The organism is Nostoc sp. DedSLP04, from assembly GCF_034530775.1.
Classification (GTDB): Bacteria; Cyanobacteriota; Cyanobacteriia; order Cyanobacteriales; family Nostocaceae; genus Nostoc.
Genome location: NZ_JAVRCL010000025.1, coordinates 21664 through 79334 on the forward strand (window position 1 = coordinate 21664; position 57671 = coordinate 79334).

General features: G+C 41.8%; 48 protein-coding genes, 1 tRNA gene and 1 pseudogene. 22 read left to right on the top strand and 28 right to left on the bottom strand.

Translation table 11 applies throughout. The features are described 5' to 3' along the window. Nucleotides 1-307: 307 nt before the first annotated feature. Together RMX89_RS16095 and RMX89_RS16100 are read left to right on the top strand one after the other, a co-directional pair. Nucleotides 308-508, top strand: coding sequence for a hypothetical protein (locus RMX89_RS16095; protein ID WP_322689601.1), 201 nt, complete (start codon nt 308-310; stop codon nt 506-508). 41 nt (nt 509-549) lie between these two features. After that, nucleotides 550-1893, top strand: a complete 1344-nt coding sequence (locus RMX89_RS16100) for a TMEM143 family protein (protein ID WP_322689602.1) — start codon at nt 550-552, stop codon at nt 1891-1893. An 85-nt stretch (nt 1894-1978) separates the two neighbouring features. On the opposite strand, the gene RMX89_RS16105 is transcribed toward RMX89_RS16100, so the two are convergent. The 9 genes and pseudogenes from RMX89_RS16105 to RMX89_RS16145 form a co-directional block, all read right to left on the bottom strand. After that, nucleotides 1979-2287, bottom strand: coding sequence for a KGK domain-containing protein (locus tag RMX89_RS16105; protein WP_322673975.1), 309 nt, complete (start codon nt 2285-2287; stop codon nt 1979-1981). Between the two features lie 375 nt (nt 2288-2662). Further along, the gene (ccsB, locus tag RMX89_RS16110) at nt 2663-3724 is read right to left on the bottom strand and encodes a c-type cytochrome biogenesis protein CcsB (protein WP_322689603.1); all 1062 of its coding nucleotides are present in this window, start codon (nt 3722-3724) and stop codon (nt 2663-2665) included. Nucleotides 3725-3972: 248 nt separating this feature from the next. Next, nucleotides 3973-5742 (bottom strand): DUF3352 domain-containing protein, encoded by a 1770-nt coding sequence (locus RMX89_RS16115; protein WP_322689604.1) that lies wholly within the window; start codon nt 5740-5742, stop codon nt 3973-3975. A 434-nt stretch (nt 5743-6176) separates the two neighbouring features. Next, nucleotides 6177-6284: pseudogene (locus RMX89_RS16120) on the bottom strand (IS5/IS1182 family transposase); the annotation flags it as partial. Between the two features lie 59 nt (nt 6285-6343). Next, the gene (locus RMX89_RS16125; RefSeq protein ID WP_322689605.1) at nt 6344-6907 is read right to left on the bottom strand and encodes a Uma2 family endonuclease; all 564 of its coding nucleotides are present in this window, start codon (nt 6905-6907) and stop codon (nt 6344-6346) included. 93 nt (nt 6908-7000) lie between these two features. Next, a complete protein-coding gene (locus RMX89_RS16130) occupies nt 7001-7564 on the bottom strand; it encodes a Uma2 family endonuclease (RefSeq protein ID WP_322689606.1) in 564 nt (187 codons plus the stop codon). A gap of 42 nt (nt 7565-7606) precedes the next feature. Continuing rightward, complete coding sequence (locus RMX89_RS34525; RefSeq protein WP_409883748.1) at nt 7607-7759, bottom strand: hypothetical protein; 153 nt, start codon at nt 7757-7759, stop codon at nt 7607-7609. 204 nt (nt 7760-7963) lie between these two features. Then, the gene (locus tag RMX89_RS16140) at nt 7964-8587 is read right to left on the bottom strand and encodes a chorismate lyase (protein ID WP_322689607.1); all 624 of its coding nucleotides are present in this window, start codon (nt 8585-8587) and stop codon (nt 7964-7966) included. Nucleotides 8588-8768: 181 nt separating this feature from the next. Next, nucleotides 8769-8849, bottom strand: a tRNA-Leu gene (locus RMX89_RS16145). Nucleotides 8850-9325: 476 nt separating this feature from the next. On the opposite strand from RMX89_RS16145, the gene accC reads away from it, so the two are divergent. Beyond that, a complete protein-coding gene (gene accC / locus RMX89_RS16150) occupies nt 9326-10669 on the top strand; it encodes an acetyl-CoA carboxylase biotin carboxylase subunit (protein ID WP_322673968.1) in 1344 nt (447 codons plus the stop codon). 64 nt (nt 10670-10733) lie between these two features. Here the strand turns inward: accC and RMX89_RS16155 are convergent, their stop codons facing one another. Further along, a complete protein-coding gene (locus tag RMX89_RS16155) occupies nt 10734-11027 on the bottom strand; it encodes a YggT family protein (RefSeq protein WP_094350101.1) in 294 nt (97 codons plus the stop codon). 288 nt (nt 11028-11315) lie between these two features. Here RMX89_RS16155 and psbX point away from each other — a divergent pair, with 288 nt between their 5' ends. The 4 genes from psbX to RMX89_RS16175 all read left to right on the top strand — a co-directional run bounded on the left by psbX (nt 11316) and on the right by RMX89_RS16175 (nt 13832). Then, complete coding sequence (gene psbX / locus RMX89_RS16160) at nt 11316-11435, top strand: photosystem II reaction center X protein (RefSeq protein ID WP_174709687.1); 120 nt, start codon at nt 11316-11318, stop codon at nt 11433-11435. A gap of 248 nt (nt 11436-11683) precedes the next feature. After that, nucleotides 11684-12601, top strand: coding sequence for a Ycf66 family protein (locus RMX89_RS16165; protein ID WP_322689608.1), 918 nt, complete (start codon nt 11684-11686; stop codon nt 12599-12601). Nucleotides 12602-12648: 47 nt separating this feature from the next. Then, nucleotides 12649-13209: a hypothetical protein gene (locus RMX89_RS16170; RefSeq protein WP_322673966.1), complete on the top strand. Its 561-nt coding sequence runs from the start codon at nt 12649-12651 to the stop codon at nt 13207-13209. A gap of 98 nt (nt 13210-13307) precedes the next feature. Continuing rightward, nucleotides 13308-13832: a Tol biopolymer transporter periplasmic protein gene (locus RMX89_RS16175; RefSeq protein WP_322673965.1), complete on the top strand. Its 525-nt coding sequence runs from the start codon at nt 13308-13310 to the stop codon at nt 13830-13832. A 102-nt stretch (nt 13833-13934) separates the two neighbouring features. Here the strand turns inward: RMX89_RS16175 and RMX89_RS16180 are convergent, their stop codons facing one another. Further along, entirely contained in the window at nt 13935-14942 is a 1008-nt protein-coding gene (locus RMX89_RS16180; RefSeq protein WP_322689643.1) for a succinate dehydrogenase/fumarate reductase iron-sulfur subunit, read from the bottom strand. A 1473-nt stretch (nt 14943-16415) separates the two neighbouring features. Between RMX89_RS16180 and RMX89_RS16185 the strand changes: the two genes are divergently transcribed. Both RMX89_RS16185 and RMX89_RS16190 read left to right on the top strand, forming a co-directional pair. Continuing rightward, entirely contained in the window at nt 16416-16853 is a 438-nt protein-coding gene (locus RMX89_RS16185; protein ID WP_094350106.1) for an AbrB family transcriptional regulator, read from the top strand. Between the two features lie 148 nt (nt 16854-17001). Beyond that, nucleotides 17002-17877 (top strand): type II CAAX endopeptidase family protein, encoded by an 876-nt coding sequence (locus RMX89_RS16190; protein WP_322689609.1) that lies wholly within the window; start codon nt 17002-17004, stop codon nt 17875-17877. Between the two features lie 129 nt (nt 17878-18006). Here RMX89_RS16190 and RMX89_RS16195 read toward each other — a convergent pair whose 3' ends face one another. Then, nucleotides 18007-18969, bottom strand: coding sequence for a M48 family metallopeptidase (locus RMX89_RS16195; RefSeq protein ID WP_322689610.1), 963 nt, complete (start codon nt 18967-18969; stop codon nt 18007-18009). 160 nt (nt 18970-19129) lie between these two features. On the opposite strand from RMX89_RS16195, the gene RMX89_RS16200 reads away from it, so the two are divergent. From RMX89_RS16200 to RMX89_RS16215, 4 genes are all read left to right on the top strand, one after another. Beyond that, the gene (locus tag RMX89_RS16200) at nt 19130-20680 is read left to right on the top strand and encodes an ATP-dependent DNA helicase (RefSeq protein ID WP_322673962.1); all 1551 of its coding nucleotides are present in this window, start codon (nt 19130-19132) and stop codon (nt 20678-20680) included. A gap of 42 nt (nt 20681-20722) precedes the next feature. Then, on the top strand, nt 20723-20851 hold the full coding sequence (locus tag RMX89_RS16205) for a hypothetical protein (protein ID WP_322689611.1): 129 nt from the start codon (nt 20723-20725) through the stop codon (nt 20849-20851). 86 nt (nt 20852-20937) lie between these two features. After that, nucleotides 20938-21153: a DUF2839 domain-containing protein gene (locus RMX89_RS16210; RefSeq protein WP_322689612.1), complete on the top strand. Its 216-nt coding sequence runs from the start codon at nt 20938-20940 to the stop codon at nt 21151-21153. Nucleotides 21154-22368: 1215 nt separating this feature from the next. Next, nucleotides 22369-22713 (top strand): DUF1815 family protein, encoded by a 345-nt coding sequence (locus tag RMX89_RS16215; RefSeq protein WP_322689613.1) that lies wholly within the window; start codon nt 22369-22371, stop codon nt 22711-22713. 293 nt (nt 22714-23006) lie between these two features. Here the strand turns inward: RMX89_RS16215 and RMX89_RS16220 are convergent, their stop codons facing one another. Next, a complete protein-coding gene (locus RMX89_RS16220) occupies nt 23007-25076 on the bottom strand; it encodes a CHAT domain-containing protein (protein WP_322689614.1) in 2070 nt (689 codons plus the stop codon). Nucleotides 25077-25192: 116 nt separating this feature from the next. On the opposite strand from RMX89_RS16220, the gene RMX89_RS16225 reads away from it, so the two are divergent. After that, the gene (locus tag RMX89_RS16225; RefSeq protein WP_322673232.1) at nt 25193-25693 is read left to right on the top strand and encodes a thioesterase family protein; all 501 of its coding nucleotides are present in this window, start codon (nt 25193-25195) and stop codon (nt 25691-25693) included. Nucleotides 25694-25759: 66 nt separating this feature from the next. On the opposite strand, the gene RMX89_RS16230 is transcribed toward RMX89_RS16225, so the two are convergent. The 3 genes from RMX89_RS16230 to RMX89_RS16240 form a co-directional block, all read right to left on the bottom strand. Then, nucleotides 25760-25957 carry a hypothetical protein gene (locus RMX89_RS16230; protein WP_118162507.1) on the bottom strand — a complete coding sequence of 66 codons (198 nt, stop codon included), beginning with the start codon at nt 25955-25957 and terminating at the stop codon, nt 25760-25762. Nucleotides 25958-26412: 455 nt separating this feature from the next. After that, entirely contained in the window at nt 26413-27609 is a 1197-nt protein-coding gene (locus tag RMX89_RS16235; protein ID WP_322689615.1) for a 1-deoxy-D-xylulose-5-phosphate reductoisomerase, read from the bottom strand. Nucleotides 27610-27623: 14 nt separating this feature from the next. Next, nucleotides 27624-27782 carry a hypothetical protein gene (locus RMX89_RS16240; protein ID WP_322689616.1) on the bottom strand — a complete coding sequence of 53 codons (159 nt, stop codon included), beginning with the start codon at nt 27780-27782 and terminating at the stop codon, nt 27624-27626. Nucleotides 27783-28076: 294 nt separating this feature from the next. On the opposite strand from RMX89_RS16240, the gene RMX89_RS16245 reads away from it, so the two are divergent. Both RMX89_RS16245 and RMX89_RS16250 read left to right on the top strand, forming a co-directional pair. Next, nucleotides 28077-29384 (top strand): mannosyltransferase family protein, encoded by a 1308-nt coding sequence (locus RMX89_RS16245; RefSeq protein WP_322689617.1) that lies wholly within the window; start codon nt 28077-28079, stop codon nt 29382-29384. 45 nt (nt 29385-29429) lie between these two features. Next, nucleotides 29430-31415, top strand: coding sequence for a DMT family transporter (locus RMX89_RS16250; RefSeq protein WP_322689618.1), 1986 nt, complete (start codon nt 29430-29432; stop codon nt 31413-31415). A 65-nt stretch (nt 31416-31480) separates the two neighbouring features. Here the strand turns inward: RMX89_RS16250 and RMX89_RS16255 are convergent, their stop codons facing one another. From RMX89_RS16255 to RMX89_RS16305, 10 genes are all read right to left on the bottom strand, one after another. Continuing rightward, nucleotides 31481-33022 carry a glycosyltransferase family 39 protein gene (locus RMX89_RS16255; protein ID WP_322689644.1) on the bottom strand — a complete coding sequence of 514 codons (1542 nt, stop codon included), beginning with the start codon at nt 33020-33022 and terminating at the stop codon, nt 31481-31483. A gap of 171 nt (nt 33023-33193) precedes the next feature. Then, nucleotides 33194-33847, bottom strand: a complete 654-nt coding sequence (locus RMX89_RS16260) for a Uma2 family endonuclease (RefSeq protein ID WP_322689619.1) — start codon at nt 33845-33847, stop codon at nt 33194-33196. Between the two features lie 166 nt (nt 33848-34013). Beyond that, the gene (locus tag RMX89_RS16265) at nt 34014-34400 is read right to left on the bottom strand and encodes an endonuclease domain-containing protein (RefSeq protein WP_322689620.1); all 387 of its coding nucleotides are present in this window, start codon (nt 34398-34400) and stop codon (nt 34014-34016) included. Nucleotides 34401-34765: 365 nt separating this feature from the next. Next, complete coding sequence (locus RMX89_RS16270) at nt 34766-35239, bottom strand: hypothetical protein (protein WP_322689621.1); 474 nt, start codon at nt 35237-35239, stop codon at nt 34766-34768. Between the two features lie 81 nt (nt 35240-35320). Beyond that, the gene (locus tag RMX89_RS16275) at nt 35321-37606 is read right to left on the bottom strand and encodes a PhoD-like phosphatase (protein WP_322689622.1); all 2286 of its coding nucleotides are present in this window, start codon (nt 37604-37606) and stop codon (nt 35321-35323) included. A gap of 344 nt (nt 37607-37950) precedes the next feature. Then, nucleotides 37951-39342, bottom strand: coding sequence for a malic enzyme-like NAD(P)-binding protein (locus RMX89_RS16280; protein WP_322673243.1), 1392 nt, complete (start codon nt 39340-39342; stop codon nt 37951-37953). Nucleotides 39343-39668: 326 nt separating this feature from the next. Next, nucleotides 39669-40772, bottom strand: coding sequence for a photosystem II q(b) protein (gene psbA / locus RMX89_RS16285; RefSeq protein ID WP_322689623.1), 1104 nt, complete (start codon nt 40770-40772; stop codon nt 39669-39671). 462 nt (nt 40773-41234) lie between these two features. Continuing rightward, entirely contained in the window at nt 41235-42317 is a 1083-nt protein-coding gene (gene psbA, locus RMX89_RS16295) for a photosystem II q(b) protein (protein WP_322682206.1), read from the bottom strand. 351 nt (nt 42318-42668) lie between these two features. Continuing rightward, a complete protein-coding gene (locus RMX89_RS16300) occupies nt 42669-44168 on the bottom strand; it encodes an MBOAT family protein (RefSeq protein WP_322689624.1) in 1500 nt (499 codons plus the stop codon). 115 nt (nt 44169-44283) lie between these two features. Further along, nucleotides 44284-47298, bottom strand: coding sequence for a DUF1574 family protein (locus tag RMX89_RS16305; protein ID WP_322689625.1), 3015 nt, complete (start codon nt 47296-47298; stop codon nt 44284-44286). A gap of 473 nt (nt 47299-47771) precedes the next feature. Between RMX89_RS16305 and RMX89_RS16310 the strand changes: the two genes are divergently transcribed. The 6 genes from RMX89_RS16310 (at nt 47772) to RMX89_RS16335 (ending at nt 54693) form a co-directional block, all read left to right on the top strand. Next, nucleotides 47772-48026, top strand: a complete 255-nt coding sequence (locus RMX89_RS16310) for a hypothetical protein (protein WP_322682203.1) — start codon at nt 47772-47774, stop codon at nt 48024-48026. Between the two features lie 84 nt (nt 48027-48110). Beyond that, nucleotides 48111-51215 (top strand): phosphoenolpyruvate carboxylase, encoded by a 3105-nt coding sequence (locus RMX89_RS16315; RefSeq protein WP_322689626.1) that lies wholly within the window; start codon nt 48111-48113, stop codon nt 51213-51215. Nucleotides 51216-51406: 191 nt separating this feature from the next. After that, entirely contained in the window at nt 51407-51661 is a 255-nt protein-coding gene (locus RMX89_RS16320; protein WP_322682201.1) for a hypothetical protein, read from the top strand. Between the two features lie 154 nt (nt 51662-51815). After that, the gene (locus tag RMX89_RS16325; RefSeq protein WP_322689627.1) at nt 51816-52121 is read left to right on the top strand and encodes a DUF4090 family protein; all 306 of its coding nucleotides are present in this window, start codon (nt 51816-51818) and stop codon (nt 52119-52121) included. A 244-nt stretch (nt 52122-52365) separates the two neighbouring features. Further along, entirely contained in the window at nt 52366-53337 is a 972-nt protein-coding gene (locus tag RMX89_RS16330; protein WP_322689628.1) for an aldo/keto reductase, read from the top strand. A 561-nt stretch (nt 53338-53898) separates the two neighbouring features. Continuing rightward, the gene (locus RMX89_RS16335) at nt 53899-54693 is read left to right on the top strand and encodes a DUF2993 domain-containing protein (RefSeq protein ID WP_322673253.1); all 795 of its coding nucleotides are present in this window, start codon (nt 53899-53901) and stop codon (nt 54691-54693) included. Nucleotides 54694-54834: 141 nt separating this feature from the next. Here RMX89_RS16335 and RMX89_RS16340 read toward each other — a convergent pair whose 3' ends face one another. Together RMX89_RS16340 and RMX89_RS16345 are read right to left on the bottom strand one after the other, a co-directional pair. After that, a complete protein-coding gene (locus tag RMX89_RS16340; RefSeq protein ID WP_322673254.1) occupies nt 54835-56226 on the bottom strand; it encodes a UDP-glucose/GDP-mannose dehydrogenase family protein in 1392 nt (463 codons plus the stop codon). Between the two features lie 148 nt (nt 56227-56374). Then, a complete protein-coding gene (locus RMX89_RS16345) occupies nt 56375-57325 on the bottom strand; it encodes a UDP-glucuronic acid decarboxylase family protein (RefSeq protein WP_322689629.1) in 951 nt (316 codons plus the stop codon). Nucleotides 57326-57671: the final 346 nt, after the last annotated feature.

Genomic DNA, 57671 nt, shown 5'->3' on the forward strand with positions numbered 1-57671 from the left:
GATACTCATTAATAAGTCTTTTAACCCCTTTAATGAGGCTTTGATACTCATTAATAAGTCTTTTAACCCCTTTAATGAGGCTTTGATACTCATTAATGAGTCTTTTAACCCCTTTAATGAGTTTTTACACTAATTTAATACAGTACTGCAAAAATCCACAACGAACCATGAAAAATATTTCTTCCCTACTTCCTTTTTCAAGTGAGAGAATCTGGATCTACGCCGAGCGATCGCAATCGTTCTGGTTTATTTCGTTAATGAATTTTGATAGCAATTTAAATGAGAGAATCTGGAGCTACGCCGAGCGATGTCTACGACGGGCAACGCCTACGCACTTTTCAATCAGTCTTTGAAAATAACAAAACGCATTGGAGATGTGCAAGGCAAAGCAAATATCCCTACTCACTTTTTCCCTCGGCTCAGGAAAAAACTGCGAGATTTACCACCCAAGATACTAGAATTTAATTACCAATTAAAACATAATGTCTCATCGCCGCCGTTTTCGTGAGATGTGGCAAACCCTAGTTAGATTCTGATTCATCTTTGAATATGGCTGTTTCCGAAAATAGAGAAGCATTTATTCCCTACACTCGCAGTGATATTATCAAACTTTGCTTACAAGACGGTCAGCTAGATAAAGCTGATGTCAAAAAATTTCAAGATTTCTGCCAAATCCTCATTGCATACTATCACTTTCGCTTCCACCAAACCTTAGAAGTTATCAAAGATAACTACGTACCTTTTAACCCTAATGCAGAGATTCAACCAATAACTCCACCAACATTCGAGCAATATGATGACATGGAGTTGAAAGTAGTTGAAGCCTTTGGGCATATTGTTGAAAGAGCTAATTATATTCTTTTGCCTGAATCGATTCTCAAACGAGCGCTGGCAACCAAATCTCTCATTGAATTGAAAACTCAAGTAAATTTTGAGGATTTTGACCGCTTGATCTGTTATTACCGGGGTGATAGTTCTAAGAAAATTTCGGTAAAAAAATTCTTCTTTTGGCAAGAAGAAAAGATGATTGATATTTTTGAACGGATAGTTTTGTTAGTCAAGTTCAAAGAAGCAGCTTACTTTCGTGCGAAGAAAGACAAGATCCAAGAATTAAAATTCATTCCCGGTAAGATGTATGTTTACTTCTACAAAAATATTCCAAAACTAGATGTTGACTTAATCTTTCCCAATGTAAAAACAAGTATGACCTGGAAAGATCGGTTACTATTTGGAATTCCGGCGATTGGCGCAGCAATTCCTTTAATATTAAGAACATTGCCGAATTTATTATTAATAGTTGCTGCAATTTTACTAGTACTAAACGTTACTTTTTGGGTTGAATCATTAAATGTAGAGTTGGATAAAGTCAGAAATTTTATGCCCGTCTTGGTGGCAGCTTTATCATTAGCGATCGCTTTGGGTGGATTTGCCTTTACGCAATACACTAATTACAAAAATAAAAAAATTAAATTTCAAAAAATTGTCACTGATACGTTATTCTTCAAGAATTTAGCTAGCAATAATAGTGTTTTTCAAATGTTTCTGGAATTAGCAGAAGAAGAAGAATGTAAAGAAATTATTCTGGCATATTATCACTTACTGACTAGCCCCACACCATTAACTCCTCAACAATTAGATTCTCGCATTGAAACTTGGATGGACAATAAATTAGGCACAAAGATTAACTTTGATATTCAAGGGCCTCTAAGCAATCTAGAAGATATTCGCGGCCAAATAATTCAAAATAGCAAAACAACAGACAAAGTACCAGAAATCCCTTTACTAGCCTACGACCGCCAAGGAGCATGTCACGTTTTATCCTTGGATGAAGCTAAAGCAGTGATTGATTACGTTTGGGATAATGCTTTTCGATATAACGGGATAATTTTGTAGTTTAGTCTCTCGGTTATTTGTAAACATCAAGAGGCTCATATCCCCGAATTCTTGAAGAAGTTGGGGATATTTTGCTTATTGAGTATTAATTTTCCACTTGTTTGAGTTTTTGAAAAATTTCATCAAGTGGTGACTCAGATTCATCAGGACAAAATTCTAAAGCAAGTCTCACTTTTCCTTTTTTCCATCCCAAAGTACTAAATTGTAAAACTTCACAATTTAATCCTTGAGTATACAAATTTACTTCATCCGTTTCTTCTGCTCCAACATATTCCTTAATTGCTGTAATCAAATCGCGGACTTTAAAAGTTTTAGCAATATTTAACTTATTAAAAGTGTCCGGTTGTATAGACACAACTTCATCATGGTTTAGTATCTCGAATCCATCTTCCATAAAAATCTCCTGTTAATCAATTTATATTTTCCAGAGATATAACAGTTCATCCGAAATAAAATGATGATTTTATAGATTTAGTGCTGGTCAAATAAAAATTTAGTAATAATTTGATGTCTGGTAAATTAGCCTATAATTCTCACCTTACCCCTCCCCAAAACATCGGCTACGGTGTACACACATCTTGCTAATGAAGCGCAAACCCTGGGTTTACCCCCCTTAATCCCCCCTTGCAAAGGGGGGAAATATCCGGTTCTCCCTCAATGCATCGGGGGAGTTAGAAGGGGTGAAAAGGACTTGTTGTGTATACACCGTAGCTTTACCAAGGGGAGGGTGCGCGGTAGCGCGGGTGAGGTAGTTTTATTTAAACGGTTCTTAGAAAAACCAACCGTAAGAATGCAAACCTTTACCCAAAAGATTCACACCGAGATAGCAAACCCAAACTACAAGCAAGCCGGCGGAGGCTAAAATTGCCGGACGGCGCCCTTGCCAACCGCGAGTAATTCTGGCGTGAAGGTAGGCAGCAAACACTAACCAGGTGATTAATGCCCAAGTTTCTTTCGGGTCCCAACTCCAGTAGGAACCCCAGGCTTCGTTAGCCCAAACGCCACCGGCAATAATGCCAATTGTCAGCAGGGGAAAACCTAGTCCGATGATGCGATAACTAATGTTGTCGAGGGTTTCGGCAAGGCTAAGGCGCTGGGGTGAAAGAGGTTCAGCAGATGCAACGGCTGGAGATTCAGGAGTAGTTACTAAATTCAAAACAGCCGTATTACTGTTACCGTTGCCATTGCTACTAGTTTCAAAACGAGCAAAGCCGTTATTTTCGACAGCAGGGGTTGGTGGTTGAGAAATTAGTTCAGATGCTTTGTGCAAGCGGTAGCCGTTGCTGCGATAGCCACCAGTACCAACAGAACTACCTTGTAGTTGAATATTTTGACCGCGAGTGACAATTAAGAAAGCGATCGCTAATAACGAACCCACCATTAAAGCAGAATAACTCAGCATCATAACGCTGACATGCATCATCAGCCAATTTGACTTCAAGGCAGGTACTAGGGGTTCTGACGCTTGCATCTGGGATGGTAGTGTCATAGTAGCAAAAGCAGTAATCGCCATTGCTACCGGAGATGTCACAACTCCTACTAAGCGACTACGGCTACTATTTTCGGCAATCAGATGGACGGCGGTAATTCCCCAAGTTAAGAAAAACAGAGATTCATAGAGATTACTTAAGGGAAAGTAACCAGCTTCGATCCATCGTGCCCCTAGTAGAGTGGCTATACACAAATTTGCGATCGCCATCCCAGCTGTCCCCAAAGCGGCTAGATAAGGCAGATTTGGAAAAGCCGCTCCTCCCCAATACACCAGCATTGTCAGGAATAATATGGCAAAGGACGCATTGTCCAGCCAGTTCTGGAGTACAACCAAATTCATAAAGTCTTCTCTCCGTGAATAATTTAAAATATCGATTCTGACTGTTTTGATCCTATATGTTAAGAGAGGAATCGGGAATGGGGGATTGGGGATTGGGGATTGGGCATGGGGCATTGGGCATGGGGCATTGGGCATTGGGAGTTAGGAGTTAGGAGTTAGGAGTTTTGTTTATCTCCTTGTCCCCTCACTCCCTCATTTCCCCGCTCCTCTGCTCCCCTGCTCCCTGCTCCCCTGCTTTCCTCTCTCCTCTATCTAACAGAGTTACTCTTACTATTTTCTGGACTAGGCAATGTAGTAGTGTTAGTAACTTTTTTCAGTTCGATAAAAATATCGTAACGGTTACTGCGATTGTCGCTGACAGCAGATGTCATCCCAATTGTGCGCGTTGCATCTAGCAAAGTTTCTTGATTGGGAATTAGAGTTGGTAAAGGGAAATTTTTCACAGTTCGTTCCACATCCAGAAAAAATTGACCGTTTGTCGGATTGGGTTCTGTAGGAACTGTTTGTTGGAAGGGAAGAGTGCCAGCTAGTGTGTAGTTAGGTTTGGGAACAATTTTATCGGTGATGGGAGCGCCCACTACCAAGAAAGCGACATCTCCATCTAACCAACCGTGGGTAGCAGTTAACGTACCATAAGGTGATACCCAGTTAACAACGGGTTGACCTGCGACTTTCCCCGGTTGCACTTGAAACTGGTATTGATTTTTCATCACTTCATCCAACTTACTGATGGATGCTTCTGCTGATTTGCGTAGGCTTTGCCCCCCGTAGTCATCGCTTGTCTGTACCATGAACAGCAAACCCGCACGAAAATCATTTGGTGAACCTTCTTTTGGAGTAGCAGGAATTACTGATAAGGAAAACTCCCCTTTCATCCAACTAAGCAAATCCTTTTCCAAATCGAGATCGGTAAGAGATTTTATCCCACCTCTAATCTGTTCTGGTGCGATCGGTGATAAAGGATTTCCCTGAGATGTTAAAACATAGTCTCTCCACAACCTCTGTAAATTACCACCAGTAAGCATCATTAAGGTTTCGGCTGGTATGCGGCTTTGCATTTTCCCAGCTTTGTTTTCCACTGTCAGCACGCGTTGACTATTAGGGTTTAACCAAGAAACACCCTTAAAGCGGATTCCTTCTGACTCTAAAGTTATTGTCCCTGCTAAACCTTGGTTATTTTGCAGTTGAGCCAAAACTTGAGCAGGTAAAGGGCGGTTTGGAGAAGCCGCGGCTATTTTCGCTGCTGTTGGCACATTGATATAAAACTGTCCAAAGGGTTGGTAATTGGCAATTTTTGGGAAATTCTCAGCAAATCCTCCTGTTGTAGCTAGGGATGTTTTATTTTTGTAAGCATCGATCGCTCGTTCTGTAGCTTTGGGACTATCAGTTATGACTAAAAAACGCCCATCTAGTAATGCAGCCGAGAAGTTTTGCCCTGCTTGTCCCTCACTTTGTTTGATGGCGATCCCTTGATAAGTGCGATCGCTCCATTTGCTTTGTTTAAGAATTTTGGGTTGTGCCAAAATAGTTTTGGCGATTTCTGAATTTTTTACTGGCAATACCATTACCATCGACTGCTGATCGCTAGCGGCATTTTCATTGGTGGTAACTGGTTTGGGTGCAGGTTTATTTCCTGTAGTTGGGGCAAGAATTGCGATCGCCACGTCATCGCCTACCCAAGGAGCGATATCTTTCTGGAAGTCGTAACCATTATTCGTCAGAAAGCGATCGCGTAACTGGACTAAATTTTTGTCCAGTTCTGTTTGGGTTTCTTTTGTCCCAAACTGCCGCAATTTCTGCCACTGCTGGGGATCTGTTGTTAAGGAAACCGCAAACAGGGCATCACCAGGAATAATATTTGCACCTACTAGCAAATCGCTAGAAGATATTTGTCTCTGGGCTAACAACCAGTAGCCCACACTCCCCGCACCAATCAATAACCCAGCAGCCGAGAGCGTCAGCACCAGAGACGGTTTCTTATTTTTCTTCATCTGAACAGACACAAGAGGCAGTGCCATTGAAACCTGTACCTTATACTTGCAAACTTATTACTTGCTTGATTAGTCAAGTACACCAACAGTATTACCCATTCTTTAGGGCAGTTAATTATATTAAATTTTTCTACCCTAGATGGTTGATGGTACTTCGATAATCAACTTTCCCTAGTCTTTTAAAAGCTATGTTTTTGGCTCAGTTACCATTTTTAACATGCTTTGTTGAATTTCGTAGGACGTTTCCCTGAGATTAATTCCTCTGTCGGAAAGTTTCCACAAGTAAACTGTTATTCCAAGCAATAAGCGAGAATATAACATTTTTTTCGGAGTTACAGAAATTATATATAATCAGAAAACTCTAGGTATTGTAATGGTTTTAGGGATTTCTCTCAATTCTCCTTAAAGTATTACCCCGCCCTAAGAACTCTATTTTTAGAGACCATTTATAAAGTAAATCTTTAGACGACAAGACGACGCAGCATGAGACGAGTCATAAGAGCATAGATGGCAGCTTCACTCATTTCAGGGAGACGTTCATAATCCTTACTGAGACGACGGTACAGGTTTTACCAGCAATCATGTTCTCTCTACTACTCAACGTTTTGGCATGGTAGCGATCGCCTACCTACACTTGCAACTCAAATTCAGGTAGTATATCTTCTCCAGAAACAATCGCTGGCATTTGTACAACTTCTACAGCTTTTAAAAGTCGGTAAATTTCAACTTGGCGATCTTGAGGATTAATCAGCCAACCCAAGCGCAGACCATTTTTAATGTATTCCTGCATTTTCTCTTGAATCGGTGCAAGGCGATCTGTCTCCGAACGCAGTTCAATCACAAAGTCGGGTACAAGTGGCGGAAATTTTTTTCGTTGTTCTGGTGTTAAAGCTTCCCACCGCTCTAATTTTACCCAAGCAGCATCAGGAGAACGTTTTGCACCGTTGGGAAGTATAAAGATAGTTGAAGAACTAAAAACTTTCCCTAATTTAGCTTGACGATTCCAAATTTCTAAATCAGCAATCAGTCCAGCTTCCTGATTTCCGCTTTCTCCTCCTACTGGTGGCACAATTATTAATTCTCCAGATGCGTTCATTTCCAGGCTGACATCACGATTGGCAATACATAATTGATAAAATTGCTCATCGGTTAAATGAGCAATCGGTTCTAGATTTAGCACAACAGTATTCATTAAACCTTTCCTCGCGTCTTTATTGCTAACATCAGTAGGAAATTATTGCTTGTTGGAAGATTTATTGAAGTGTAATTTGAAACCCTCCTATACTTATACTTGCAACTCAAATCCAGGTAGTATATCTTCTCCAGAAACAATCGCTGGCATTTGCACAACTTCTACAGCTTTTAAAAGTCGATAAATTTCAACTTGGCGATCTTGAGGATTAATCAGCCAACCCAAGCGCAGACCATTTTTAATGTATTCCTGCATTTTCTCTTGAATCGGTGCAAGGCGATCTGTCTCCGAACGCAGTTCAATCACAAAGTCGGGTACAAGTGGCGGAAATTTTTTTCGTTGTTCTGGTGTTAAAGCTTCCCACCGCTCTAATTTTACCCAAGCAGCATCAGGAGAACGTTTTGCACCGTTGGGAAGTATAAAGATAGTTGAAGAACTAAAAACTTTCCCTAATTTAGCTTGACGATTCCAAATTTCTAAATCAGCAATCAGTCCAGCTTCCTGATTTCCGCTTTCTCCTCCTACTGGTGGCACAATTATTAATTCTCCAGATGCGTTCATTTCCAGGCTGACATCACGATTGGCAATACATAATTGATAAAATTGCTCATCTGTTAAATTAACAATCGGTTCTAGATTTAGCACAACAGTATTCATTAAACCTTTCCTCGCATCTTTCTTGCTAACATCAGTAGGAAATTATTGCTTGTTGGAAGATTTGTTGAGGTGTAATTTGCAGCCCTTCAAATAATGAATCTTCTCAACTATCAGTACCGCGTTTGGTTTGGTGATATCACCTTCGGGAAGTGCGATAAATTCTTTGAGGGTGAGTTGGGTTTTGAGTTGAATCATAGTTGATCTTGAGGAATGACTCTATTTTAAAGAGGATGCGATCGCTAAACAACGGCAAACCATCACCGAAAACTCATTAGTTTATCGGCACTACTATCTAAAAGCGATCGCTGCAACAATAATTCAACGTTCCTTTGATAATTTCATTGGATGATTTCAGCTACTTAGTTTTACTCGATAGCGAGCGGCCTACATCATGGCTTCTTACTGATTTTTGGAATTTAATTGCATAGGCCCTAAATATTTGGTTAAATAAGGTGAAAAAACTTCATAAATTAATGTCAGTGGTTGCCCATGATGCCAAAACAAGTAATGGCGACCCCAAAAAGGCCCAGTTACACCAAAACCTGACTCTAGTGCCAATGAGTCACCGTAGTAAATTCCTCGAACATCCCGATACAATTCTGTGCGAAGACGAGCTAAACTTGCCCAAATTGGTAATGAACGGTTTTGTAAATACTCATCGACATGACTGGCTTCCCACCACGAAGTAGCATAAGCTAATCGTTGCCCAGAAGCGGTACGCAGCCATACTTGTCGCCGTAATCGCGGTTCTGGGACAGCTTGGATTAACTCAGGAGCAGCATCCAAGTCCATGCCAATCAATGACATATCAATAACATCTACTTCTACAGGCTCACCTGTGAGCAATTCTAAGTGACGTGTTGGAGAGCCGTCACCCAAAAGCATTAGCTGCCATGTAGGTGCTAGCTGAGTGTGAGGTAAACTTTGTTGAATTATTTCCTCCCCTCCTTGCCAAATCGGAGTGAGGCGATGCCAAGCTGGTGGCAGTGTTAAGTTGTTTGTTGGCGGAAAAGAAATAGTCAATGCTTTTTACAAAACTTCACCTATTTCTATAAAAGCATAAAGGACTAGTACTTTGACAAGGCAACTTTAGTTAATATCTAGTAAGCACTGAGTGCTTCGGAAGCAAACTTAATATTTAAGGGTCAACAGTCTAAGGTTTTTTGACCTGTGACTATTGACCCTATGCTTAAACAAGCAAAAATGCGGATGGGGAGACTCGAACTCCCAAGGCAAAGCCACACGCACCTCAAGCGTGCGCGTATACCAATTCCGCCACATCCGCATGGTTTCTCTAAAAATAGACTATAGCATAAGAAAATAATTATAGTAAGGTGATATCTAAATTCAGTTGCTCAAAAAATAAATTTTCTCAAGGCGGTATCAGACTGACAGAAATTTAGCAGCTGTACAAGTGATATTGATTGAAAAGGGTAGAGCTACTGTGTTCGGCAGGGTGCGATCGCGTATCCGTCTGCGGTAGGTGGTGTCGACGACAGGCTATGACGCTCGATAGCGACGTAAGAGCATCTGACTCGCTATCGGCTTCGCAAAAGCCCAGCTTGGTAGTCTAGCCAAGACTTACAGCAGCAATGTTGTTAGTGTAGTAAGACCTGTAGAGGCAGCAAGCCTGCAATGTGCAAGCTTACTTAGAATCAGGGTGGCGAATCTCCTGCAATAATTTGAAATAATGTGGAAGCATTGTTTCAAGTTGGATCGGAGAAAATGTCAATCTACTGGTAATGATATCGAAACTAAAAAATGAAGTTTGACAAAATATTAATTGCCAATCGGGGAGAAATCGCCCTTCGCATTCTCCGCGCCTGTGAAGAAATGGGAATTGCCACAGTTGCGGTTCACTCCACCGTTGACCGTAATGCTCTCCACGTCCAACTTGCTGATGAAGCAGTTTGCATTGGCGAACCTGCTAGTGGTAAAAGTTATTTGAATATTCCCAATATTATTGCTGCTGCACTGACGCGCAATGCTACTGCTATTCATCCAGGTTATGGTTTTTTGGCAGAAAATGCTCGGTTTGCGGAAATCTGTGCCGACCATCATATTGCTTTTATCGGCCCAACTCCAGATGCTATGAGACGGATGGGCGATAAATCCACTGCCAAAGAAACCATGCAAAAAGCTGGAGTACCGACGGTACCAGGTAGTGAGGGATTGGTAGAATCCGAGCAAGAAGGATTAGGATTCGCCAAGGATATCGGCTATCCAGTGATGATCAAAGCTACAGCAGGTGGCGGTGGACGGGGTATGCGCTTAGTTCGTTCTGAAGACGAATTTGTCAAACTTTTTCTCGCCGCCCAAGGCGAAGCAGGAGCAGCTTTTGGGAATTCTGGCGTTTACATAGAAAAATTTATTGAACGTCCCCGCCACATCGAATTTCAAATTTTGGCGGATAACTATGGTAATGTCATCCACTTAGGCGAACGGGATTGCTCAATTCAGCGCCGGAATCAAAAGCTGTTAGAAGAAGCTCCAAGTCCAGCTCTCGACCAAGACCTACGTGAAAAAATGGGACAAGCTGCGATCAAAGCTGCCCAATTCATTAACTACAGTGGGGCGGGTACTATTGAGTTTCTCTTGGATAGATCCGGTAAATTCTACTTTATGGAAATGAACACCCGGATTCAGGTAGAACATCCTGTAACAGAAATGATTACTGGGATAGACTTAGTTGCCGAACAAATCCGCGTTGCTCAAGGTGAAAGACTCAAGCTTACCCAAGACCAAGTAGTATTACGAGGTCATGCGATCGAATGCCGAATCAACGCCGAAGATCCCGATCGTGACTTTCGCCCTTCTCCTGGACGGATTAGTAGCTATCTGCCCCCCGGAGGCCCTGGTGTGCGAATTGATTCCCACGTTTACACAGATTACCAAATCCCACCTTACTACGATTCCTTAATCGGCAAGTTAATCGTTTGGGCGCCAGACCGACCCACTGCTATTAACCGGATGAAACGCGCGTTGCGGGAATGTGCCATTACTGGATTACCTACCACCATTGGGTTTCATCAAAAAATTATGGAAACTCCGCAGTTTTTACAGGGTAATGTCTATACAAATTTTGTGCAGGAAATGAACGGGTAGGAAAGTAGGGAAGGAAAAAGGTTATAGGTTACAGGGGACAAGGTTATAACCTGTAACCTGTACCCTAATTAACACGAGATAGCATAGTCAACAATCCTTGTTGACCTAACAGGATTTCTCGCAGCAGGCTGAAGATACCAACCCAAATAATAGGTGTAATATCTACCCCACCTATAGGTTGCACCAGCTTTCGCAAAGGTATTAAAAATGGCTCAGTTGGCCAAGCTATTAAATTAAAGGGCAAACGATTCAAATCCACTTGCGGATACCAAGTGAGAATGATACGAAATATAAATAAGAATGTCATAACCCCTAACACAGGGCCAAGAATCCAAGCAGTCAGGTTAACACCAGTCATCGGTTTTAGGTACTATCTATCTGTAAAAAAAGAAAAACTTAGGCACAGGCAAGTTGCGCTTTGCATAGACATAGCTACAAAATTTTAAGCTTTGTAAAGCACTCCGATCGTTATTTTAACTAAATGCTGTCACTTCTTTCTGAAATAGAAAAGCGAACTCGCCCATGTGGTTAACTCAATAACTGGTGAAAGAAGTTACCAAGTTTGGCAGTTCAGAGTTAGAGGCTTCTCAAGAAAGTAATACACTATTAAAATTAGGATGAAGTGTGTAAAAAAAGGTTGAGAAGTATGACGCCTTCTTTAGCAAATTTTCTTTGGAGCCTGCTATGGGGTACAGCAATTGTTGTAATACCCGCTACTGTTGGTCTAATTTTCATTAGCCAAAAAGATAAAATACAGCGTTCATAATGCTTATGAGAGTTAAATTAGCTCTCGTAATCGATTGTCTGTCAGCTATTTACTTAAATTGCACTAAAAGCAGCATAAACTGCGACTGGTGGCAGTTGTAGCTGACAGACATAGACGTTTTTACTTTTCGGTGAATAGCTTCAGAGCTTCTTTGCCAGAGGCTTTGAAGCTTCAATATATCGTGCCTAATTACAGTAGTGATTTTAATTGTGACTCGCTAACATAGATTTGATATTGGGAAAACAGCAATGATAAATTTTGGGCTGAACTCAGCCAGTTTTCTGGCTCAGGTAAATTTTGGGGCAAACTCAGCCAGTATTCTAGGAATTTTCCTGGCTGTGGCTGGGGCAGCACTGTATTTTCTCCGCACTGTGCGTCCGGAATTGTCACGGGATCAAGATATCTTTTTTGCGGCAGTCGGCTTACTTTGCGGCTTCATTCTCGTCTTTCAAGGATGGCGACTAGACCCGATTCTACAATTTGGTCAACTGCTTTTAGTTGGCACAACTGTGTTTTTTGCAGTTGAAAGTATTCGTCTGCGAAGTATAGCTACTCAGCAAGCAAAGCGCAACACTCCGATTGTGGACGAAGACCGACCGGTTAGCGATCGCTATTCGTACAATAATCGCAGAAACTATCAAGCTGAAATGGAGGCAGACTTAGATCCATTGCCTTATGAAGACGAGGAAGAACGCCCAGTGCGTCCCCGGATTCGCGGTAGCAGGGATGAGATTTCAACTCGTGATGACTACTATCAGGAACAACCTCCCCGTCGTACAGAACGCCGCAACAGCAGCACTAGTGAAAGACAGGCTCCATCTGATAGAACGCGCCGGCGGACTTCTGGGCGTCCTGTAAATCGCCCTTCTGAAAGCTTTGAAGAAGAGAACTGGGGTTCTTCATCTAGGCAAGTTGATGATTGGGAAAATTCGGGTGGGGAAGTTAGAAAACCTTCTCGCCGTAGTAATAACGGATCGCAGCGTCCCGAAAGTCGTGAAGATGATGTTTCTCCCAGACCGAGAAGGCGTCGTCCGCCCACTGACTCAACTTCTCGAAGACCGCGCGAAGATGATGATGCGATCCCAACCGATTATGTGCCATACAACCCAATTGAAAAACCAAATGAGGGGCCAGATAATTTGACCGATTTTGATGACGATGTTTAAAACAGTTGGCGTGCAAGTAAGTTTAAAGGCGACGGAAAACAGTTGAGGTGGAAAAATTTACGCCTGCATTTTGGCTCCAAAGACCAATTCATTGGAGCCTGGTTTTTGGTTTAACAAGTTTGCTTGTATCTTGTGGTTCTAACGATATTCCCATAGGGCCTACTTCTCTTAACAGTCGCTACACCGAGGAGCAACCTGCTTTGAGTGGAAATGGACGCTTTTTAGCGTTTGTATCTAATCGGAATGGTAATCAGCAGTTACTAATGTACGATTTGGAGAGGCAACTGTTTATTAGTACACCGGGAATAAACCGACAGGAGACAATTGCCGAAAGTCCTAGTTTGAGCTACACCGGGCGTTATATTTCTTATCTTACTAGTGACCAGGGAAGACCAGTGGTAGCGCTTTACGATCGCGCTACGCAACAGTCGCAAATTGTCACACCAATTTATCGCGGCTGGGTTAGAAAACCAAATATTAGTCCAGATGGGCGTTATGTTGTCTTTGAAACCGCTACTCGTGGTCAGTGGGATATTGAAGTCCTAGACCGGGGGCCAAATATTGAGTTAGATATTCCCAATGGTGCAACTGTGGGTTCACCTCCGTAGGAGTTAGGAGAGACGCGATTAATCGCGTCTGTACAGGAGTTAAAAGTTAGGAGTTAGGAGTTGTGAGACTATTGACTAATGACTAATGACTAAATTATATGAAACGTGTTTTTTTTATACCTATATTTTTCTGTTTAAGTTTATTGACTGGGTGTTTTGGCTACCCTCGGATTTTGAGTTATCCCTTTGATCCAGGGGGTCGAAGTCTTAATAGTTTAGCGTCGGAATTAAACCCCCAAATTTCTGGGAGATACATTGTTTTTATTACTGACCGACGCGGTAGCCAAGATGTTTATATGTTTGATACGGTAACTCGTGATTTGGTTGATTTGCCAGGTTTAAATTCCTTTGATGCGATCGCAAATCATCCTAGCGTTTCACAAGATGGTCGTTATATTGTATTTGCTGCTAGCCGCCAGGGGCGATCGGCTATTTTTCTCTACGACCGAGAAACACGCCAATCGCGGAATTTGACCAACAACCTGCAAGCCGAAGTCCGCAACCCTACAATTAGTGCTGATGGTAGCAGGATTGCTTTTGAGTCTAGTAACAATGGTCAGTGGGATGTTTTAGTATATGACCGTTACGGACAACCGTTGAATATACCTCAAGAACCGCGTTGAGATAAGGGGACAAGGGGACAAGGAGACAAGGGGGAATTATTAGAGAAGTCTCTCCCTTGTATCTTCTCGATGCCCAATGCCCAATGCCCAATGCCCTATTCCCTATTCCTTATTCCCTTCAATTTGTTGAACAGATTCAATCAGCGATCGCACTTGTTCCGTACCCTCAGAAGATTCAAATGATAAAGGAAACTTACCCCGAAGGATCATCCGCAAACCGAGGGGTGCAAGACTGAGTAACCCTTTTAAATCCCGAAAGTAGTTACCAACTACTTGTAAACCAAATTGGCGTTCATCAATCCAACCACCTTCTTTAACTAAATCTATTAATACTTTCCGGTGACGAATTGAACGACTATCACTATTTTGTTTCTGGGTAAGAATTTCTTGTTTAACTTTGGTGATTTGTTCTAATGGTGCAACTTCCATTGGACAAACAGAATCACAGTACAAACAACGGGTGCAACCCCATACGCCTTTAGTACCTTCGTTATAGCTTGCTAAACGATTTTCGGTATCGCTATCACGAGAGTCCGCTACCATTCGGTAAGCTTTGGCAAGGGCATGGGGCCCTACAAAGTCTGGATTAACTTCACGAGCGTTGCATTCAGAGTAACAAGCACCGCACATAATACAGTTACCAGTTTGATCGAGGCGCGATCGCTCTTGTGGTGTTTGCAAAAACTCTCTTTCTGGTACTTGTCGTGCTGCCGTACTCACATAAGGGGCAACTGCCTCTAGATTATTCCAAAAGCTGCTCATATCTACAACCAAATCTTTAATCACGGGCATATTGCCAAGAGGCGCGATCATGATTTCACCAATAGCATTTACTTTACTTTGAGATGATGGTATTTGTTGTAATCTGGCAAGTTCGCTCCCAACATTTTCTTTACAAGCTAAAGCCGAACGCCCATTAATTCGCATAGCACAGCTACCACAAATAGTATTGCGGCAATTTTTGCGAAATGCCAAAGTTCCATCTTGCTCCCACTTAATCTGATTGAGGCAATCCAAGATTGTATTACCTGGTTCGGCCTCTACAATGTAGGTTTGCACAACAGGGGAGGAATTTTGTTGCTGTCGAATGACCTTAAAAATAACTTTCATCACTACTAACCAAAATTTTAAAATTACTTCACCAGCCTCAACAATCATGAGTCAAAGCAGGTAGTTGCGAAAAGTGAGTTATACTTTTTGCCCCTAATTCAAACCCTGGTGTTAATAGGCTGACGATTAAAGGGCGACTGATTCTAGTTTAAGGATAACCATTAAAATTTTACTTGTAGTAGCGTTGTCGGCAAGATTTTTGTCAAATTCTGAGTTAAAACGCCAAAAATGTCATCGCAGCTTTGCATTGAATTTATCTGTTTGGCAATGTAAAGGAAAGAGAGTTTGCTTCAAAAGTAACTTCAGTTGATCTTTGATCTAGCGATCCTATCCAAATGAAATGCATCTGAAGTTAGCAACATGTCTTGATGTCAACTTTAGTCAAGCAGTCCTGACAGTAAAATTCCACCTTCGCCACCACTTGACAGAATTTTTTGATTATATAGAAGTCTGAAAGCCCATGTTTAATATATAGTAGTGGCAATCAAGCACTAAGCAGATGTTAAGAGATTTGTTCATCCCATAGACAGACGTGCAAAATCCTCTGGCCGCTTTTGACCTGAAGATAATAAACCGAGGAAAAATCCTCACCACTTTCAAAGAAAAGTTAGAGTAGCGCGAAACCCGGAGGTGCGTGACTTTTCACTTTTTGGCTTGCTCTCAATCAACAAAATATGCGATTGAACTCATTGGTCAAAATTGCTCGTCTCAATATATAAATTTTTATAAAAGCCAGATAGCAATGCTCGCGCTTGCAATAATAAAGGGTTAAGAAAATCGTCACTGCTTTTTTCAACTTTCAAGTCCAGGAATTTAAATAAAAATTTACCAGCAACTTTAATTCAAAATTAAACAACTATTTTGCTATTATTAGTCCATGCTAGTATTTAATATAAAATTACGAAGTAGCAAAACCAGAATCAATAGCCGTATCAGCGCGGTTACTACTGCTTTGTTGATTCGTAATGTAGAGACAAGAAAATTCGCGTCTCTATTGGTAGGACAAAAGGGTGTATGCCCGTAGGACTCTATTGAAATACTATGCTGTCCTAACCTTGAGAGGACGAGTGGAGAAAACTCTACTTGCTCATTGGCAAGAAAGGCAAGCACTGAAAGTGAAAAACCTGCAATTTTTTGGGTCTACGACTTATTTGCAGTAGAACCTAACCCCATTTGTAATGGTGGCTGAAAGTTACACCGCTACAGTAGCGCTAAAGAAGAAAATAGTTTTCTTTCTGATGGCGAATAATGGTTAAAAGTGCCGTAACATCACCAAAATTAATGTCTGTGGCAACTATGGCCTCTAGTTGGTTGTAGACAACCATATATAGAAGTGCTTTTGGCTCCTATCGGCAGGAATTCACCCGTTACACTAGGGTCTTCAGTAGCTCTATGCAAATGCTAAAAAATTAAATGCTGGCATGAGACTACATAGTTTATCAGTTTGGAGAGAGTAAGGAAAATTTGAGCATAATGACTGAAACTGCAACCGCGCCATTAACTGGAAAAGCACTACTTGCTAAAGTAAAAGAACTTTCCACATTACCACGCCGAGAAAGAGCTAAACAGTGCGGCTATTACACTGTTACTAAGAATAACCAAGTTCGTGTTAATCTCACCGATTTTTATGACGCTTTGCTATCTGCTAGGGGAATTCCTCTAAGTCCAGAAGCACCTAAAGATGGTCGTGGTCGCGAACCGACATATCGGGTTAGTGTCCATCAAAATGGTCAGATTGTAATTGGTGCTACATATACCAAAGCAATGGGCTTGAAGGCTGGAGATGAGTTTGAAATTAGGCTGGGATACAAACATATTCACCTGATTCAACTAGGTGAAAGCGATAAAAAACTAACCTCACAAGATATAGATTCTGACGAATCAGACGAAGATTTAGAAGACGAAGAGTAAATTTGCTGATGGTAAGGATAAGTTTCAGGTGATGATAACTTGTCCTTACCCCGACAGCAAATTGGTAGCCAGGTAAAAAATACGATTAGACCCCTTGCAGAATTCACCAAATTTAGTAGAGTCTTGATTAATCAGCAAGAAATCTATAATGCAAGAAGTCTATCGTGTTTTTTTGTTTATTTTGATAAATTTCTTTGAGTCTTCGGTCAACGCCTTACTGGCGTTTAGAGAAAATGCACCGCCACTAGTTATAGTGACGGCATTTTTTGTTTGCTGGATAGTTTGCTGGTTGCCAGTAGCAACAGTATCAGCAATATTGCTTAATTGGCAACCTTCTAAACCTTTACAGCCAGAGCAAAAAATGCCTTTATTGGTGTCACTTTACCTGTTAGCTCCCCCGATCCTCTGGGGAGTTGTTTGGTTGAGTAATAAATCTTTTTCAGATTACGGCTTTGTTGCCAATTTTTCAACTCTTGGTTTTTTAGCGCTAGGTTTTGGTTTGGGAGTGCTGAGTCTAGCTATTGTATTTAGTGGGCAATTCGGGTTAGGTTGGTGTTCTTTTGAAAAGTCTAATTTCAAATTACTACTACCCATATTGCTACCGATTTTCTTGATAGCGTTATTAGTCGGTGGGATAGAAGAATTAGTTTTTCGCGGTTTCCTGTTCACAGAATTAGCACAGGATTACCCAGTTTGGTTAGCAGCAGCAATTTCTAGCTTGATTTTTGCCTTGTTACACTTGGTTTGGGAGCAACGCGAAACTGCACCCCAACTTCCTGGATTATGGCTGATGGGAATGGTGCTGGTGTTAGCACGCTTTGCCTCTAGAGGTAATTTGGGTTTAGCTTGGGGATTGCACGCAGGATGGGTATGGGCGATCGCTACCATAGATACAGCACAACTAATTACTTACACTGGTAAAGCCTCTGACTGGTTCACAGGTAAAAATAAAAAACCCCTAGCTGGCTTGGCGGGAATTATTTGTGTATTGGGAACTGGAGTAATTATTTGGTTCAACTCTTAAGTATTGTAATTTCCCATAGAGAGATGTACGTTAACGCAGATCCCCGACTTCTCCAAAAAATCGGGGATCTAAATCCAACGATTTAGTAGGCACTATTCCACCCTACTAATCTTTATTTAGTGCTCAAAACTACTCAGACCTTCGGATTCTGTCAATTTCTCGTTGTAATTCTTCAATTTGGCGGCGTAAAATTTCTGTTTGATTTTCGGAAGATTCTGCTGAAACATTTACCGTTCCGGAAGCAGGCGATCGCTGATAATTTCCTCGGCGAATTTGCTGATATTCTTCGGATACAGCCCACGACTGTAAGTAATGCAAGCGTTCAACAGGGAAAGGATGACTCAACATCATACCCTGAGCGCCATTGTAGATTAAAAACTTATATATCTGATTCAGTCCATCCTCGTCCAATGCCTGATAATTTTCTGACTGCTTGATAAACTCTTGTAAACTACATTCATTGGCATATTTGTTACTACCGCCAGAAAGTTTCATCATCGTTGACATCACAGGATTCAAGTCATCCATTACTAGTAGTGCAGCGCGATCTGACGATAACTCGGCTTTGCGCCGCCATTCAAAAAAGGCGTAAATCAAGCCTTGGGTAACAATATTACCGATGCCGAAGGTCAATTCTCCCAATGCCGAAGCAGCACTCATCGCCCACATCGCCATTTGAATTAAAATAGTATGACCACATTTAATATGCCCCAGTTCATGGGCTAGCACCGTCCGAATCTCGGCTTCGTCTAGTAAGTCTAGTATCCCTGTATTTATGACTATGTAAGGATTTTCTTGCCCCAAGGCATAGCTATTTACTTGGGGATTTTGCGAGACAAACAGTGTTGGTTCTGGGTAAATGTCCAAATCTCGGACGCATTCCCGAAACATCTGGTAAATAGTGGAATATTGACGCGGCCCAACTTGGATGCTGTTACCCATTAGATAGACTAATTGAGGGCGTTCGTAGATAAATTCCACAAATTTACGAGCGATTAAATCAAATCCTGGCAAATTTCGTAAAGCTTGCTCCGCTTGGCGATCTAGTGGATGCCTGAAGGCTTCGCTGGAAATTCCTGTGTAAGTTGGCATAATTTAGGGTATTGGATGATTGGTCATTGGTCATTAGTCATTGGTCATTGGTCATTGGTCATTAGCAAAGGACAAAGGACAAATGACAAATGACAAATGACAAGATAATAGAAATGGGGCAATTGGAAGTAAAAATCACTTTGTATGGAATTGAAAGCGTGTGATTGAGGCAGAAGTTCATTTGTCACTACATAACTTTTTGCGATCGCAAGCGGGGTTCCCTTCCTGGCCCCATCATTTGACGATGGCACGGTTGGTAGCACGCGCCTTGCGCCTGGGACGTAGCGCCCTAATTCAAGTCGGGGCGGTTTGTGGCTATCAAGGGCGGTATCGTACTAGTTTTGTAGCATCAGCCCTGATGTGGCATGGCCCTGTAATTATTGTTGCTCAAGAAACAGTGCAGCAACTTCTGCTACGGGTTGAAATTCCCCGTCTACAGCAGTGGCTACCAACCAATAAATCGATTAGGACAGGTGATGCTTGGCCTGATGCCCAGTTCCAAGGGCTACTGCTGACCTCCCCAGAAGCTTGGTTAAAAGGACAGTTAACTGGTGGCTCACGCTTTCCCCAAGGCATTCCCACAATTATTGATGGGGTAGACGATCTTGAAGATTGGGTGCGTCATCAACTTACCCAAGATATTCAACCCGATGATTGGGATCAACTCATGCTAGCTTGTCCCAACCAAGCTGAGGCAATTCGTGAAGCACGGATACAACTAACACACGAACTTTTTCAGCATCCTGCTAATCCATATCAGTGCTATCTAATTTCCCAGCCAGAAATAGAAATTTTAAGCCGTCTCTATTCTGCTTTAGAGTCAGTACAAGCACTGCCAGAACCTTGGAAACAATTCTGGCAACAATTTCAAACCCTCAACGAAAATCTTTCCTCCCCTGCTCTCTTCTGGGCGACTATTGCCCATCGGCAAGGTTTATTTTCTTTGCACTACGCCCCAATGGAATTAGGGGAAATACTCTCGCCGATTTGGCAGCGACAACCAGTAGTTTTAATTGGCAGCGCTATCGAACCGGAAACTGAGGCTCCCCTTTTTCGCCAGCGCCTGGGTTTGGAAGATTTAACTTGCTTGAAGTTCTCTTCGGAGAGTCAAGCAGAAGCAATTCAACTGTATGTACCCTATAAGTTGCCCTTACCCAACACGCCAGAATTTCAAGCGGCATTTATTCACAAAGTCCGCACACTGGTTTGTCTAAGTGCGACAGCGCCAGGATTAACTGTTGTCTTGGTGGGGGATGTACCACTAAAGGCTCAAGTAGCGGCAATTCTGGCTTCAGAGTTTGGTTCGCGGGTGCAAGTAGAAAAAACTTGTTTAGATGAAAATGGTATTTTGATTAGCGGTTGGGAATTTTGGCGAGAACATCAACGAGTTTTGCCAGCACCCCATCTGTTAATCATTGCTACGTTGCCCCTACCATCTTTGGAAAATCCCTTGGTAGCTGGTAGGGTAGCTCTTTATAAGCGATCGCATCAAGATTGGTTCCGTTTATACTTGTTGCCAGCAGCTTTAAATGAATTACAACGGGCGATCGCTCCAGTACGAGAAAGTCAAGGGATTGTGGCTTTGCTTGATAGTCGTGTAGTTAACCGCAGCTACGGCGCTCAAATTCTCACAGCTTTAAGTCCTCTGGCACGCATTAACTATCTCGATCCCAGCCTGTTTTCCAATACCGATGAGGAAAATTCTGCTTAAAATTCAGTTACCAGTGACGCCACTTGACGGCAGTTGCTCCACTTGGGGAGACCCCATCACCCTTGGCGTCTCCCCTTGGGAGAAGACCGCAGTGGCTCCCCAATGCCCAATTTAAATTTTGACGAAGCAAAGCGCGATCGCAAAGAAGCAAGAACTATTATCAGCTTATAGAAGGTGATGCAATTCATCGCCTCTGAAGTAAGCATGATTACTGCCAAAATAAATTTAGAACCTAAATAAAATTTGAGTTGCTGATTATGGGTGAAGCAAAACGTCGTAAAACCACACTAGGAAAAACATACGGTCAAGAGACTCGGATCTTGCCTTGGGTTCCGATCACAAAAACTCAAGGCGAACAATTTGTCACTTGGACTACTCGTGGTGCTTGGATAGGCATTGGTCTGATGATTGTTGGATGGTTAACAATCCGTTTTATCGGCCCAGCTTTCGGTTGGTGGCAAGTAGTCTATTAATTCTTAATTCATAATTGAATTAGTTGGATATCTAGACTCCAACTAATTCAAGACTGCTAAAAAAGACAATAACCCGCAAGTGTCTTGCCAATAATTACAAATTACATTAGGCAACGGTGGGCAGTTTGCGTATCTTATGGAAAAGCAAGCTAGGCGTAGCCTCTTGTAAAAAGCATTATGACCGACATTCCTTGATGGTACAAGCCCTTAGATTCATATATGGAGTTAATCTAAAATCTAAAATCTAAAATTCCCAAGCCCCTAGATTTATCTATGGGGTCAATCCAAAATCCAAAACTTGTACTGAGCGAAGTCGTTGGCGCAGCCTCTCGTAGAGAAGTATCTAAAATCCAAAATTGTCTGACGAATTACGAATTAGTTAACTGAGTTATTAATAAAAAATAATTACTCATTTTGGATAGATAATCGAAATATATTATATATGCATTAAATTTGGCAAAACAAAATTAAGATAATAATCCTTCTAAATTCATTGTGCTTTGGTTTGTACAAGTTTTTGAAAATAATCCAAAAATACCTGAAAATATTGCCTAAATGGCAACATTGCTCTGCTGAGTTTAGGTATTGTCAGTGTTAAGTTTTTCCCTTTGTGGATTTTACACTCACAGTTGTCTACCAATTACGTTATCTCGGTATAAATTATTGCTTATCTCCTTTTGCAACTACTTGACCTAGAATTCGCACTGTCATCTGCTTAACTTTATATATTTAGGAGGAACGAATTTGGTATAACTAATGATTTACCTATACCAAAATCTACGTTAACAACAGAAGAGATTAAACATCTAAGCAAGAGACACTATAACGATGGAAAACTACATTATGGCGTTTAATAACAGTCTATTTGACTGCACATAGCCAATAAAAACTAAATATGTAGCTTTTCTGTAGTTGACTAGTGCTAAATTTAAGTTACTCTTAAAGCGGATCTCTTACTCTAAGAATCCACCCTGACAGAAATGTATAAAGATATAGTTAAATTTAGCAATTCTGTCCGAGATTTTGAATTTGCAAACTGAATAGTTTGATACGGCCCTCAAAATCCCGATCCACTACCCTAAACAAAGTAGTCAATTCACGACTCAAAATCACCTGTCTGGTAATTGTAATGAATAGTTTACAATACTAATGGGTGAGAAAATCTAAAGAAAATATAAAAGAAACTCAAATTACTGTGGTGTCTGGAGGACAAAAGTGTTTCTGAGACTAGCACATCAACATCGACAATTCGTCCAAGACTTAGTAATGAACCTGCAAGCCTTGGCGATTGTATTAGAGCGGCGTGGGTATCCTGCATCTTGTTATACCTGTGGCGACCAAATGAATAGTGCATCATTTATGGTTAGCTTGGGTGATAATCATCTAATTCGATTTTTAGTGTCCGATTACGGCATTACTTGGACAGAAATGCGGGATGACCGCGAATTAATGAAGCTAGAGGGTGCAGAGGCAATCAACCAACTAGATGAATTGGCCGATCTTGTCAAGCAATCTATGCAAAGTGATACAGGCTCTAAAACTCTTGCCAAGAAGTATTAAGATTTCAGAGGTCGAGAGCAAATTAAAAATTGATTATCGGTAACTGTTAATCGGTAACAGTGGCTTAGTTAGCGATCGCGCTTACCTATTTCTCCATTATCATAAAGTGATTGGCTATGGCTAGCCCATCGCATATTTTTGGTATCAGCGAAAATCTGACGGTCTTGATTTTCAGCCTCTAGCTAGAAGGTGTTAAAACACAGCAAAGTCAGAGGTTAGTTAGTTGAGCGCTCCTCTTTTGCCATAATTTCATCAAAACGCGATAACTTCTCTACGAGACACTGCGCGAATATCTAAAGTCCATTGCCAATTAAAATAAAGGGTGCCCAATAGTACGGGTGACTAAAGTCATTGACTGCTGCTACGGGTGCATTATGACTTATTTCCTTCCAGTTTCCAGTAATTAATGAGAGTTGAGCTTGGCGTAAAGCTTCAGTTTTAGTCAGCTTCTCAGTAGAAAGAATACCATAAAAAGCACTCATGAGTGCTTGTGTACCACCATCATCTACAGACCACAAAGAGGCGATGGCGGCTCTAGCGCCGGTTTGTTGCATCTGATAGCCAAAGCCCAAAATTTCTTCACCGTTACCTAACTTGCCTCCCAAGCCGGTTTCACAGGCGCTCAACACTACCAAATCTACATTCGGGAGTGACCAAGTGGCGACATTTCTAAAATTAACGCGATCGCCATTTCCAAATAAAATAAACGAATCTTCTGGTTTACCTACCACAAAGGCTGCATGAGTCGCTAAATGGACAATTGTATAATCATCCATTTGGGGTACAGCGACTTTAGGAGTAAAGGCATCGTCTAAAAGCTTCGTAGTTTCAGGAACCGCTGCTGCTAGACTTTCCACTTCCCGCACTGCAAAGGGTAAGCCAGCGAAAGCAACCTGTCGATTACCAACTTTGATTTGATAATTACCTTTAGTAAAAGCACCCGCTAAAACCCGCAAAGTGGATTGTTTTGAGGTGTTTAAATTAGTCAGACTGGCAGATGTAATGTGATTCACGTTGAAACGCTGTACGAGCCATTGTTTGCCATCATACACAGCAGTTAAAGGAATGTAGCGTAATCGATCGTCTGGAGCGTAAATCAGAGTTTGCGTACCCGATAGCTTTAAGTCTTTCTCTATCGGTTTAATTAGCCAGTCATACAATTGGCGTGCAGGTGCTTTGATATTTCGACTGGGATTGATTAAAGCTTGACGGAAAGCATCAATTGTTTGATAAAGTTTTTCGCGCTTTACAGCAACGGTGCGATGGATTGGTGGGGATTCAGGAGTTACCAATACCAATTCCAAACTATCTTTTAAAATCAGTGGGTAGAGTAATGCCGATTTTTGCGGTAATCGCGCCAAATTATCTCGAAGTTCGTTGAGACTTTCCAAATCCAAATTTTGCCGCCTAGCTGTACGGCTAATTTGCTCTACCTGTGCTTTCACTGAAGGACTATTGATAAATTGGTTAAATCCATCTAGAAGTTGCTGTTGATTTAAGACTAATTGTTCGATGCGTTGTTTTTGTTCGAGCGATCGCTGTTCGGGGGAAATTTTCCGTAGTGTTGTTAATTCCTTACCCAGTACAACAGCATTATCCACACTTTGATCCAGCTTTTGTTTAATTGGTTTTTCTGTTGCCGCTATATTAAGACCTTTGACAGTACGTTGATTACCTGGCACATTCTGGAGATATTCCTCTAGTTCTTCAACTTTGAGTAAATCCATTGTCCTTTGTGCTTCAGCAACACGTTCTTGTTTGAGCAATCGTTCACCCAAAATGCGATATGTCTGGCTAACAGTTATGTTGTAAGCATCTGGTTGTGGCGCACTCAATGCTGATGGATTCAAGCGAGCTTTCTCACGATTAATCAAACAATGCTTGTAGAAAAAAATTGCTAACTCTGGTTGGTTTTGGATATCGAATAAGTAACCTATGTTACTGTAGGTTTTGCCAAGTCGAACCAAATCCCCAAGTTCTTTGTTAATCAATAAGGCTTGCTGATAGGATTGAAGTGCTTCAGGATACTTTTTTTGACTTTGGTAGATTCTGCCAATATTGTTAAATGTTACCGCTTCCCAAGAGCGCTCTCCAAGGTCTCTAGTGATGGTTAATGCTTTCTGTAATTTCTCCAACGCTTCTTTTGATTGACCTTGACGAGATTCTTTGATAGCTTCTTGATTGAGCCTTGCAATTTCTGAGAGTTGATTATTCTTGGGTAAAGCTTGAGCTTTTTCTCCAGATTCGTACCTCAACCTTGCATTTGTATTTACCTGGTTATTGTCTGGATATACCATCCCAAAACCTAGTAAGCTAAGTAGAGATAAAGTAACAACACTCACATGCCGGAGATTAGGCTGCATAACAAAACACTCCCTATGCTCGGAAGGTAAATATTAAATCAATAAGTCCGGCAACGCAATTAATTTTTATGCTATTCAATAATTTGGAAAATTTATAGGCGTTGAGAAATTTGAAGATGTCAGAAGAAAAACCCAGCCAACCAAAACTACCACCAACCAGCGCCCTTGACAATCCATCGAGTCACGAGTTTGGGAATTGGTTTGAATATCCTGTCAGAGTCCAACCCCACCACACTGACTATGCCGGTCTTGTCTGGCACGGTTCCTATATAGCTTGGATGGAAGAAGCGCGGATTGAATGCTTGCGATCTATAGGGATTGAATTTGCTGATTTAGTCGCTATAGGCTGCGATTTACCAGTTGTAGAATTGTCGGTGCGCTATCACCGTTCAATTCAATTGGGTATGGCAGTGCTGGTAAAAACCCGTATGGCTGAGGTCACTGGTGTACGAATTAATTGGGATTACGCCATTATCTCAACTGATGGACAACAATTGTACGTTACTGCCAAGGTGACTTTAGTCGCTTTAGATCGCGAAAGAGGCAAGATTATGCGTCAGTTACCGCCGAGTTTTAAGGATGCATTAGCCAAGATTTCAGCATTAAATAACAATTGATTGAGCAAGGTTATCATTTCACCTTTTCTACTTCACCTTTTATTGGCAAAAGTGAAGTATAGATCGTTATTTTCCAGTTTGGATCTGCGACAAATTTTGAGCAAACTGCGTTACGTAATGCCAAATATCTTGGGGAGTAATGCCAAAACTAATATTTAATAAAACAAGGATTGCCGCAAGAGTTAATGCAGTGCTCACGGTTGCTTTCAGCAATTTCCATAATATTATGAAGACTATCCAAGCTATAATTAACGTAATAATCATATATATTCATTCCTTAATAATTGCCCTTGTCTGAAAGTGAGTTGACTCAGAAAGGATAAGCTTTTATTTTGGTACTAATCACTGGTATAAAAAATGCTAAACCCAGTTGTTAATATTTACTAAAATGGAGGTTTTTGTGATAATTAGCCTGGAGATATTTTACCTAAGAATCAGATAATTATTGATGTAATATACTGGGTTTATTTGCAAAGTTTTTGTAAAGCTTTATATTTTTTTGGAGATAAATTATAGATATACATAAAACTGACGACCGATCCGGAAGTCAAAAGTTATCTTCAATAAAGTTTTATTTGTTAACTTTTTTATAGTTCGGTGAATACATCTTTGCGATCGAGTGAAATAATTTTCATATTAATTAAATTAGAGGCTGGGGATTAGAGATTGGGGACTAGGCATCAATTTCTAATCCTCAGTCCAAACTGAACTGAAGGTTTTTATCGCAGAGAGATTATCCGCGACTGAGTTTCTAACCTTTCACTTGCTATTAAAACTTCTTGTCTTGCCCATTGATCTGCTGCCAAAATGTCATCTAAAGAGGGATTAGTACGGTTATCATTTTGATGGCGATCGCACACCCACTCGATACACCGAGGAATATCTAAAAACCGAATTTTTTCTTCTAAAAATAAAGCTACAGCTTGTTCATTGGCAGCATTTAACACAGCAGGCATCGAACCACCAGCTTTACCCACAGCATAAGCCAACTGCATACAAGGATATTTTTGATGGTCTGGTTCGCGGAAGGTTAAATTTCCAGCTTTCACCAAATCTAAGCGTTCCCAGTCGGTGTAAATGCGATCGGGCCAAGATAGAGCATACAGCAAGGGTAAGCGCATATCTGGCCAGCCGAGTTGGGCTAAAACTGAAGTATCTTGTAGTTCAATCAGTGAGTGAATAATGCTCTGGGGATGAATGACAATTTCGATATTGTCATAATCCAAGCCAAACAGGAAGTGAGCCTCAATTACTTCCAGTCCTTTATTCATCAAAGTAGCAGAATCTACTGTGATTTTCCGTCCCATCGACCAATTAGGATGCTTCAAGGCATCAGCAACAGTTACATTTGCTAACTTTTCTATATCCCAGTCGCGGAAAGCCCCACCAGATGCAGTCAGCAAAATTTTCCGTAAGCCATCTTTGGGAACACCTTGGAGGCATTGAAAGATTGCGGAATGTTCGGAATCGGCAGGGAGTAATTTTACACCATGTTTTTCGACTAGGGGTAGAACCACAGGGCCGCCAGCAATCAGAGTTTCTTTGTTTGCTAAGGCAATATCTTTACCAGCTTCAATCGCGGCGATCGTGGGTAGCAAACCAGCACAACCAACGATCCCAGTGACTACGGTTTGGGAATCGCCGTAACGGGCAACTTCTATCACTCCGGCCTCACCAGCCAGTAGAATCGGTTGGGGATTGAGGTCAATGATTGCTTCTTTGAGCGCTGGTAATTTATCTTCTGAGCAAATGGCTGCTATTTCCGGCTGAAACTGCCGAATTTGAGCAGCCAACATCTCTACATTGTTCCCAGCTGCCAATCCCACAATCCGAAACCGATCTGGGTACTGAGTAACAATATCTAAAGTCTGAGTACCAATAGAACCAGTAGAACCAACAAGAGTAATCGCTTTCACAATTGCTTAAGGATTTACAGACAACTCTCACTATAAATTGCTGGGGACTCTTTAATCACAGCGATCGCTATAATCGATACACTGACGAGGAGGAGAGACACAAAGAAAGAAAATATCCCCGTGTCTTCTTGTTCGCGTACCTCTCTGTGCCAGTCCCAATCCGTTAATTTCAACTCGATAGACTGCTAGCACGGCGGAAATCCTGCTACGATCTCAAACCAGACAAGGTTTAATTTTCATATAACTAGACAAAATTTGTATTTATAAATACTATATTTTAAAAGATAAATTCTGAGAGAATTGGCAAAAGTAACCAAATAGGAAATAATTTCAATTAATTACTCATCTGTCCAGTTTCTTAATTATGTTGGTGGAGGATTTAATATGCAAAATCTTACTCATAAATTGCTAGATTGCAGCCATAGGTAAAAAGATACATAAAGGAGTTTGTTGAAGCACTCAACCCTATGGCCAAAGCTCAGATAATTATAAAAAAAATTTTATGGAAAAATGATTTCCTGTTTCCAGCAGCAATATGGCTTGCCAGTCGAATATTTATCTGGACAGCTATGTTGCTGGTTGCGCCAAAACTATCATTATCAGCAGAGGAATTTTTGCCCCGTTTTGGCTGGGGGGTTTTTGATGCTTGGGATAGTATCCATTACCGTGCGATCGCAACTTCTGGTTATGAATTTGTGAATGACGGCAAGCAACATAATTTGGCCTTCTTTCCCCTGTTTCCCTTAAGCATCTGGTTTTTGATGGAGTTGGGCTTACCGTTTGAATTGGCAGGCACGTTAGTCAACAACTTGGCATTTTTTGCAGCACTTTACTGTTTGTATTTTTGGGTCAAGGATTGTTATGGCATCAATGCAGCACACTGGGTAACTGCTGTGCTTTCTTTGTATCCGGCTTCGATGTTTACGGGAGTGATTTACACAGAGGGGCTGTATTTGTTTTTGAGTACGGCGACTTTGCAGGCGTTCGATCAAAAGCAATATGGCTGGACTGCTCTTTGGGGCGCGATGGCAACAGCAACACGTCCTACAGGTATGGCACTAATTCCAGCATTGGCGATCGCAGCCTGGAAAGAACGCCGACCACCTATTGCCTATATAGCCGCTTTGACTACTGCTATTGGCATACTTTTATTCAGTTTGTATTGTGCGATTTATTTTGGCAACCCCTTAGCTTTTATCGAAGCACAGCGAGGATGGCGACCAACTCTAGGATTTGATTGGCAAGGTTGGTTAAATATGTTCATGCAAATTGCCGTTGGCAGTAAAAATTGGCAATTTGGTTGGGTTCAAAACTCCTCTGGCGGGATTCAAGATCCCTGGTATCTGTTGTTATTTGGTGCGATTGTTGTCAGTGGCTATCTTTTATTGCATTTCCGTCAACGTTTTAGTTCTGTAAAATTATTTTATAGCTTTTATGGTTTAGTCTTACTTTTGTTGATTCTGGCAAGCGAACAGTGGATCGATAACTTCCTCAACTTGTTCATGGTCTTGGGTGGTGGCTATGTGTTGTGGCGCTTCCACACGCAACTGACCCCAGTTACAGTTATTTATGGCTTTTGTGGTATTGGTTTACTGCTAGCCTCTGGAGGCACTATTTCCTTGAGCCGTCTCGCCTACGGTATTGTGCCTCTGAATATAGCCATTGGTGTGCTGCTATCTCGCCATCCTCGTCAAGGATATTTAATATTAGGCGCTTTTGTGACATTACTAGCCAAAATAGCTGTAGGATTTGCCCAAGAGCATTGGGTTGGTTAGAGAGTTCGATCCATTATTGCTAAGAAATTGAATTTAAATTTCCTAATGAATGTATTCAATCAAACGAAGATAGCGATCGCTTCATTATTTCTAGGTGTAGGTGCCATTTCTTTTGGCTCTATTTTTATGAAATTGAGCGAAATTGAACTTAGCCCCAGTGCAACTGTATTTAATCGCTTTTGGCTTGCTAGCGTGGCCTTCTTGGTCTGGCATGGATACAAAGCAATACGGCAGCAATTTTCCGCAGACAAACCTGTAGAACAGCAGTCTTACACCAGTCAGGATATGTTGCTATTACTAGGTGCTGGTATTCTTTGGGCTGCCACTTTAGTTTTGTTGGCTTGGTCGCTGACTCAAACTAGTGTTGCGATTTCTAGTGTGTTGCATAATCTCGCTCCTATATTTACTAGTTTAGGGGTGTGGCTGCTATTTCGTAAGGGTTTTGAGAAGCAATTCCTGATTGGCATGGTCATCGCCCTTGGGGGAGCGATCGCCATTGAATTTGAGGAATTGCAAATTGCCACGGACGAGGTTCAAGGAGGCTTTGCTGCGATCGTTTCGGCGGTTTTATTGAGTGCATACCTGCTGATCGTAGAAAAATTACGAACTAAATTTTCTCCAGCTACAATTCAATTGTGGATCTGTGCGATCGCCGCTCTAGCTATCTTCCCCATACTTTTGTTTACTCAAGATCGGCTTTTCCCCTCTACAGTCAGTGGGTGGGTGTGGGTAATTTGCTTGGCGCTGGTTTGCCAAGTTTTAGGTCATGGGCTTTTGACCTATAGCCTTGCTAAGTTTTCCTCTGTGGTTGTCTCCTTGGTGCATCTGTTAGAGCCAGTATTTAGCGGCATTTTCGCTCTGGTAATTTTTTCAGAAAAATTAACTTTCTCGAATTGGATAGGTTTCGCTGTAGTTTTAATGGGTTTATACTTAGCCATATCTAGCCAAGCTGCTATTAATTATCCGTTCCAGGCATCAGTCAACAATATAGTTAACACTTTCGTTAAAAGTATGACGATTAAACTGTCATTACTAAAGCAACAATTTTCAGAAACACCAGCTTTATTAGGAACTGTATCATTATTGTTTGCCTTAATTCCCATATCTTTAGCACCATCTTTAACTAAATTGTGTCAACAAGAAATTGGTGCAAATGCTGTAGTATTTCATCGCAGTTGGATTGCAACAGTTGTCTTTGGTTTGTGGAATGGACTTGAGGCTTTTCGCTACCAACAGTCTATTGAAGGAGGCAGGGGGCAGGGGGCAGAAGGCAATATTACTCCTGCCTTGCTTGATAACCAATCTATAGAACAGAAGCCTTTTACAAGTCAAGAAGTGTGGCTATTGTTGGCAATGGGAACCTCTGCTGGAACCTATCTTCTATTATGGGCTTGGTCGCTGAGTCAAACTAGTGTTGCCAACGTGGCTTTACTGTCTAATTTGAACTCTTTATTTGTTGCTCTGGCTGGGTATTTATTATTCGGTCGGCGTTTCGACAATAGATTCGTGATTGGTCTGGTTGTCGCTTTGGGGGGAGCAATCGCCTTTGAACTCAATAAGGTACAATTTGCAACCGATCAAATATTAGGTGATGCATTAGCATTGCTAACTGCGGTTTTCATGGCTACGTGTATGCTGCTGATAGAAAGACTCCGAACCAGATTTAGCACTGCAACTATCATGCTGTGGCGATGTGGAGTAACAACAATGTTTCTATTACCAGTCCTCCCATTCCTCGAAGATAGACTATTGCCCTATTCCTGGATGGGTTGGTTTTTCATAATTTTTCAAGCTCTCTTCTGCCAAGTGTTGGGTCAGGGACTTTTAGCTTATAGCCTTAGCAGAATCTCTTCAGGCGTTGTTGCCGTCACGCTTCTTTTAGAACCAGTTCTAGCTTCCATTTTTGCTTGGTTTATTTTTGCAGAACAAGTAGCTTTGTTTGACTGGGCGACTTTTGCCGTAGTTTTAATGGGTATCTATCTAGCCCAATCTAGTCAATCCATTGTTCAAGTAACAAACGAAGGATCGTAGAAGCGCTATTTATCCAAAGTTCAATTTTAGAGAATATGTCTCTAAAGGATAAATTCATTCATAAATTATGGTGAAATTAGTGTAAATCCTTGAGCCGAACCGATAATTTTACTACCAGTTAAATTTATTTGCTGCAAAGCCCCATTGTCTAACAGCAAATAAGATTTATTAGATAACATTTGTTGTAAAGTTGGGACAGTTGCAGGAGTTACCTTACAATCGCAGTAAAAGTCTAAACTGGGACGCCCATAAGCAAAAGAAGTATAAATTTGTGTTCCTGTTGAAACATTTGCCCGAATTAATTCTGCTACTGGTTTAACCGGAAAAGCTTCCTTTAATTCCCAGATCCATGATTGCGAACTCATTAACAGTGCTAAAACTAAGTAGATCCCAGAAAATAGCACTGGAATAAAGTTGCGATCGCGTTGTTTAATTAGCCATGCTGCAATGCTCATACTGATTGCCAAAACAATGCTCATGACTATTAAACTAGGTTCTTTCTTTGCAAGAATAAAGTAAACAAAACCTCCTAAACCAGCAATAGCAATAATAGTCATAAATATTCTCAAACTTCGCACCTTAAAATGACCGTACTGCCAAATTTCGCTAAGTTTCGCACCAATTGCCAAAGCTAAAAATGGATATACAGGCATAACATACCAAGGCAGCTTAGTTTTCATTAAAGAAATAGTCCCTAAGTAAATAATTGTGCCAATAAGAATTAAGCGACCCCAGGTAGTATGACGTTTTTTCCAAGCTAGATAAAAACCTCCTGGTAAAAATAGTAGCCAAGGAAAACTATATTTAATTAACTCAATTAAATAGTACCAAGGTGGGCCGCTATGACCTTCAACAGATTGTGTCAGACGATCAAAAGTTTGTGTTTGAAAGTTCACTTGGAAGAAAGTTTCGCCATAATGTTGCCATTGAGCGACAAACCAAGCGATCGCAGGTACATTTCCGAAAAATATTCCCACTAATAGATAGGGACTTGTTAACAAAGCAAACTGCCGATCTGCAATCAGGAATAAAAAAGCGATCGCTCCTAGCGGTAAAACTATCATCCCTTTCGTGAGAGCGATTAACCCCAGACAAAATCCCACACCGAGAGCATATGGACGATTCTGACGTGCTTTTAGCAAACAAAACAACAGCAGCAAGAAAAAGGTAATAGTTGTACCATCTAGCATTGCTAGCCTTCCGTGACGCACTACAGGCAACATCGTCAGGTAAACTAAAGCGCTAAACAGAGCTGGTAAACTTTGGTTAAAAAGCAAACATCCCACCAAGTAAAGCAAAGGCACGCCCAAGGCTGTTAATACTGCACCCGGTAGACGCGTTGTCCACTCATTCACGCCTGCGAGCGAATAAGTCCAAGCAATTAATAAGTGCATCAGGGGTGGCTTATTATGATAGGGTTGCCCTCCCAATGTGGGATAAAGCCAATGCATTGAACCAAGCGGGGCACGCCAAATTTCACGGGCAACCTGTGCCACAGTACCTTCATCCCAATCTCTTAAAGCGGAGTTTCCCAAAAATATCAGCCATAAAAATAGAGATATTATCAGTAAGCTAAATAACCATTCTTTTTCTCGGAATAGACGCATATCTAAAATCGGGATAATCATCTCAAACCTCTAGGATATCCCCACTAGGCATCCAGGTTGTGCTGCAACTTCAGAATCTATTTCTAACTTAGTAAATGTTTTGAAAAGCCAATCAAAATTTAACTTAGAATATCAGCAAGATGATGTATATCTTTTTGAAAAAACTATTAGTTAACAATACTCCTTTTGCTGAAACTGGCTCAATAACCAAGCTCCAACTTCAGATTGATTCATCTCACGGCTACGGCGTAAGGCTTCTTCTAAAATAGGCATCGCCAATCCAGGCAATACCTGTGATTCTTGAATACGTTTACTGCCTTGATCTGCGATCGCATAAGCTATAATTTCGGCATTTTGAACATCTACTACCCAGTATTCAGCAATACCCAATTCTTCATAGAGCGCTCGCTTTGTACCCAAGTCATCCAGCAGAGATGTTTTCGCAATCTCAATCACTAAATCCGGTGCAGGATAGCGATCGAGGTTGACGATTCCTGTACCTGCTGGGATAGTTTGGGCACGTTCTCTAAAGTAATACGCTACATCGGGCTGACAGTCCTGAATACCAGTTTTACGAAAAGTCGTGGTGTCTAAGCCTGTGGCTAAAATCCCTTTAATAGTCGCAAATAGAGTTACAGCAAAAATAATTATTACATGGTCTTTACCATGAGCAAAACTAACTGGTGGCATCTCCAGCCTCATGTGCCCTTTGTAGTAATAGCTTTTTCCCTTCTCGTTGAGCAAGTTAGCGACTATCTGCTCATACTCTTGCCAAGAAGCACAAATCCATATATCTGTCGGTAACTGGGTCTGAGTTTCACTCATTGTCTAACCCTTGTGCCAGTAATCTATATCTCTTGTAACTTAAATTCTAAACTCCTAGCTCGACTCTTTAACCTCTGAAGTGCAACCTTTGAGTTCTGAGGTTAGATGATGGGGGTTGAAAGGCGATCGCTGCTGTAAAAAAACTAAACTACGATTTCCCCCCTTTTTAAGGGGGGTTAGGGGGGATCAAACCCTGTATCTGCTCACACACACTATCAAACTGATTTAAAACTTGGCTATTTGTAAACTTGAGAACCTTTAAACCATAGCCTTCCAGAATATGAGTTCTCTCCATGTCATAATCTTGACCTCGATCTGTAAAATGACTATCTCCATCAATTTCTATCACTACTTTTAAAATGGGACAGTAGAAATCAACGATGAAATGATTAATCGTCCGTTGTTTTAAAACGTGAAATTGAAAGGTTCTTAGATATCCATACCAAAGCTTCTTTTCTGCTGGAGTCATATTTTTGCGAAGTTCTTTTGCTCTTTCCACAAGCTTTGGATTGTAAGGTAGATGAAAATCGCTATTATTGAGGTTTTTGGTCATAGTTTATAGTTTTGATCCCCCCTGCCCCCCTTAAAAAGGGGGGTAATATATAGGTTATATGCACCTTTTTACTCGAACGTTGAGCCTCTGAACTCGGAAGTTGCACCTTTTTGCTCAAACGTTGAGCCTCTGAACTCGGAAGTTGCACCTTTTTGCTAGAACGTTGAGCCTTTGAACTCGAATGTTGCACCTTTTTGCTGGAACGTTGCACCTTTGAACTCGGAAGTTGCACCTTTTTGCTGGAACGTTGAGCCTTTGAACTAAAAAATAGAGCTTCAGAACTCGAAATGTTGTGCTTTTAACTCCAACATCCAAATTCTGAGCTTCAACGTTGCACATTTTAAGTGCAAATAGTGAACTCTTTTCTACAAAGCTGCTTTTTGAGACTTGGATTTTCCAGGTTTACGAGCAAATCGTTGTCCCATTTCCACAACCACTGCATCTAAACCCGTCCCTTTTCCACTGGCTTTGGCGTAGTTATACACCTGTAACGCGGCTGCATAAGCTTCACTACCGACTGCAAGAGATGTATCATCTACTAACTCTTGTAACTGCGTCAACGACAATAACACCGGATACAACGCTTCAAATAATTGCACGTCCTTCCGCATCTCATCCAAATCGAACGATCGCGGTAAAAACTCTGGATTCTGCGCCGCCATCTCTAATGCTTTGCTTACAAACGCCCGACTTTTATCTCCCATCTTGGGTAAAGTCTTGCGATCGTCGGCACTCAAATCAACCAAAAATGGTAGCTTTTCTTTAATGGTGGCGATCGCTTGCAACACAGCATCTCTGTCTGTTTGTGCCAATGTTGCACTAATTGGGTTCGTAGACATAGAAATCACTCTCCAGTATGTTTCTTCAGTCTAGAGTGCCCACATATACACCTAAAATTTCCATTCACATAGCAAAACCGCTCATCGTAATAAAGACTGATTGGGCGTTAACTGGCTCTCAAAACGGCTGTAAACAATTTGGGTTGGATACCAACAAGAAAACCAGTATAAATCTTGCATAACTTTACAATAATTACTCTCATCTGCTAACTCAAAGTGAACCAGAGCTAAATTATTCAATCCAACTACTTCTCGTCCCTCTTGAAACCAACGAGATTTCCAAAAAATCAGAGGTTGTAACCATTTCCATTTAGCATTTTCGGCTCGTTTCCAAGGAGCTATCAATGATAATATATCTGCTGTGTAAGTAGAAGTCTGAACGCTGTTTCTAGGTATCCACTCCAGTACACAATGCCAGTCAGGGTCATTCAGCAGCTGAGGATTATGGTGTAATTGTTTCTCGGAAATTTCTACCATATTGGGTGGCTTTATCCAGCCGATCCAATGTCGTACCTGTTCTGGTAGCAGCCAATCTTTCAATCGTGTATGAATCAGCCGCGTCAACATCTCTTCATTCTTCAATGCACTAGCGGTTAGCTGTATCAAGACAGATTGTAATTTGGAATGGGTGCGTGCATAAGATAAGTGAGCAACAGAACTGTAGTGAATATCCCCAGATAGAATCACGACTTGTTGACGTTCCTCAAACAAAGTAGTTAGGAATTTCGCCAGTGCTTCAACATTAATATTCCAGGCATCTCCAACATCTGTTGAAAAAACTTTCTCCTGGTTTAAGTGCCAATGATGAATCCAATCAATCACTTGTAATCCAAAAACATTTGTGGGCGCAATCACAAATGTAGTTTTAATCTGAGTTTGTTCAGTTACTTGTTGTAAAGGCAAAAGTAGTTGTTGCTCAAAAGCCTTTGGACACAACAGCATCGGCGGCGCAATTGGTTTTTGATCGGCTGGATAACCCCGCCATGTACGTGTATCCAGCACAATTACTTCATGGCAATCGCTGCGGACTATATAATGCCAAATCAGCGCTTCCGGATCTCGATCCAGAATAAATACTGCGCCGTCTCGGACTAAAATAGGTAAGTTTGTGTGGGGGTCGTTGGCTGGCATACCTAGATAACGAGCGATCGCCTGATTAGCCTTTGCATCTCTCCCTTGAGAAGCTGACCAAGCTTGTGCAGCCGCCAACAGCTTTTCACCTGATTTTCCTTCTGCAAATTGCTCTGGTGTATTGCCCCAACCTTGAAATACTGTATAGGCTAACAATGCATTTTGGACTATTCTTCGCCCTAATGGTTGCCCCAGCACGCGCAAACACCAAGCTTGGTTTAAATTCCAGTCATCAGTAACATCATGGTCATCAAAGATGGTGTACATGGGGATATTGGCAAGGGCGCGGCGCACTTTCCAAAGGGTATAGATAAATTGGCGCAAATGCTGGACTTCTCGGTTCCACTTCTTGATAGCATGGCGATCGCGCATTACTTGCTGCCCTTTGGGAAATGTTGTTGGCCAGCACACTGGCGACCAAGCGAGTAAATAAGTAGCGTAATATTCACCCAGACTGAAAAGATGACTGTTGACTTTCTCTGCTTTGTTATGTAGTCCTGCCGTCAAACCAGCTTGATTTGTCGCAGCATCAGCCCGTTCTCCAGGGGGTAGTTGCTGGGGAGTGCAGTACACTCCATTCACCGGAAGTTTTTCTTCCCAACCCAAGAGGGCATCACCAAGAGTAGTTGCAACCCACAGAGATGGTTCTGCTACATCATCTCCATAAATTTGATCTCCCGTGAGAAACAGCTGGTGAGGTCGGTGCTGGGGTTGATTTGCTGATGCCTGAATCATACTGTCGAGAATTGGCAGTGCATCAAACCCATGCCCATGAGGTTTACGGCAGGAAGCATGGACAATTTGCAAATCTTGAAAACGGTTTGGCGGTAAAGCAAAGGTTGGTTTTTGATGATCGAAGTAGCTGATGCTGACTGGAGGAGAGGAGTTTGAACATAATGCTTGTTGCATTTGCAGGGTTTGGTCAGCAACAGTAAACTGGAGGTCGTATGCATAGATGTGACTTCCAGTTAGGTGATGTCCAATTGTAGACCGAGCGGTGATGGCAACTACATAAAGATACTTACCCAGAGCAAAGGTAGAGCGTTCTCCCTCCAATAAGCAATTTCCGATTACTTCACCATCATTTGTTGTGTCATAAACCTTAAGTTTTACCTGACAAGACTGTTTTAGTGCGACCCATACTGTCACAGACTCTGGCTCAGTATATTTGAGGATTGGCCCCGCTAAAATCAGTGGTAGTTCTTGTAAAAACTCGTCCCCAACTTGGTACTTCATTGCAAACAGTTGACATGATGGTGTTTTAGATGTGTTACTTTGCTCCTAAATTGGTAGCCCAACTCATCTAATCACCAATCATGCATCAATTCTTATCTGTTTAACATCAGTTGATAGCGCAAATAGATTGCAGCCTAAAAGTTCAGGGACAGGCGATACGCCTATCCCATAAAAGTGATTATTTTAGGGAACTCCAAGAAATAAACTATCCAATCTTGTGGGGTGGGCAACATGAGCGCCCAGTTTATATGGCGGGCAAGACTTCGGCGTGAGCGCTCAGTCGAACGCTGCCCACCCTACAATCAATAATTGAATATTTTTTTATTTGGAAGTCCCTTAGTTAATTAATTTCGCGCGATGCCTTCTTCCCGCGCGGCACGTTGCACAGCAGCAGCAACAGCAGTGACAACACGCTCATCAAAGACTGAAGGAATAATGTGTTCCCGATTTAAGTCTGAAGGCTTAACTAAAGAGGCGATCGCACTTGCGGCTTCTAGGTACATTTTGATGGTAATTGTCTGTGCCCGACAATCTAAAGCACCACGGAATACCCCAGGAAAAGCAAGAACGTTATTGATTTGATTTGGGTAGTCGCTACGACCGGTCGCAATGACAGCCACATCTTTACTGATTAATTCTGGCTGAATCTCTGGAATCGGATTTGCCATTGCAAAGATAATTGGATCTTTTGCCATCGATTGCACCATTTCTGGTGTCAAAACTCCTGGTGCGCTGACTCCAATAAACACATCTGCTCCTTGCATTGCACCCGCTAATGTACCTTGACCTTTCACAGCAAATTCGAGTTTTTCTTCTGTCAAATCGCTGCGACTGGTAGAGAGAATCCCTTTAGAGTCGCACATCCAGATTTTTTCTGCCCCAGCTTTACGCAGTAACCGAGCGATCGCCACTCCCGCCGCCCCAGCACCGTTAATCACGATCTTGATTTCTGCTAAGGATTTATGTACGAGTTTCAAAGAATTAAATAACGCAGCCAAGGTGACAATTGCTGTACCGTGCTGATCGTCGTGAAAAACGGGGATATCTAATTCTTGGCGTAATCTCTTTTCAATTTCAAAGCAGCGAGGTGCAGCGATATCCTCTAAATTCACGCCCCCAAACACCGGCGCAATATTTTTAACTGCCTGGATAATTTCTTCTGTATCTTGGGTAGCGAGACAAATAGGAAAAGCATCCAGCCCCGCAAATTCCTTGAATAGCATTGCTTTGCCTTCCATAACTGGTAGGGCGGCAGCTGGGCCGAGATTTCCCAATCCCAAAACCGCACTACCATCAGTAACAATGGCAACAGTGTTCTGTTTGATGGTTAACTTGTAAACTTCCTCTGGATCTTGAGCGATCGCAGTACAAATTCGACCGACTCCAGGGGTGTAAGCCATTGCCAAATCGGAAACACTCTTCAGGGGAATTCTACTGCTAATGCTGATTTTGCCACCGCGATGCAAATTAAAGGTGCGATCGTAAACACTGAGTAATTTGATATCTGGCAACACCTTGATTGCTTGCACAATGGTTTCAGCGTGTTCAGTACTAGCAGCATCCACAGTCAGATCGCGGGTGGACTCTTTGCGGGTTTGCTCGATTAAATCGATTTGACCGAGATTACCGCCACAGGTTGCGATCGCATGTGTTACTGAGGCCAACATCCCTACACGATTGGGAATCTGCAAGCGCAGTGTCAAACTAAAACTAGAATTAGGAGTTAGGTCTGCCATGTTGATTTTGGATTTTAAGTTTTAGATTTTATATTGAATTGAGACAAAAACTAAAATTTAAGATTTGTAGTCTGTGAAAACACAATGTATGTAAACTTTTGGGATAATCATCAGTAGTTAGTTTATCCACTGCTTACAGTTTTGATAATTATTTTTATTTATACCAATGCATTTACTAATATAAATGAGTAACAATTTAGTAATTGTACCCAAATACACCAGATATTTTTTTTATATTTTATCTGTGTAAATATTTGTATAACTATAGCTTCATGCACAAAAAAAGCGCCCTCCATACAGAGAGCGCAGTGAATTTTAACTTACAATTAACCGTGAATTGTAGGTGCTGCATCTACGCCCGTCCTAGACATCGTTGCCAGAGGTACTGCCTCACCACCCGCTAAATCCAGGGGGAAGTTGTGAGCATTGCGCTCGTGCATCACTTCTATACCCAAATTGGCGCGGTTTAGCACATCTGCCCATGTATTAACTACATGACCTTTGGAGTCAAGAATTGACTGGTTAAAGTTAAACCCGTTGAGGTTGAACGCCATCGTACTGATGCCCAATGCCGTTAACCAGATCCCAACTACAGGCCAAGCAGCCAAGAAAAAGTGTAAAGAACGCGAGTTGTTAAAGCTGGCATATTGCCAAATTAACCGCCCAAAGTAACCATGAGCCGCTACAATGCTATAGGTTTCTTGTTCTTGACCAAACTTGTAACCGTAGTTTATAGATTCAGCTTCTGTTGTCTCTCTAACTAAAGAGGAAGACACCAAAGAACCGTGCATCGCGCAGAACAGGGAACCACCGAACACCGCCGCTACACCTAGTTGATGAAATGGGTGCATGAGGATGTTATGCTCGGCTTGGAATACGAACATGAAGTTAAACGTGCCGCTAATGCCCAGAGGCATCCCGTCAGAAAAGCTACCTTGACCAATTGGATAAATTAAGAAAACCGAAGTCGCAGCAGCTACAGGCGCAGAGTAAGCAACGCAAATCCAGGGACGCATCCCCAAACGATAGCTTAACTCCCATTGCCGACCGAGCCAGCAAAAGATACCAATCAAGAAGTGCAAGACAATGAGTTGATAAGGGCCGCCGTTGTAGAGCCATTCATCCATTGAAGCAGCTTCCCAAATTGGGTAGAAGTGCAAACCAATTGCATTAGATGTAGGTACAACAGCACCAGTGATGATGTTATTGCCGTATAATAAAGAACCAGAAACTGGCTCCCGAATGCCGTCAATATCAACGGGTGGTGCAGCAATAAAGGCAATAATGAAACAGATGGTAGCGGTTAATAGGGTAGGAATCATTAAAACGCCGAACCAGCCAATATAAAGCCGATTGTCGGTGCTAGTAATCCATTGACAGAAACGATCCCACAGGTTGCCGCTTTCGCTTCTTCCTAAAGTTGTGGTCATAACTGTGTTATTGATACATCGGTGACAACAAACTTTCCCAATTTTAAGAATTGAGAATTAAGCTGTTTTCAAAGACTTCGCCAAATACCTTCTCCCTAATAGCCGGGACTCTCTGGAATTACCTCACACCAAAAATGCTGTTAACTAATTTCCCAAAGGAGACTGTCTGAAAAAAGGGAAAAATTTCCCGGCTCCTAATATCACGTTTTACATTAGTAATTTTTATTTTTCAAGACATTATTTTTAAATTTTATTAAGCTAAACGCTCAACAAACTCAGCGTGTTTTTTTGAATTTAACCCTTGTTGCAGTATTGCTAAAACTTTTGTCATATCTCCTATGATTAGTGAGGTGACAGCTAACCACAAACCTGGAAAGACTTTACTTTTAATCTTTAAAATAATTACAACTAAAAAGCGCCCCCATTTATGGAGGCGCTTTTTATTTAGCTAAATCTTCAGAATTAACCGTTGATAGCAGGAGCAGTCAGAGCGACAGGTGTAACTTCACCAGCAGCTAAGTCTAGGGGGAAGTTGTGAGCGTTACGCTCGTGCATTACTTCCATACCCAGGTTAGCGCGGTTGATTACATCTGCCCAGGTGCTGATGACGCGACCTTGGGAGTCAATGATTGATTGGTTGAAGTTGAAACCGTTCAGGTTGAATGCCATCGTGCTGATACCCAAAGCGGTGAACCAGATACCGACGACAGGCCAAGCTGCTAAGAAGAAGTGCAGTGAACGGCTGTTGTTGAAGGAAGCGTATTGGAAGATTAAACGACCGAAGTAGCCGTGGGCTGCAACGATGTTGTAGGTTTCTTCTTCTTGACCGAATTTGTAACCGTAGTTAAGGGACTCGGTTTCGGTGGTTTCACGAACCAAGGAAGAAGTTACTAGAGAACCGTGCATTGCTGAGAACAATGAACCGCCGAATACACCAGCCACACCTAACATGTGGAAGGGGTGCATCAAGATGTTGTGTTCTGCTTGGAACACAATCATGAAGTTGAAGGTTCCAGAGATACCTAAAGGCATACCATCAGAGAATGAACCTTGACCAATTGGGTAGATCAAGAATACTGCGGTAGCAGAAGCCAGAGGTGCGCTGTAAGCTACGCAGATCCAAGGACGCATACCTAAGCGGTAAGAAAGTTCCCACTGACGACCAAGGTAGGCAGCGCAACCGATCAAGAAGTGTAAAATTACCAACTGGTAAGGACCACCGTTGTACAACCACTCATCAAGAGAAGCTGCTTCCCAGATTGGGTAGAAGTGCAAGCCGATTGCGTTTGAAGAAGGAACAACTGCACCAGAGATGATGTTGTTTCCGTAGATCAAAGAACCTGCAACTGGTTCGCGGATGCCGTCGATGTCCACAGGAGGAGCAGCGATGAAGGCAATTACGAAGCAGGTTGTAGCAGCTAGCAGGGTTGGGATCATGAGTACACCAAACCAACCGATATATATACGGTTGTCAGTACTGGTGATCCACTCGCAGAAGCGATCCCATACATTAGCGTCGGAGCGCCGTTGTAAGGTTGTGGTCATGGTTTTATAAGTGCTATGGGTTGTTAAATATGCAACAAGCGGATTTATTTTCGCCTGTTGAAATACAGTCTACATGAATTTACTTTGACGGGATCTTTGGCTTAATATTCTGTAACGTAATTCTTTAACAAGCTCATCGATCTGTAAAGTTTTCCTTCTATGAAATAATCAAAATAAAAGTAATAGATTCAGGCTTTTTCAGCCATTTCAACAATCAACTAGCTACCACTTTCAATGAAGCGATCGCCTAGTTATTTACCTTTACACTTCTTTACAATTAGTCGATGAAAAACATTTTAAGTCTTGTTGATTTGTAACAAGATATTAAGTTCATATTGTCTGATGATTCAGTTAAAAATCAAAGTAGATGTAGGGCAAACTGCCTTCAGGAGCTAATAACCAAACAGCGTAAAAACATAGGGGGACGAAGACAAGCTTAAGGGGCCAGTTAAACTCTAACTTCAGCATTCGATTGAATGCATAGACTACAGCCATAAGCGCAGCTAAACCTAGAAGTACCCAAGCGAGTTGGGATTGGCTCATATTTAAGGCTTCGATATAGACCTTTTCAGCAAACTGGGCGTCAGCCGGATAACCCCAAAGATGCCGAATTACCAAAGAAGAGTCTTGGAGATTAGGTAGACGGAACCAAATCCAAGAGGTAAAAACCATCATTTGAGTTAAGAACCAAGCGACAAAGATACCCAGAGGATTTTGCCAGAATTGTTCTAAAGTTTCAAAGCGATCGCTTATAGAATCTGTAAGTCGATGAACCACCAAAGCTAATCCGTGGAGTATACCCCAAACGACATAACCCAAAGCAGCACCGTGCCAGATACCAGCAATTAGCATCACAATAAATAAATTCCAGCAGGTACGGACTAAACCGCGACGGGAACCACCCAACGGAAAGTAGACATAGTTACGTAGCCAATCTCCCAGAGTAATATGCCAGCGCCGCCAAAATTCGGAAATATTGGTGCTGAAATAAGGAAAGTCGAAATTTTCAGGTAGAACTAAACCGAAAAGCATAGCACTACCACGGGCAATGTCTACGTAACCGTTGAAATCTAGATATAACTGCAAGCCATAAGCAAATGTAGCTAACCAGAGATCCGTACTACCGGCCCGTTGCAAATTACCGAAACATAAATCTACAAAAATTCCCAAGTGGTCTGCAAAAATACCTTTTTTGACTGCGCCCCTAGCAATCAACCACAGCGCTTGGGCTACTCTATTAGTATTGGGTAATTCTAATGTATTGAATTGATTTGCTAAGTTGTGGTAGCGCGTAATTGGCCCTGAAATCAGTTTGGCGAAGAATAATTTGTACGTAGCAAATTTGAGAAAATTATCAGTAGCAGGGGCACCGCGATAGACATCTATTAAATAAGCAATACATTCAAAGGTGAAAAATGAAATTCCCAAGGGTGCAATTAATTTAAAAGAGCTATCTGGTGAGTTTGTTTGAACATGAAAAACAAACTTGAATAAAGGGGTAAAATACTTAAAAGCTAATAGCAGAAAAACATTTAGAATTATACCCACCCACAAAACCTTTAAACGGCGACGATTCCAATCAACTTGAGCAAATTGCCACTCTTCGTTAGAAATTTGCCAGTCAAGAGAATGTTTCCCTGGTGATGTGTTGTTACCAATTTTCAGTCCTATACGGAAATTGATAAACGTCAATGCTAATAGTAATGGTATATATTGGATGTGCAAAGAGGAGTAAAAAACCAAACTAGCAATTAGCAGCGTCCATAATCGCAATTTATGTTGTGCTAAAGACCAGTAAATTCCTAACACACTCAATAAGAACAGCCCAAAGAAAATTGAGATAAAGTTCATTTTTTAGTCATTTGTCGTTTGTCATTTGTTATTTGTCATTTGTCATTGGTCATTGGTCATTAGTTATTCTCGCCTGCCCCCTGCTTTCTGCTTTCTACTCCCTCACTCCCACTCCCTACTTCACTGGCCAAGGAATCATCGGATCGTTAGCTAGCTTTTTTGATACTTCGTATGCACCAAACCGATTAAGGTGGCTAGGATCGGAAAAGAAATCATTTACTTTTGGCCACTGTTGGCTCAAATCACGATAAATAAAGTTGGGATTAGTAGCCAAACGCAACATATATTGCTGAAATTGTTGCTCATATTGTTTACGCACTGGATCTAAATAATCTGCCGTCAGAGGCATATTGACAAATACTAAGGAAATTTTCTGAGACTGGGTAAACTGAAGCACTTCTTGAAAAGCAGTATCTTGCTGTCCTTCTACTTGGAAAGATTTATAGTCGTTGTCATAATTTCCGGGAACTCGAGAATGTTTTTGATAATATCTCGCGGGATTAAAACGAATAGACAAGGGTAAAAAGCCATCAAAGTCAACCGCTTGCTGGGAAATACTTTCATCTGAAGTACCGTCTGTCAACTGTTTTTGTGATGCAACTGTCTGATTTTTACCAAATACGAGCAGTTGTTTTTGTAGTAAACTTTTAATTTGATCGCGGTTTTGATAGCTAGCAGAAACAGAGGCTAGAGCCTGATTTAATGACTGATTGACGGCTTCATAAGTACTAATTTCCTGTTTTTCTTCGTTTGTTTTTTGTTCTTCCGAATTTACTATATTCTCTGGTAAATCATTGCTATTTGCAGTGGTTGCTGTTTTTTGAAATGCTTGCTTATAACCAACGGATGCCGCAAGTGATTTAAAGGTAATATCCTCGCGTCCACCGTTGAAAGCACGCGCCCCATCTGCCCAGATAATTATTTTGGGTAGTTCTGATGGTTCCAAAACGTGACGAATCACAAAGTCTACAACTTGTGCCGTAGCACCGTTGATTCCGAAGTTAAACACGTCAAGATTTGGATAGCCTTGAGTTGCTAAAGCTTTAGAAAGTGCTGCGGGATCTACTCCTCTGAGGGCGCGCGAGGAGCCAATAATCAACACATCTGGCGGACTACCAGTTCTAGCCAAACGCTGTTTATACAGTGCTAGTTGCTCGTCTAACTGCCTAACATTAAAACTTGGCATCTGCGATCGCGCTGCTAAAAGAATAGCTGTTGCGGTTGCTTTTTCCTTCAGTGGTGCGGCTGCCAAATTATTTTTTGGGGTATCATCAGTCTGGGTAAATTCCGAAGCATTAAATACAGAACTCTGATTTGGAGGAGATTTTGTCTTGGAAGTGCTGCTAAAAAATGTCGTTTTCTCACTCTGATTTTTTCCAGATGTCAAAGATGCCTTTTGCTCGGAAGATGGAGATGGGAGGGTGGCACTAGCTACTTTTGGCGTGGGCGTAGTACGTGCAATAATTCGACCCAATACCCAATCAGTTTGCAGGGTGAGCAATAATCCCAGTGTTCCCCAAACTAGAGCAATTTTAATTCCTTGAACATCATGGTTACGTTCTGCTGAATCGCTGCTTTCGGTAAATAACTGGCTTTTCAACAAGAATTTTCTCGCAGTTGAACTCGCCGTTGCTATCCAATCTCGCGCTACTTCGGTTACAAAATTTTGAACTTCTTCTGTCGTTAAGTCTGGGCGCAAAATTGGTTCACTAGTCTCAGATGTTACTAAATCGTCAATGTATATAGAAGTAGCAGCAAATTCTGGGGTTGCTTCTGGTACTAAACGTTGGCGATGTTCAAGATCGACGCCATAATGCCAAAAAGGTTCTTTATTCCCAGCACGGCGACCGTAGATACGTACTCCCATAATACCGGAAATTTTTAACTGGCGGATAAACTGCGTAATTTTACTTGCTACTTGTTGTCGCTGTGGACAAACAGGTGCATCACACATAATGTGCAATAAACCATTTTTGTTCAGTAGAAGTACGCGAATTCCACCTGTCAATAGTCGCCAATCCAAATCAGGATTGAGTAAGCGCTCTAGTAAAAATACCATCGCTGGTTCATCACCAGTATTTGCCAAATCAAGTGGTGATATGGCAAAAGCGGGATAGTTTGCTGCGGGTAAACTCAACCAATCAATCCAAGTGGGTTCTTGGTCGCCTGCTTTTTGTCCGTATACGGTGGCGGCGAGAATGGCTTGAGGAGCGATCGCTTCTAGCTGCGGTAAAATTGCCTCTAAGCACGCTACCTTGTCTGGGATCGGGGCTGTTCCTAAAGGATCGAAAGCTGGGATACAAAAAATATGTAGCGTTGATTCTTTCAAAGAAACTTGCACACCAACTTTTAACCCTGATAGTACTTCAGCTAATAATCGAGCGATCGCTTGCACATCTCCCCAACGCGCCCACTCTTTCAGCATCACCTCTGGTGGCGTCAAATCCACCCGCAGCAGCCAATCAGGATCAGTTTCGCCGCTTACCTGAGAAACAATTACGGCATCTTGGTACCCGGAAAGCTTGAGATAACGCAACTTTTGTGCTATCGGTTCAGCAAGCAACGATGCATCAGGGCTATAGCTTGACTGGCAAAATATCCACAGACGATTTTCTTCTGGCTGAGAATTCTTGGGCTTATATGGCTTAATCTTTACCTGTACCGATACACCTAACGTACTCAAAGTTTCGCTAAGATATCGAGCGATCGCTTCTGGATTCCCTTGGCGTGCCAAACTTTCGTTAGAGACAATTAGCGCCCCACCCGATTGTTTTAATTTTTCCGAGTCTGCTAGCAGCGCTTGTTGCACCTGATCGAGATGCTTATCTATTTGATTCAAGTGAACCCGATGGCACCACGAGGGACGCTGTTCCCCTTTTCTGCGGCCATAGACAAATACTTGATATATTGAGGTTTGTTCGCTGTTTGTGAGGATATCTAAGTTTGTTTGCTGTAGTGCTTGCAGCAAATCAGACAAAGTACGCCAACGCTGCGGACATTCTGTACCTTCACAAAGAATATGAAGGTCATTTCCCCGCAACCGGACTTTCACTCCGAAAGTGTTGATCCCTGTTGCTTGGCTTACCCATTGCACTAAGGACTGCTGGCGATCTGGTACTACTGTTTTCATGCTCAGTTAACTTTACAGTCAGCGATGGTTGGGGGATAGTGCCTGCACTTGTAAACTAGAACCATAGGTTTATCACACTCTGACGTTTTTTTTTAACAATTTTGTTACCTTCGTAGCTCACAAAATCGGACAAGATAGTCTTGTATAGGTTGCAAGTCTGACTAATGTTGAGTTTTGCGTTTATTTTACTAATAGGGAGTCAGAAATCAGAAGTTAGGAGTTAGGAGTTAGGAGTTAAAAGTTAGGAGCCAGGAGCTAGGAGTCAGAATAATTCTATATGACTGGCTGATGACTTGTCCTTTAAAGCCGGATTTGTGTCCGACTACGCTAATGTCCCGGATCGGCTAAACAAATAATCAGCTTATCTCATTTCAACTCCATTCCTTTATCGTTGGAGTCATCCTAACTCCTAACTCTGAACTCCTAACTCCTAACTGCTTTTTACTCATAATTCCCATAACCAAAAATTAGCAATGCCTCCTACCAACCAACAGTCTTCACCTAAACCCGCATCCAATCTGGATTTGTTTCCCATTCCTCAATCGTTCCTTTTACAAATAGGTACAGCGTCTATATTACTGCTGCTGATTACTGGAAAAACTACAGTAAGAGCACTAGAAGCCATAGGAGAAGCTAGTGAAGAATTATTTCGAGGCGATCGCCTACCCAATTTAGATTTCCCAGATGAACGCGAAATCAATCAAGATGAGAAGATATACACCAAATAATTATTTGCTCAGGAACAACCCAGCGAGCATTAAGTGCAAAACCTAGAACCGTAAACAGTAATTAGCTTTACAAGAATAGAGAATATGGGTTCCCTTTTATACTCTTCGTCTCAAACTGCTGATATATACCCGGTGTCGGAATTATTTTTGCGTCATCGTCTCCAGGTAGTGGAAGAATTGTGGGAGTCAGTTCTCCGGCAAGAATGCGGTCAAAATATGGTAGACTTGTTGCGTGAGTTGCGCGATCTATGTTCGCCAGAGGGACAAGCAACAAATGACCAAGCATCCTCAGCCGTAAAATTAATTGAACAACTAAATATCAACGAAGCAATTCGCGCGGCTCGTGCTTTCGCTCTGTATTTTCAGCTGATTAACATCATAGAGCAGGAATACGAACAACGGCAGCAATTGAGTCGTTATGAAGCAGAAACAGAGGCTATGGAGCCGGAAACACCGTCTAATGTTAACTATTCCTCCAATCAAAGAGAAGATGATGCGCCTGTTAGCAAGGGAATAGCAGCAGCCTTCCTGAAAAAGAATTATCTCGAAAAGGCGCAAGTCAAACCAAAAGGTACTTTTGCTGCCTTGTTTCCCTATTTATTCAAACTGAATGTACCACCCCAGCAAATTCAACGTCTAATTGCACATCTGGATGTGCGGTTAGTTTTTACAGCGCATCCGACGGAAATTGTTCGTCATACCATCCGGGATAAGCAGCGACAGGTGGTACAACTTTTGCAAAAACTGGATACCTTGGAAAATCACTCTGGGAGTACGCCAGGAGCATATCCTTGGGAAGCAGTAGATGTCCGCGAACAATTGCTCGAAGAGATTCGCCTGTGGTGGCGTACAGATGAACTTCACCAGTTCAAACCCACAGTGCTAGATGAAGTAGATTATGCCCTGCACTACTTCCAAGAAGTTTTATTTGATGGCATTCCCCAACTGTATAAACGTTTCAAACACGCTCTATCCAATACCTTTCCTTGGCTTGAACCACCGAGTAAAAACTTTTGCTCTTTTGGCTCATGGGTAGGCTCAGACAGAGATGGAAACCCATCAGTCACACCTGAAATCACCTGGAAAACAGCTTGCTATCAGCGCAAAATGGTGATCGGGAGATATATTCAGTCAGTGAAAAATCTGATTGAATTGTTGAGTGTGTCGATGCACTGGAGTGATGTTTTACCAGACTTACTGGAATCTCTAGAATTGGATCAGTCCCAATTGAGTGAAGTCTACGATGCACTGGCACTGCGTTATCGACAAGAACCTTATCGGCTCAAACTGGCTTACGTACTGAAACGGCTGGAAAATACTCGCGATCGCAATCTCGCTTTGTACAATCGGGAAACGCCAACAAATCAAGACAGTCCCCTATATCGTTCGGGTGCCGATTTTTTAGCAGAACTGCGGATGATTCAGCGCAACTTAACAGAAACAGGTTTAAGTTGTCGAGAATTAGAAAATCTGATCTGTCAAGTAGAAATTTTTGGCTTTAACTTGACACAGTTAGATATCCGCCAAGAATCATCCCGCCACGCCGATGCGCTCAATGAGATTCTGGAATACCTGCAAATATTACCCCAACCTTACAACGAACTATCCGAGGAGCAAAAAGTTGCTTGGCTTACAGGCGAACTGCAAACTCGCAGGCCATTAATTCCCGCAGAATTGCCATTTTCCGAAAAAACCAACGATGTAATTGAAACCTTTCGCGTCGTGCGATCGCTCCAACAAGAATTTGGTCTGAACATCTGCCAAACTTACATTATCAGTATGTGCCGCGACGTGAGCGACGTGTTGGAAGTATTGCTTTTAGCTAAAGAAGCCAGACTTTTTGACCCCGCCATTGCCGTCGGAACTATTCAAGTTATCCCCCTTTTTGAGACAGTAGAAGATTTACAACGCTCTAGAAGCGTCATGCGGAAACTGTTTGAACTGCCGTTATATCGCGCTTTATTAGCCGGTGGTTACGAACAGACAAAAACAGAAGGTGCAGACGGAAATTCACCCTCCCCTGCCCCCCCTGCCTCCCCTGCCCCGCTGCTCCCCTGCTCCCCTGCCTCCTCCATCACCCCCAACTTGCAAGAAGTAATGTTGGGGTATTCTGACAGCAACAAAGACTCTGGTTTTTTAAGCAGTAACTGGGAAATTCATAAAGCTCAAAAATCACTGCAACAAATAGCAGAAAATTACGATCTAAATTTGCGAATTTTCCACGGACGCGGCGGTTCTGTGGGACGAGGTGGGGGCCCTGCTTACGAAGCGATTTTGGCTCAACCAGGTCATAGTATCAATGGGCGAATCAAGATTACCGAACAAGGAGAAGTTTTAGCTTCCAAATATTCCTTGTTGGACTTGGCTTTGTATCACATGGAAACCATCACCACGGCTGTGATTCAAGCCAGCCTGCTGCGGACAGGGTTTGATGATATTGAACCCTGGAATGAGATTATGGAAGAATTAGCAGCGCGATCGCGTCAACATTATCGCGCCCTAATCTACGAACAGCCTGATTTTGTTGATTTCTTCCACGAAGTAACCCCCATTGAAGAAATTAGTCAACTGCAAATTAGTTCCCGTCCCGCTCGTCGTCCATCTGGTAAAAAAGATTTAAGCAGTCTGCGAGCTATTCCTTGGGTATTTAGCTGGACGCAAACCCGCTTTTTACTTCCTTCCTGGTATGGCGTTGGCACAGCCTTACAAGAATTTTTGAACGCAGAACCAGAAGAACACTTGAAATTACTGCGCTACTTTTACGTTAAGTGGCCGTTTTTCAAGATGGTGATTTCTAAGGCCGAGATGACTTTGGCAAAAGTAGATATGCAAATGGCACATCACTACGTCCAAGAACTCTCAAAACCAGAAGATCAACTTCGTTTTGCCAAGGTTTTTGACCAAATTGCTAGCGAGTTCTATCTGACAAGGGATTTGGTGTTAAAAATCACCGATCACAATCGACTGTTAGATGGCGATCCAATATTGCAACGATCTGTGCAGTTACGGAATGGGACAATTGTCCCCTTGGGATTTATTCAAGTTTCACTACTCAAGCGTCTACGGCAGTCCCAAAATACTACTGCTACTTCTGGAGTAATTCATTCTCGTTACAGCAAAGGCGAATTACTGCGAGGAGCATTGTTAACTATTAATGGGATTGCTGCTGGAATGAGAAATACAGGTTGATTGGGAATGGGGCATTGGGCATTGGGAATAGGGCGTTGGGCATGGGGCATAATGACCAATGACTAATAGACTTCTTGACATTGTGGGAAAAGGGTAAAGGTATAGAATTTTCCCAAATCCAGTAACCTTTAACCTTTGCCCAAAATCTTGGCATTTGTTACTTTTGCAAAATGTCTAATGACTAATGACTAATGACAAAAAATAGAATTTTAATTTGCACTTTTTTGGCGCTGTCATCAGGTTTTTTTGGCGCTTACACCAGTGGTCAAATCACTATGATGCTGCATAGCCAAAAGTGTCAAAACCAACCTTGGGGTTTAAAGGAGATGTGCAACGCTTGGATTACACCAGGAGCAATATGGCAAGGTAGCACAACAGGACTATGGACAGGAACTATCTTAGGGGCTTTTGTTGGTGGTGTGGTGACGCGACAAGCTCGTGATTAGTAAAGAGACCACGCAGTTGTAAGGACGCAAAGCCTTGCGCCCCTACAACAAATGTGGTTCAAATACATGAAAACTTCTGTAAACGTGAGTTCGGGCAACTTTGGTGTCAGTAACGCTGGTAAAATCTACCCATAGCGAAGAAGAGTAAATCACCATGCCTACCGAAACTAACCCAGGGAATCAAACTACTACAGGAGCTGATGCGATTGATGAAGCGATCGCACAGGGAATTGATTTTGATGGTTCTCCCATTCCACCTGCCAAGCTAGAACTTTATAGTAAAGTTATGGCGCTAGAAGCCAATAGACAGCGCAGTGGTGTATCTAATACTATGCGATCGCGCATTGTACGAATTGGCGCAAAACACATTGCCCAAGCAGAACTCGACCAATTACTTGTAGATGCTGGTTTCGCACCCCTAAAAGAAAAAGAAATTGCCTTTTTTTATAGTGGTAAATAATTGTTAATTTCGTACAACAGTTTTCATTTATTTGAACCAAATATGTTCTAGGGGTACAGCAATGCTGTGCCCTCGATTCTTTACCTCAAACATAGCAAATTGCCATCGATATTTTGGCTTCTTCAGTAATTTCCCGATGAGTTGAAAAGTGTATCTTCAGCAAGATATTGTCAACTTTCTCTTGTGTTTGAATTGGCAGATGGCTATATGTACTTAAGTAATAGCTGAAAGACTTGGAAAACTCATGTCAGAAACTACGTCAAATTCAGAAATGCAATACCGAGTTATCGGCAGTACAGGAGAGAAAGTTTCCGCCATCGGATTAGGTGGTTGGCACATCGCCTTGAAGCATGTTGATGAGGAACTAGGTATCCGAATTGTTAGAACCGCGATCGATCGCGGCATCACTTTTATGGATAACAGTTGGGATTACAACGGTGGAGTCAGCGAAATTCGCATGGGAAAAGCGCTCTTGCATGGCTATCGAGACAAAGTGTTCCTGATGACGAAAATCGATGGTCGCTCTAAAAAAGCAGCAACAAAACAGCTAGACGAATCACTGCAACGCCTGCAAGTTGATTGCATCGATCTGGTTCAGCACCACGAAATCCTGCGGCACGAAGACCCGCATCGAGTTTTTCACGAAGAAGGGGCGAATGCTGCCTTGATTGAAGCACGGAAAGCTGGCAAACTCCGATATATAGGTTTTACTGGGCATAAAGACCCCTATGTTCATCTGCATATGCTGGAAGTTGCAGCCACTAACGGGTTTAAATTTGATACAGTGCAGATGCCTCTAAGTGTGATGGATGCCCACTACCGAAGCTTTGAAAAGCTGGTTTTACCAGAGTTAGTTAAACAAAACATCGGCGTTTTGGGAATGAAAAGCTTGGCAAACGGTATTCTTTTACGGTCAAATACTGTAACGCCAATTGAATGTTTACACTATGCTTTGAATCTGCCCACATCAGTTGTGATTACCGGAATTGACAGTATGGAGATTCTAGAGCAAGCTTTTGAAGCAGTGCGGACGTTCCAGCCAATGAACGACGAGCAAGTGCGATCGCTCTTAGCAAAAACGGCAGAAGCGTCATCACGCGGCGAGTTTGAGCCTTTCAAAACTTCATCAATCTTCGACAGCACTGCTCAAAATCAAGATTGGCTGGGAGAAGAACCACAGGGCATCCAGGAATTGATGTCAGCATCAAGAAAATAAACTCAATACCAATATATTTTGAATTCTAGAAACTTGATTAATGAATTTAAAATTATAAAAACTATGGAGCGATCACCACAGAAACTATAACGAAAATTGCCAAAGAACGTGAATATCTTGATATGATTCTGGTTTTATGCATTAAATAAATCCAGAATCATATCAAAATTAGCACGATTAATATTGCTAATGCAGTATTTGAGCGGATCGTAAGACCTCGCGATACGTGTGGAAACCATGAGGTTGAAGCTGATTCAGGAAGACTCAGCCTTACTTTATGTAGTACTAGAGTAATCAAGATGTATTATAAGCGTATAAATGATACATTTTAACCATCTATAAAATACTACGCCGCAGTAATCTGATTCTCTTAGGATTACTATTGTCATGAATACTACGACTTTCTCTCAACTCAAGTCACATAGTAATATTTAATACATAGTTCATCAATTATTAGCCATTCTATGCTTATCCATCAGCACAATTAATCACGGGATCGCTTGCTGTATTCTTCATGATTTGTTACAAAAGTACAAAGAACTTCTAGAGACCCAAAACCACATGTTCGGCGGACTTACTGGTTTACAAGATCCTAAAGGCACAGATTGGGGAGAGCGAATGCTCAACACAGTCGCCAGCCAAACGATTCGCCACCTGTTTAGCACGAGCGAGTCAGTAGAAGTCTTTGTGCGCTGCTATCCTTCCAGCAAGCTCTTGCAAGGCAGCATTGATAGCTTCAAAATGAGCGGCCGTGGCTTGGTGATTCGGAGAGATTTTGCGGTTGAGGAGATGTCGTTTGAAACTGATGCGGTGGCGATTGACTTCGGCTCGGTTTTAAAGGGCAAACTTAGCCTTAAGCAACCTACTCAAGCGATCGCTCAAGTAATCTTATCAGAAGCAGGCATAAACCAAGCTTTTAATGCAGAACTGGTGAAAAAGCGCTTGCTTAACCTCACCGTACCATCACTGACAGAATTATCTGGTGGAGAACCAGTCTCCTTTACAGATGTTCAGGTACAGCTATTGCCAGAAAATCGCTTACAGCTTGTAGCAAAAGCAGATTTAAATAATGGCGAACTCGTACCCCTGAACATGATTTTAACTGTAGGTATTGAAAGACGGCGGCGAGTTTCTTTCAAAGATCCGAAAATTCAACTTGACCAAGTGCCAGAAGGGCAACGGGAAATCTCGCAAACCTTGAGCGTAGCACTGGTAGAAATTTTAGATAATATGGTCGATTTGGATCGTTTTGATCTTGATGGAGTGAAAATGCGCCTCAACCGATTAGAAACTGAAGGTCAAAAAATTATTTTCAGTGGATATGCTGAAATTGAACGTATTCCAAATAGTCCTTAATCCAAAATTATAGGCAAAAAATTAAAGTATAGTGAAGCTTTAAACAAATTAAATACCGCCTAGATGATTCTAGACGGTAATTTAAATCTTTAGTTTTTGAAGAAAGTTAGGAGTTATTAATAACTCCTAACTTTTAACTTTTTATCTTCCCACACCTACATACTGGAATCCAGCGCGGATCATTGCTTCGGGATCGAGGAAGTTACGACCGTCGATGATAACGGGGTGGGCCATCAGTTTCGCCATCTTCACATAGTCCAGAGTGCTGAATTGCTGCCATTCGGTGACAAGTACTAAGGCATCACAGCCGTCAGCGAGTCTTTCGGCATCGGTTTCTACTAGCACACCAGAAAGTCCATGACGTAGACCTGTTTGGGAAACAATGGGGTCATAGGCTTTAACTTTAGCTCCCAGTCGGTTTAGCTGCTCAATTAGGTTGAGTGCTGGGGCGTCGCGCAAGTCGTCGGTATCGGGCTTGAAGGTCAGTCCGAGTAGTCCGACTGTTTTGCCTTTGAGAATTTTTAGAACTTGTTGGAGTTTTTCCAAAGCAATCAACCGCTGACGTTCGTTGACACTGACAGCAGATTTCAGTAGCTGGGCTTCATAACCATAGTCATCAGCAGTGTGAATTAGAGCAGAGACATCTTTGGGAAAACAAGAACCACCCCAACCAATACCAGCTTGTAAAAACTTGTTACCAATGCGGGAATCTAGACCAATACCTCTAGCTACTTGGGTGACATCAGCACCAACGCGATCGCAAATATTAGCAACTTCGTTAATAAAACTAATCTTAGTGGCTAAAAAGGCATTAGCAGCGTATTTAATCATCTCCGCCGAACTCAGGTCTGTTGCCAGAATTGGCACTGGGGGTAAAGATTGATCGTCAGCGTACTTGCGTTCTACAATTGGGGCATATAGTTGTTGCATTAAAGCTACTGCTCTTTGGCTATTGCCTCCTAGTACGATGCGATCGGGGTTAAAGGTGTCGTGAACTGCCGAACCTTCACGCAAAAACTCTGGGTTGCTGACTACATCAAACTCGGCTACAAATTCAGGTAATTTCTCATCACTCGGCACTCCACCTGCGGGTATCAGTGTTTTCTGCCGCTCTGCAACACCATCTAGAACAAGCATCCGCACCCAGTCACCTGAGCCAATGGGTACTGTAGATTTATTCACTATGACTTTATAACCACCGTTGAGATTTTCCCCAATCCCACGGGCTACAGCTTCGACGTAACGAGTATCACTTTCACCAGTGGGTAAAGGTGGCGTTCCCACAGCAATAAACAGAATTTCTCCGTGGGAAACTCCAGCAGCAAGATCGCTAGTAAAATGAATCTTCTCTGTTTGAATGGCAGACTGCATAATTTCTGAGAGTCCCGGCTCAAAAATTGGAGACTGCCCAGACTTCATTAACTTAACTTTTTCTTCGTTGTTGTCTACGCAAATTACATCATGCCCAATATGAGCCAAGCAAGCGCCTGTAACTAAACCAACGTAACCAGTACCAATAACGCAAACACGCATTTATTTAACTCCTCACTTATTTGGGTTTAATCTTCAAAAAGAAATTATCAATTTTACATTTAGACGCTTGGGAAAAATCAGCAACTAAATATACTAGCTACCGATGGGGTTAGCCTGCATGAAAATTTAGAGCGACGCTAGACGTAACTCAGGTGGTTGAATTATTGACATCGCTTTGAATGCGATCGCGAAAATCTTCTATTGTTAGTTTTAAACCCTCTTGTAGAGGAATGGTAGGTTCCCAATTTAACCAAGTTTTTGCCTTTGTGATATCAGGCTGGCGACGTCGGGGATCGTCCGAAGGTAGTGCCTCGAATTTAATCTGCGCGTCTGGATTGATCATATTTTGCACAGTTTGTGCCAATTGTAAAATCGTGTATTCACCAGGATTACCCAGATTGACTGGGCCAATGTAGTCGCTATTCATTAGGCGGATGAATCCTTCTACCAAATCGGAAACGTAGCAGAAACTACGAGTTTGCGAACCATCACCGTACACGGTTAAAGGATTACCCTGCAAGGCTTGAACTATAAAGTTGCTCACCACCCGACCATCATTTTCTAACATTCTCGGTCCGTAGGTGTTGAATATCCGCACAACTCGAATATCAACTTTATTTTGCCTGTAGTAATCAAATGCTAGAGTCTCAGCAATTCTTTTACCTTCGTCATAGCACGAACGTATTCCAATGGGATTGACGCTACCTCTATACTCTTCAGTTTGGGGATGAATTTCTGGATCTCCGTATACTTCACTAGTGGAAGCTAAGAAAAACCTCGCTTTCACACGTTTAGCTAGCCCCAACATATTCAGTGTTCCCATCACGTTGGTTTTAACGGTTTTAACTGGGTTGTACTGGTAATGTACTGGTGAAGCAGGACAAGCTAAATGATAAATTTGATCGACTTCTAACCGAATTGGTTCGGTAATATCGTGACGGATCAATTCAAAGTACGGATGGTCTAACCATTTCAAAATGTTGCGTTTATGACCAGTGTAAAAATTATCCAAGCATATTATTTCATGCCCAGCAGCCATTAGTCGGTCGATGAGATGGGAACCAATAAACCCAGCACCGCCCGTCACCAAAATTCTCATAGTTTCCCAGTTACTTACAAATATTTTCAGTAGCTATTGCACTTACTTTTAGATTACCCACCTTGGGCACAAAAATACAAAACAAAAAAAAATAACAAGGCTCAATCAAAAATTGTTGTTGAACTTACCTATTTTTTCACAGTTGTAGTTTTGTTATATTTTTACCTGTTTTCTTAAGAATTTAATTAGCAAAATAACAGAAATTGTTTAAAAGTTGTTTGTTGTTCAGCCGAACTTTATCAAATCTTCAAAAATATAAAGTATTTTTACGGTTATCAAGTTTTTAATTGGATACAAAAAATTAGTCGAGATGGCGTTGACACTCGCGCTACAAATATATCCAAAT

Coding starts and splice junctions, on each gene's coding strand:
- RMX89_RS16095 (WP_322689601.1), top strand. CDS start 308: ATGTCTACGACGGGCAACGCCTACGCACTTTTCAATCAGTCTTTGAAA.
- RMX89_RS16100 (WP_322689602.1), top strand. CDS start 550: ATGGCTGTTTCCGAAAATAGAGAAGCATTTATTCCCTACACTCGCAGT.
- RMX89_RS16105 (WP_322673975.1), bottom strand. CDS start 2,287: ATGGAAGATGGATTCGAGATACTAAACCATGATGAAGTTGTGTCTATA.
- ccsB (WP_322689603.1), bottom strand. CDS start 3,724: ATGAATTTGGTTGTACTCCAGAACTGGCTGGACAATGCGTCCTTTGCC.
- RMX89_RS16115 (WP_322689604.1), bottom strand. CDS start 5,742: ATGGCACTGCCTCTTGTGTCTGTTCAGATGAAGAAAAATAAGAAACCG.
- RMX89_RS16125 (WP_322689605.1), bottom strand. CDS start 6,907: ATGAATACTGTTGTGCTAAATCTAGAACCGATTGCTCATTTAACCGAT.
- RMX89_RS16130 (WP_322689606.1), bottom strand. CDS start 7,564: ATGAATACTGTTGTGCTAAATCTAGAACCGATTGTTAATTTAACAGAT.
- RMX89_RS34525 (WP_409883748.1), bottom strand. CDS start 7,759: ATGATTCAACTCAAAACCCAACTCACCCTCAAAGAATTTATCGCACTT.
- accC (WP_322673968.1), top strand. CDS start 9,326: ATGAAGTTTGACAAAATATTAATTGCCAATCGGGGAGAAATCGCCCTT.
- RMX89_RS16155 (WP_094350101.1), bottom strand. CDS start 11,027: ATGACTGGTGTTAACCTGACTGCTTGGATTCTTGGCCCTGTGTTAGGG.
- psbX (WP_174709687.1), top strand. CDS start 11,316: ATGACGCCTTCTTTAGCAAATTTTCTTTGGAGCCTGCTATGGGGTACA.
- RMX89_RS16165 (WP_322689608.1), top strand. CDS start 11,684: ATGATAAATTTTGGGCTGAACTCAGCCAGTTTTCTGGCTCAGGTAAAT.
- RMX89_RS16175 (WP_322673965.1), top strand. CDS start 13,308: ATGAAACGTGTTTTTTTTATACCTATATTTTTCTGTTTAAGTTTATTG.
- RMX89_RS16180 (WP_322689643.1), bottom strand. CDS start 14,942: ATGAAAGTTATTTTTAAGGTCATTCGACAGCAACAAAATTCCTCCCCT.
- RMX89_RS16185 (WP_094350106.1), top strand. CDS start 16,416: ATGACTGAAACTGCAACCGCGCCATTAACTGGAAAAGCACTACTTGCT.
- RMX89_RS16190 (WP_322689609.1), top strand. CDS start 17,002: ATGCAAGAAGTCTATCGTGTTTTTTTGTTTATTTTGATAAATTTCTTT.
- RMX89_RS16195 (WP_322689610.1), bottom strand. CDS start 18,969: ATGCCAACTTACACAGGAATTTCCAGCGAAGCCTTCAGGCATCCACTA.
- RMX89_RS16210 (WP_322689612.1), top strand. CDS start 20,938: ATGGGTGAAGCAAAACGTCGTAAAACCACACTAGGAAAAACATACGGT.
- RMX89_RS16220 (WP_322689614.1), bottom strand. CDS start 25,076: ATGCAGCCTAATCTCCGGCATGTGAGTGTTGTTACTTTATCTCTACTT.
- RMX89_RS16225 (WP_322673232.1), top strand. CDS start 25,193: ATGTCAGAAGAAAAACCCAGCCAACCAAAACTACCACCAACCAGCGCC.
- RMX89_RS16230 (WP_118162507.1), bottom strand. CDS start 25,957: ATGATTATTACGTTAATTATAGCTTGGATAGTCTTCATAATATTATGG.
- RMX89_RS16245 (WP_322689617.1), top strand. CDS start 28,077: ATGGCCAAAGCTCAGATAATTATAAAAAAAATTTTATGGAAAAATGAT.
- RMX89_RS16250 (WP_322689618.1), top strand. CDS start 29,430: ATGAATGTATTCAATCAAACGAAGATAGCGATCGCTTCATTATTTCTA.
- RMX89_RS16255 (WP_322689644.1), bottom strand. CDS start 33,022: ATGCGTCTATTCCGAGAAAAAGAATGGTTATTTAGCTTACTGATAATA.
- RMX89_RS16260 (WP_322689619.1), bottom strand. CDS start 33,847: ATGAGTGAAACTCAGACCCAGTTACCGACAGATATATGGATTTGTGCT.
- RMX89_RS16265 (WP_322689620.1), bottom strand. CDS start 34,400: ATGACCAAAAACCTCAATAATAGCGATTTTCATCTACCTTACAATCCA.
- RMX89_RS16270 (WP_322689621.1), bottom strand. CDS start 35,239: ATGTCTACGAACCCAATTAGTGCAACATTGGCACAAACAGACAGAGAT.
- RMX89_RS16275 (WP_322689622.1), bottom strand. CDS start 37,606: ATGAAGTACCAAGTTGGGGACGAGTTTTTACAAGAACTACCACTGATT.
- RMX89_RS16280 (WP_322673243.1), bottom strand. CDS start 39,342: ATGGCAGACCTAACTCCTAATTCTAGTTTTAGTTTGACACTGCGCTTG.
- psbA (WP_322689623.1), bottom strand. CDS start 40,772: ATGACCACAACTTTAGGAAGAAGCGAAAGCGGCAACCTGTGGGATCGT.
- psbA (WP_322682206.1), bottom strand. CDS start 42,317: ATGACCACAACCTTACAACGGCGCTCCGACGCTAATGTATGGGATCGC.
- RMX89_RS16300 (WP_322689624.1), bottom strand. CDS start 44,168: ATGAACTTTATCTCAATTTTCTTTGGGCTGTTCTTATTGAGTGTGTTA.
- RMX89_RS16305 (WP_322689625.1), bottom strand. CDS start 47,298: ATGAAAACAGTAGTACCAGATCGCCAGCAGTCCTTAGTGCAATGGGTA.
- RMX89_RS16310 (WP_322682203.1), top strand. CDS start 47,772: ATGCCTCCTACCAACCAACAGTCTTCACCTAAACCCGCATCCAATCTG.
- RMX89_RS16315 (WP_322689626.1), top strand. CDS start 48,111: ATGGGTTCCCTTTTATACTCTTCGTCTCAAACTGCTGATATATACCCG.
- RMX89_RS16320 (WP_322682201.1), top strand. CDS start 51,407: ATGACAAAAAATAGAATTTTAATTTGCACTTTTTTGGCGCTGTCATCA.
- RMX89_RS16325 (WP_322689627.1), top strand. CDS start 51,816: ATGCCTACCGAAACTAACCCAGGGAATCAAACTACTACAGGAGCTGAT.
- RMX89_RS16330 (WP_322689628.1), top strand. CDS start 52,366: ATGTCAGAAACTACGTCAAATTCAGAAATGCAATACCGAGTTATCGGC.
- RMX89_RS16335 (WP_322673253.1), top strand. CDS start 53,899: ATGTTCGGCGGACTTACTGGTTTACAAGATCCTAAAGGCACAGATTGG.
- RMX89_RS16340 (WP_322673254.1), bottom strand. CDS start 56,226: ATGCGTGTTTGCGTTATTGGTACTGGTTACGTTGGTTTAGTTACAGGC.
- RMX89_RS16345 (WP_322689629.1), bottom strand. CDS start 57,325: ATGAGAATTTTGGTGACGGGCGGTGCTGGGTTTATTGGTTCCCATCTC.